At 62.8% G+C, this 53,071-nt stretch carries 62 protein-coding genes and 1 riboswitch (1 of these 63 cut by a window edge); of the genes, 27 read left to right on the top strand and 35 right to left on the bottom strand.

Going from position 1 to position 53,071, the window contains the following annotated elements; translation table 11 throughout:
- The 4 genes from JQ629_RS03920 to JQ629_RS03905 form a co-directional block, all read left to right on the top strand.
- Positions 1–796, top strand: partial view of an SMP-30/gluconolactonase/LRE family protein gene (locus JQ629_RS03920; RefSeq protein WP_212411319.1) — the 3' portion only. It extends 131 nt beyond the left edge of the window; only the last 796 of its 927 coding nucleotides appear in the window; its start codon lies off the left edge, out of view; it ends in the stop codon at positions 794–796.
- A gap of 127 nt (positions 797–923) precedes the next feature.
- Positions 924–1,517 (top strand): GNAT family N-acetyltransferase, encoded by a 594-nt coding sequence (locus tag JQ629_RS03915; protein WP_212411317.1) that lies wholly within the window; start codon positions 924–926, stop codon positions 1,515–1,517.
- Positions 1,518–1,547: 30 nt separating this feature from the next.
- Positions 1,548–3,191, top strand: coding sequence for a GMC family oxidoreductase (locus JQ629_RS03910; protein WP_212411315.1), 1,644 nt, complete (start codon positions 1,548–1,550; stop codon positions 3,189–3,191).
- 14 nt (positions 3,192–3,205) lie between these two features.
- Positions 3,206–4,054, top strand: coding sequence for a hypothetical protein (locus JQ629_RS03905; RefSeq protein ID WP_349631207.1), 849 nt, complete (start codon positions 3,206–3,208; stop codon positions 4,052–4,054).
- 294 nt (positions 4,055–4,348) lie between these two features.
- Here JQ629_RS03905 and JQ629_RS03900 read toward each other — a convergent pair whose 3' ends face one another.
- From JQ629_RS03900 to JQ629_RS03890, 3 genes are all read right to left on the bottom strand, one after another.
- Positions 4,349–5,335, bottom strand: coding sequence for a PDR/VanB family oxidoreductase (locus tag JQ629_RS03900; protein ID WP_212411312.1), 987 nt, complete (start codon positions 5,333–5,335; stop codon positions 4,349–4,351).
- Between the two features lie 113 nt (positions 5,336–5,448).
- Entirely contained in the window at positions 5,449–6,198 is a 750-nt protein-coding gene (locus tag JQ629_RS03895; RefSeq protein ID WP_212266831.1) for a GntR family transcriptional regulator, read from the bottom strand.
- A gap of 4 nt (positions 6,199–6,202) precedes the next feature.
- Positions 6,203–7,255, bottom strand: coding sequence for an aromatic ring-hydroxylating dioxygenase subunit alpha (locus JQ629_RS03890; protein WP_212411310.1), 1,053 nt, complete (start codon positions 7,253–7,255; stop codon positions 6,203–6,205).
- 176 nt (positions 7,256–7,431) lie between these two features.
- Between JQ629_RS03890 and JQ629_RS03885 the strand changes: the two genes are divergently transcribed.
- The 3 genes from JQ629_RS03885 to JQ629_RS03875 are packed head-to-tail and all read left to right on the top strand — an operon-like array spanning position 7,432 to position 10,054.
- A complete protein-coding gene (locus JQ629_RS03885) occupies positions 7,432–7,950 on the top strand; it encodes a MarR family winged helix-turn-helix transcriptional regulator (RefSeq protein ID WP_212411308.1) in 519 nt (172 codons plus the stop codon).
- A gap of 22 nt (positions 7,951–7,972) precedes the next feature.
- Positions 7,973–9,016 carry a Bug family tripartite tricarboxylate transporter substrate binding protein gene (locus JQ629_RS03880; RefSeq protein ID WP_249134812.1) on the top strand — a complete coding sequence of 348 codons (1,044 nt, stop codon included), beginning with the start codon at positions 7,973–7,975 and terminating at the stop codon, positions 9,014–9,016.
- 21 nt (positions 9,017–9,037) lie between these two features.
- The gene (locus JQ629_RS03875; RefSeq protein ID WP_249134800.1) at positions 9,038–10,054 is read left to right on the top strand and encodes a methyltransferase; all 1,017 of its coding nucleotides are present in this window, start codon (positions 9,038–9,040) and stop codon (positions 10,052–10,054) included.
- 44 nt (positions 10,055–10,098) lie between these two features.
- Here the strand turns inward: JQ629_RS03875 and JQ629_RS03870 are convergent, their stop codons facing one another.
- The 3 genes from JQ629_RS03870 to JQ629_RS03860 all read right to left on the bottom strand — a co-directional run bounded on the left by JQ629_RS03870 (position 10,099) and on the right by JQ629_RS03860 (position 12,871).
- Positions 10,099–11,604 carry a flavin-containing monooxygenase gene (locus tag JQ629_RS03870; RefSeq protein ID WP_212411305.1) on the bottom strand — a complete coding sequence of 502 codons (1,506 nt, stop codon included), beginning with the start codon at positions 11,602–11,604 and terminating at the stop codon, positions 10,099–10,101.
- An 83-nt stretch (positions 11,605–11,687) separates the two neighbouring features.
- Positions 11,688–12,530 carry an AAA family ATPase gene (locus JQ629_RS03865; RefSeq protein ID WP_211997282.1) on the bottom strand — a complete coding sequence of 281 codons (843 nt, stop codon included), beginning with the start codon at positions 12,528–12,530 and terminating at the stop codon, positions 11,688–11,690.
- Positions 12,531–12,628: 98 nt separating this feature from the next.
- Positions 12,629–12,871 (bottom strand): GlsB/YeaQ/YmgE family stress response membrane protein, encoded by a 243-nt coding sequence (locus JQ629_RS03860; protein WP_212033892.1) that lies wholly within the window; start codon positions 12,869–12,871, stop codon positions 12,629–12,631.
- Positions 12,872–13,019: 148 nt separating this feature from the next.
- On the opposite strand from JQ629_RS03860, the gene JQ629_RS03855 reads away from it, so the two are divergent.
- The 3 genes from JQ629_RS03855 to sseA all read left to right on the top strand — a co-directional run bounded on the left by JQ629_RS03855 (position 13,020) and on the right by sseA (position 15,709).
- Positions 13,020–14,195 carry a vWA domain-containing protein gene (locus JQ629_RS03855; protein WP_192740051.1) on the top strand — a complete coding sequence of 392 codons (1,176 nt, stop codon included), beginning with the start codon at positions 13,020–13,022 and terminating at the stop codon, positions 14,193–14,195.
- Between the two features lie 133 nt (positions 14,196–14,328).
- Entirely contained in the window at positions 14,329–14,742 is a 414-nt protein-coding gene (locus JQ629_RS03850) for a rhodanese-like domain-containing protein (protein ID WP_212389824.1), read from the top strand.
- 109 nt (positions 14,743–14,851) lie between these two features.
- Positions 14,852–15,709 (top strand): 3-mercaptopyruvate sulfurtransferase, encoded by an 858-nt coding sequence (sseA, locus tag JQ629_RS03845; protein ID WP_212411304.1) that lies wholly within the window; start codon positions 14,852–14,854, stop codon positions 15,707–15,709.
- Positions 15,710–15,724: 15 nt separating this feature from the next.
- On the opposite strand, the gene JQ629_RS03840 is transcribed toward sseA, so the two are convergent.
- Complete coding sequence (locus JQ629_RS03840) at positions 15,725–16,528, bottom strand: hypothetical protein (protein ID WP_212411303.1); 804 nt, start codon at positions 16,526–16,528, stop codon at positions 15,725–15,727.
- Positions 16,529–16,966: 438 nt separating this feature from the next.
- Between JQ629_RS03840 and JQ629_RS03835 the strand changes: the two genes are divergently transcribed.
- On the top strand, positions 16,967–18,169 hold the full coding sequence (locus JQ629_RS03835; RefSeq protein ID WP_212411302.1) for a L,D-transpeptidase: 1,203 nt from the start codon (positions 16,967–16,969) through the stop codon (positions 18,167–18,169).
- A gap of 317 nt (positions 18,170–18,486) precedes the next feature.
- Here the strand turns inward: JQ629_RS03835 and JQ629_RS03830 are convergent, their stop codons facing one another.
- Positions 18,487–19,446: a D-2-hydroxyacid dehydrogenase family protein gene (locus tag JQ629_RS03830; protein ID WP_212411301.1), complete on the bottom strand. Its 960-nt coding sequence runs from the start codon at positions 19,444–19,446 to the stop codon at positions 18,487–18,489.
- A gap of 125 nt (positions 19,447–19,571) precedes the next feature.
- A complete protein-coding gene (locus JQ629_RS03825) occupies positions 19,572–19,763 on the bottom strand; it encodes a hypothetical protein (RefSeq protein WP_212411300.1) in 192 nt (63 codons plus the stop codon).
- Between the two features lie 262 nt (positions 19,764–20,025).
- On the opposite strand from JQ629_RS03825, the gene ettA reads away from it, so the two are divergent.
- Complete coding sequence (gene ettA, locus JQ629_RS03820; RefSeq protein WP_212266802.1) at positions 20,026–21,675, top strand: energy-dependent translational throttle protein EttA; 1,650 nt, start codon at positions 20,026–20,028, stop codon at positions 21,673–21,675.
- Positions 21,676–21,832: 157 nt separating this feature from the next.
- Positions 21,833–22,426 (top strand): TIGR00645 family protein, encoded by a 594-nt coding sequence (locus JQ629_RS03815; protein WP_192740043.1) that lies wholly within the window; start codon positions 21,833–21,835, stop codon positions 22,424–22,426.
- A 29-nt stretch (positions 22,427–22,455) separates the two neighbouring features.
- Here JQ629_RS03815 and JQ629_RS03810 read toward each other — a convergent pair whose 3' ends face one another.
- Positions 22,456–22,911 (bottom strand): hypothetical protein, encoded by a 456-nt coding sequence (locus JQ629_RS03810; protein ID WP_212411298.1) that lies wholly within the window; start codon positions 22,909–22,911, stop codon positions 22,456–22,458.
- A gap of 101 nt (positions 22,912–23,012) precedes the next feature.
- On the opposite strand from JQ629_RS03810, the gene JQ629_RS03805 reads away from it, so the two are divergent.
- Positions 23,013–24,236: a lytic murein transglycosylase gene (locus JQ629_RS03805; protein WP_212411423.1), complete on the top strand. Its 1,224-nt coding sequence runs from the start codon at positions 23,013–23,015 to the stop codon at positions 24,234–24,236.
- A gap of 195 nt (positions 24,237–24,431) precedes the next feature.
- On the opposite strand, the gene JQ629_RS03800 is transcribed toward JQ629_RS03805, so the two are convergent.
- Together JQ629_RS03800 and JQ629_RS03795 are read right to left on the bottom strand one after the other, a co-directional pair.
- Positions 24,432–24,707, bottom strand: coding sequence for a hypothetical protein (locus tag JQ629_RS03800; RefSeq protein WP_212033871.1), 276 nt, complete (start codon positions 24,705–24,707; stop codon positions 24,432–24,434).
- Positions 24,708–24,989: 282 nt separating this feature from the next.
- Entirely contained in the window at positions 24,990–25,310 is a 321-nt protein-coding gene (locus JQ629_RS03795; RefSeq protein ID WP_192740040.1) for a hypothetical protein, read from the bottom strand.
- Between the two features lie 125 nt (positions 25,311–25,435).
- Here JQ629_RS03795 and JQ629_RS03790 point away from each other — a divergent pair, with 125 nt between their 5' ends.
- The 3 genes from JQ629_RS03790 to bfr all read left to right on the top strand — a co-directional run bounded on the left by JQ629_RS03790 (position 25,436) and on the right by bfr (position 26,982).
- The gene (locus JQ629_RS03790) at positions 25,436–25,894 is read left to right on the top strand and encodes a hypothetical protein (RefSeq protein WP_212411296.1); all 459 of its coding nucleotides are present in this window, start codon (positions 25,436–25,438) and stop codon (positions 25,892–25,894) included.
- A 205-nt stretch (positions 25,895–26,099) separates the two neighbouring features.
- A complete protein-coding gene (locus JQ629_RS03785; protein WP_192740038.1) occupies positions 26,100–26,360 on the top strand; it encodes a (2Fe-2S)-binding protein in 261 nt (86 codons plus the stop codon).
- Between the two features lie 136 nt (positions 26,361–26,496).
- Positions 26,497–26,982 carry a bacterioferritin gene (gene bfr, locus JQ629_RS03780; RefSeq protein WP_212411294.1) on the top strand — a complete coding sequence of 162 codons (486 nt, stop codon included), beginning with the start codon at positions 26,497–26,499 and terminating at the stop codon, positions 26,980–26,982.
- A gap of 213 nt (positions 26,983–27,195) precedes the next feature.
- On the opposite strand, the gene JQ629_RS03775 is transcribed toward bfr, so the two are convergent.
- Together JQ629_RS03775 and JQ629_RS03770 are read right to left on the bottom strand one after the other, a co-directional pair.
- Complete coding sequence (locus JQ629_RS03775) at positions 27,196–27,801, bottom strand: pyridoxamine 5'-phosphate oxidase family protein (RefSeq protein ID WP_192740035.1); 606 nt, start codon at positions 27,799–27,801, stop codon at positions 27,196–27,198.
- Between the two features lie 108 nt (positions 27,802–27,909).
- A complete protein-coding gene (locus JQ629_RS03770; RefSeq protein WP_212411292.1) occupies positions 27,910–28,263 on the bottom strand; it encodes a hypothetical protein in 354 nt (117 codons plus the stop codon).
- 318 nt (positions 28,264–28,581) lie between these two features.
- On the opposite strand from JQ629_RS03770, the gene JQ629_RS03765 reads away from it, so the two are divergent.
- On the top strand, positions 28,582–29,256 hold the full coding sequence (locus JQ629_RS03765) for a hypothetical protein (RefSeq protein WP_212411290.1): 675 nt from the start codon (positions 28,582–28,584) through the stop codon (positions 29,254–29,256).
- A 38-nt stretch (positions 29,257–29,294) separates the two neighbouring features.
- Here the strand turns inward: JQ629_RS03765 and JQ629_RS03760 are convergent, their stop codons facing one another.
- The 4 genes from JQ629_RS03760 to JQ629_RS03745 all read right to left on the bottom strand — a co-directional run bounded on the left by JQ629_RS03760 (position 29,295) and on the right by JQ629_RS03745 (position 31,722).
- Entirely contained in the window at positions 29,295–29,639 is a 345-nt protein-coding gene (locus tag JQ629_RS03760) for an MmcQ/YjbR family DNA-binding protein (protein WP_212411288.1), read from the bottom strand.
- Positions 29,640–29,658: 19 nt separating this feature from the next.
- The gene (locus JQ629_RS03755) at positions 29,659–30,717 is read right to left on the bottom strand and encodes an alpha/beta fold hydrolase (protein WP_212411286.1); all 1,059 of its coding nucleotides are present in this window, start codon (positions 30,715–30,717) and stop codon (positions 29,659–29,661) included.
- Positions 30,718–30,784: 67 nt separating this feature from the next.
- Positions 30,785–31,399: a hypothetical protein gene (locus JQ629_RS03750; RefSeq protein WP_212411284.1), complete on the bottom strand. Its 615-nt coding sequence runs from the start codon at positions 31,397–31,399 to the stop codon at positions 30,785–30,787.
- Between the two features lie 77 nt (positions 31,400–31,476).
- Positions 31,477–31,722 (bottom strand): DUF2188 domain-containing protein, encoded by a 246-nt coding sequence (locus tag JQ629_RS03745; protein ID WP_212266777.1) that lies wholly within the window; start codon positions 31,720–31,722, stop codon positions 31,477–31,479.
- Between the two features lie 131 nt (positions 31,723–31,853).
- On the opposite strand from JQ629_RS03745, the gene JQ629_RS03740 reads away from it, so the two are divergent.
- Together JQ629_RS03740 and JQ629_RS03735 are read left to right on the top strand one after the other, a co-directional pair.
- Positions 31,854–32,120, top strand: a complete 267-nt coding sequence (locus JQ629_RS03740; protein WP_211997302.1) for a DUF2277 domain-containing protein — start codon at positions 31,854–31,856, stop codon at positions 32,118–32,120.
- 145 nt (positions 32,121–32,265) lie between these two features.
- The gene (locus JQ629_RS03735; protein ID WP_212411281.1) at positions 32,266–32,487 is read left to right on the top strand and encodes a hypothetical protein; all 222 of its coding nucleotides are present in this window, start codon (positions 32,266–32,268) and stop codon (positions 32,485–32,487) included.
- Between the two features lie 157 nt (positions 32,488–32,644).
- Here JQ629_RS03735 and JQ629_RS03730 read toward each other — a convergent pair whose 3' ends face one another.
- The 5 genes from JQ629_RS03730 to JQ629_RS03710 all read right to left on the bottom strand — a co-directional run bounded on the left by JQ629_RS03730 (position 32,645) and on the right by JQ629_RS03710 (position 36,450).
- A complete protein-coding gene (locus JQ629_RS03730; protein WP_212411279.1) occupies positions 32,645–33,154 on the bottom strand; it encodes a collagen-like protein in 510 nt (169 codons plus the stop codon).
- Between the two features lie 341 nt (positions 33,155–33,495).
- Positions 33,496–34,665, bottom strand: coding sequence for a cytochrome P450 (locus JQ629_RS03725; RefSeq protein WP_212411277.1), 1,170 nt, complete (start codon positions 34,663–34,665; stop codon positions 33,496–33,498).
- A gap of 118 nt (positions 34,666–34,783) precedes the next feature.
- Complete coding sequence (locus JQ629_RS03720; RefSeq protein ID WP_212411275.1) at positions 34,784–35,551, bottom strand: SDR family NAD(P)-dependent oxidoreductase; 768 nt, start codon at positions 35,549–35,551, stop codon at positions 34,784–34,786.
- A gap of 218 nt (positions 35,552–35,769) precedes the next feature.
- Entirely contained in the window at positions 35,770–36,021 is a 252-nt protein-coding gene (locus JQ629_RS03715) for a hypothetical protein (protein WP_212411273.1), read from the bottom strand.
- Positions 36,022–36,195: 174 nt separating this feature from the next.
- Positions 36,196–36,450, bottom strand: coding sequence for a hypothetical protein (locus JQ629_RS03710; RefSeq protein WP_212411271.1), 255 nt, complete (start codon positions 36,448–36,450; stop codon positions 36,196–36,198).
- A 284-nt stretch (positions 36,451–36,734) separates the two neighbouring features.
- Here JQ629_RS03710 and JQ629_RS03705 point away from each other — a divergent pair, with 284 nt between their 5' ends.
- A complete protein-coding gene (locus JQ629_RS03705; protein WP_212411269.1) occupies positions 36,735–37,175 on the top strand; it encodes a hypothetical protein in 441 nt (146 codons plus the stop codon).
- Positions 37,176–37,259: 84 nt separating this feature from the next.
- Here JQ629_RS03705 and JQ629_RS03700 read toward each other — a convergent pair whose 3' ends face one another.
- Positions 37,260–37,958, bottom strand: a complete 699-nt coding sequence (locus tag JQ629_RS03700) for a glutathione S-transferase family protein (protein WP_212411267.1) — start codon at positions 37,956–37,958, stop codon at positions 37,260–37,262.
- A 4-nt stretch (positions 37,959–37,962) separates the two neighbouring features.
- Positions 37,963–38,349, bottom strand: coding sequence for a RidA family protein (locus JQ629_RS03695; protein ID WP_212411265.1), 387 nt, complete (start codon positions 38,347–38,349; stop codon positions 37,963–37,965).
- Positions 38,350–39,341: 992 nt separating this feature from the next.
- Here JQ629_RS03695 and JQ629_RS03690 point away from each other — a divergent pair.
- Positions 39,342–41,114 carry a caspase family protein gene (locus JQ629_RS03690; protein ID WP_212411263.1) on the top strand — a complete coding sequence of 591 codons (1,773 nt, stop codon included), beginning with the start codon at positions 39,342–39,344 and terminating at the stop codon, positions 41,112–41,114.
- A 120-nt stretch (positions 41,115–41,234) separates the two neighbouring features.
- Here the strand turns inward: JQ629_RS03690 and JQ629_RS03685 are convergent, their stop codons facing one another.
- The 8 genes from JQ629_RS03685 to JQ629_RS37850 all read right to left on the bottom strand — a co-directional run bounded on the left by JQ629_RS03685 (position 41,235) and on the right by JQ629_RS37850 (position 47,831).
- Positions 41,235–41,516, bottom strand: a complete 282-nt coding sequence (locus tag JQ629_RS03685) for a helix-turn-helix domain-containing protein (RefSeq protein WP_212411261.1) — start codon at positions 41,514–41,516, stop codon at positions 41,235–41,237.
- A 263-nt stretch (positions 41,517–41,779) separates the two neighbouring features.
- On the bottom strand, positions 41,780–42,178 hold the full coding sequence (locus JQ629_RS03680; RefSeq protein ID WP_212411259.1) for a hypothetical protein: 399 nt from the start codon (positions 42,176–42,178) through the stop codon (positions 41,780–41,782).
- A 25-nt stretch (positions 42,179–42,203) separates the two neighbouring features.
- Positions 42,204–44,120, bottom strand: coding sequence for a phosphomethylpyrimidine synthase ThiC (gene thiC, locus JQ629_RS03675; RefSeq protein WP_212411257.1), 1,917 nt, complete (start codon positions 44,118–44,120; stop codon positions 42,204–42,206).
- Positions 44,121–44,262: 142 nt separating this feature from the next.
- Complete coding sequence (locus tag JQ629_RS03670) at positions 44,263–44,871, bottom strand: thiamine phosphate synthase (protein ID WP_212411255.1); 609 nt, start codon at positions 44,869–44,871, stop codon at positions 44,263–44,265.
- Complete coding sequence (locus JQ629_RS03665) at positions 44,858–45,640, bottom strand: thiazole synthase (protein WP_212411253.1); 783 nt, start codon at positions 45,638–45,640, stop codon at positions 44,858–44,860. Before JQ629_RS03665 ends, JQ629_RS03670 begins: the two co-directional genes overlap by 14 nt.
- A gap of 162 nt (positions 45,641–45,802) precedes the next feature.
- Positions 45,803–46,000 (bottom strand): sulfur carrier protein ThiS, encoded by a 198-nt coding sequence (gene thiS / locus JQ629_RS03660; RefSeq protein WP_212266746.1) that lies wholly within the window; start codon positions 45,998–46,000, stop codon positions 45,803–45,805.
- The gene (locus JQ629_RS03655; protein ID WP_212411251.1) at positions 45,991–47,004 is read right to left on the bottom strand and encodes an FAD-dependent oxidoreductase; all 1,014 of its coding nucleotides are present in this window, start codon (positions 47,002–47,004) and stop codon (positions 45,991–45,993) included. Before JQ629_RS03655 ends, thiS begins: the two co-directional genes overlap by 10 nt.
- A riboswitch (TPP riboswitch) is annotated at positions 46,992–47,130 on the bottom strand. Its footprint overlaps the gene before it by 13 nt.
- A gap of 26 nt (positions 47,131–47,156) precedes the next feature.
- Positions 47,157–47,831 carry a lytic transglycosylase domain-containing protein gene (locus tag JQ629_RS37850; protein WP_212411249.1) on the bottom strand — a complete coding sequence of 225 codons (675 nt, stop codon included), beginning with the start codon at positions 47,829–47,831 and terminating at the stop codon, positions 47,157–47,159.
- A gap of 278 nt (positions 47,832–48,109) precedes the next feature.
- Here JQ629_RS37850 and JQ629_RS03645 point away from each other — a divergent pair, with 278 nt between their 5' ends.
- The gene (locus JQ629_RS03645; protein WP_192738155.1) at positions 48,110–48,304 is read left to right on the top strand and encodes a hypothetical protein; all 195 of its coding nucleotides are present in this window, start codon (positions 48,110–48,112) and stop codon (positions 48,302–48,304) included.
- A 187-nt stretch (positions 48,305–48,491) separates the two neighbouring features.
- Here the strand turns inward: JQ629_RS03645 and JQ629_RS03640 are convergent, their stop codons facing one another.
- Both JQ629_RS03640 and JQ629_RS03635 read right to left on the bottom strand, forming a co-directional pair.
- Positions 48,492–49,814: an ATP-binding protein gene (locus tag JQ629_RS03640; RefSeq protein WP_212411247.1), complete on the bottom strand. Its 1,323-nt coding sequence runs from the start codon at positions 49,812–49,814 to the stop codon at positions 48,492–48,494.
- A gap of 2 nt (positions 49,815–49,816) precedes the next feature.
- Positions 49,817–50,569, bottom strand: a complete 753-nt coding sequence (locus JQ629_RS03635; protein WP_212411245.1) for a response regulator — start codon at positions 50,567–50,569, stop codon at positions 49,817–49,819.
- A 184-nt stretch (positions 50,570–50,753) separates the two neighbouring features.
- Between JQ629_RS03635 and JQ629_RS03630 the strand changes: the two genes are divergently transcribed.
- The 4 genes from JQ629_RS03630 (at position 50,754) to JQ629_RS03615 (ending at position 52,971) form a co-directional block, all read left to right on the top strand.
- Positions 50,754–51,359, top strand: a complete 606-nt coding sequence (locus JQ629_RS03630) for a hypothetical protein (protein ID WP_212411243.1) — start codon at positions 50,754–50,756, stop codon at positions 51,357–51,359.
- Positions 51,360–51,491: 132 nt separating this feature from the next.
- Positions 51,492–51,869 carry a PRC-barrel domain-containing protein gene (locus JQ629_RS03625; protein WP_212266734.1) on the top strand — a complete coding sequence of 126 codons (378 nt, stop codon included), beginning with the start codon at positions 51,492–51,494 and terminating at the stop codon, positions 51,867–51,869.
- A gap of 139 nt (positions 51,870–52,008) precedes the next feature.
- Entirely contained in the window at positions 52,009–52,566 is a 558-nt protein-coding gene (locus JQ629_RS03620; RefSeq protein ID WP_212266732.1) for a PRC-barrel domain-containing protein, read from the top strand.
- A 192-nt stretch (positions 52,567–52,758) separates the two neighbouring features.
- A complete protein-coding gene (locus JQ629_RS03615) occupies positions 52,759–52,971 on the top strand; it encodes a dodecin family protein (RefSeq protein WP_192738120.1) in 213 nt (70 codons plus the stop codon).
- The last annotated feature ends 100 nt before the right edge of the window (positions 52,972–53,071 follow it).

The raw sequence follows: 53,071 nt of genomic DNA, 5'->3' as shown, positions 1-53,071 counted from the left end.
GGAGGTGGTCGCGGAAGTCCCCGGCGGCCCCAATGGCGCAGCGCTAGGCCCCGACGGAAAAATGTACTTCTGCAACAATGGCGGCTTTAGCTGGATTCCGACGGGCAAGGTGATCATGCCGGGTCCGCAGCCCGATGACTATCTCGGTGGCTCGATCCAGCGCGTCGACCTCTCGAACGGCAAGGTCGAGACGGTGGTCGACAAGTGCGGCGAGTATCCGCTGCGGGGTCCCAACGACCTCGTTTTCGACAAGCACGGCGGCCTGTGGTTCTCCGAACTCGGCAAGCGCAGGGCTCGCGACATGGATGTCGGCGGCGTCTACTACGTCAAGCCCGGCATGAAGGAGATCGTCGAAGTCGTGCACGGCGTACTCCCGGCCAACGGCATCGGGCTGTCGCCAGACGAAAACACCGTCTACATCGCCGAAACTCCGACCGCGCGGCTATGGGCCTACGAACTTTCCGCGCCCGGCATGTTGAAGCCGCGTGAGCCGATCTATCGCGGTGAACGCGGCAAGCCGATCACGGGCCTCGGCGGCTACCAGATGTTCGACTCGCTTGCGGTCGAAGCCTCAGGCAATGTCTGCGTGGCGACGCTGATCTCGGGCTGTATCTCGGTGATCGCGCCCGACGGCACGCTGGTCGAGCAGGTGCCGACCGGCGACCGTATGACCACCAATATCGCCTTCGGCGGGCCCGACCTGAAGACTGCCTACATCACGCTGTCAACCAAGGGTGAACTGGTCGCGATGGACTGGCCGCGCCCCGGCCTGCCGCTGAATTTTTTGAACAAGTGAATGGAATACGATAACCATCCACGTCATTGCGAGCGAAGCGAAGCAATCCATCGCACCGCGAAAAGATAGAATGGATTGCTTCGTCGCTGCGCTCCTCGCAATGACGGAACAGAGAGCGGAGTCCTGAATGGCCTTTCTTGAACCGGTTACCCTTCGCGGCGCCTACGCGCGGCTCGAACCGCTGTCGCACGATCAACGCGACGGCCTCACCGAAGCGGTGCGCGACGGCGAGCTGTGGAATCTCTGGTACACCTTCGTGCCGGCGCCGGACGACATGACCAAGGAGATCGATCGCCGGCTGGGCTTGCAGGCGGCGGGCTCGATGCTGCCGTTCACGGTGTTCGATGCCGACGGCAAGATCGCGGGCATGACGACCTACATGAATGTCGATGCCGCCAACCGGCGCGTCGAGATCGGCTCCACCTGGTACGCCAAGCGCGTGCAGCGCAGCGCCGTCAATACGCAGTGCAAGTTGCTGTTGCTGACGCATGCCTTCGAGACGCTCGATTGCATTGCGGTGGAGTTCCGCACGCACTTCTTCAACCAGCAGAGCCGCCGCGGCATCGAACGCCTGGGCGCCAAGCAGGATGGCATCTTGCGCAACCATGTGATCGCGCCGAATGGCACGTTGCGCGATACCGTGGTGTTCAGCATTATCGCCAGCGAGTGGCCGACGGTGAAGGCGCATCTCAATTATCAACTCAACGATAGACTGCGGTAGTTTTTCAGTCCCGCGGCAGAAAAAAGTGTGATGGAAACGTTCGATTATGTGATCATTGGCGCGGGCTCCGCAGGCAGCGTGCTCGCCAATCGCCTCAGCGAAGATGCGGGCACCAGCGTCTGCGTGCTCGAAGCAGGGGGCAAGGACTGGCATCCTTACATCCATCTGCCGGCCGGCTTCATCAAGACGTTCCACATGAAGAGCATCAACTGGGCGTATCAGCAGGAGCCCGGCCCCTGGACCGGCGGCCGCAGCATCTACGCGCCGCGCGGCAAGACGCTCGGTGGTTCGTCGTCGATCAACGGCCATATCTATAACCGCGGCCAGCGCCAGGATTTCGATACCTGGGCGCAGCTCGGCAATCGCAGCTGGGGCTATCCGGACATACTGCCCTATTTCAGGCGGCTGGAGCGGCGCGTCGGCGAGGGCGAAGACACTTATCGCGGCCGCGACGGCAATCTGACAGTCACCACGATGGACTGGCAGGATCCGCTGTGCGAGGCGTTCATGGCGGGCGCCATGAGTCTCGGCATTCCACGCAACCCCGATTACAACGGCGCGATCCAGGAGGGCGTTTCCTACGCCCAGCGCACCATTAAAAACGGCCTGCGCGTCAGCGCCGCGACCGCGTTCCTGCATCCGGCGGTAAAGCGTGGGAATGTCGATGTGCGGACCCATGCGCACGTCACCAACATCATCTTCGAGGGCAAGCGCGCGGTCGGCGTTCGCTACCTGAAAGGCGGCAAGGGCGGCGTTGCCACCGAAGTGCGCGCCAATAAGGAAGTCATCCTGTCCGGCGGCACCTACAATTCGCCGCAGGTGCTGCAATTGTCCGGCGTCGGCTCGCCGGAGCTGTTGCAGTCGCACGGCATCGAGGTGCGTCACGCGCTATCAGGCGTCGGCGAAGGCCTGCAGGATCATTACGCGCCGCGCTCGGTCGCACGCGTCAAGAACATCAGGACCATCAATGAACTTCGGCGCGGATTGAGTCTCTGGGTCGAGGCGCTGAAGTGGGCGACGACGCGGCGCGGGCTGCTGTCGCTGTCGCCGACCATGGTCTATTGCTTCTGGCATTCCGGCGAGACCACCGAAAGCTCCGACCTGCAGCTGACGTTCACGCCCGCAAGCTACAAGGAGGGCGTGCAGGGCCAGCTCGAAGACGAGCCCGGCATGACCATCGCCTCATGGCAGCAGCGCCCGGAAAGCCGCGGCTATGTCCGCATCCGCTCGGCCGATCCGTTTGCGCCGCCGATCATCCAGACCAATTATCTGGTCGAGGAGCTCGATCGCCGCGTCGTCGTCGCCGGCATGAAGCTGGCGCGCCGGCTGCTCGCCTCCGCGCCACTCGCGCAATATTACGCCTATGAGGATTTCCCCGGACCGAAAGTGCAAAGCGACGACGAGTTTCTCGCCGCTGCCACCGAGCGCGGCACCACCACGTTCCACCCCGGCTGCACCTGCCGGATGGGGCCGGCGGATACCAAATGGGCCGTCGTCGACGACCAGCTGCGCGTGCACGGGCTGCAGGGTCTGCGCGTGGTCGATGCCTCGATCATGCCGCGGATGATCTCCGCCAATCTCAACGCCTCGACCATGATGATCGCCGACAAGGCCTCCGACATGATCCGCGGCAAGGCCGCGCCGGAGGCGGCGAAGCTGGCGGGTTATGCGTAACGGGGTGGTTCAGCGTGCCGGTGGATGAAGCGCAACTGACGGAAGACCATCCGCTCCTCCGTGCGTTAGCGAACTGGCCGGGTCGAGTTCCGACGCAGATCGCGTTTGAGGCGCTTGGCTTCTCGCTCCACAGCGTGTGGCAGAACGAGATCATCGAGTTCTGCGGCGAGCAGCAGTCGGATATGCTCAACCGATACTGGGACGAAGTCGCTTTGGAGACCATGCTGTCGATAGGAAAGTGCGATTCCGATATGAGGTATTTCGCCATTCAACCTCAATATCGCTCGGCGTTTCTGGATGAACTCTTCGCCGCGAGAGGTCCCATTGAGCCGCCATACCAGCATCCACCGCTCCTCAAATGCCTGCTTGAGCATCACAAGAAGGTCTGGGAGGATCGGGAGTTCAGGGAGCACCGGAGCGCGCTCTTTCGCCGTGCGCAGGCGGTGGAAGTCGAACGGTTGGCTATCGACGCCAAGGACGGGTTGAAGAAGAAGAAGGACGTGATTCCATTCCTCGAACAGTTCTGCTCCGCACTTGGCTTCCAAGGTTACTCTCGCAACCGTTGGCGGAAAAAGACCGATAGCGGCCTCGTTTTCGAGATTGGCATCTGGCTCGGCGGCAATATGTTTCGCATGTGGTCCCCATTGAAGTTTCGTATCTTTCATGTCGACGAGCCGAAGTTCGGGCTCGACGTCGAAGGGGCTGCCGGCTTGGTGGGTCGGCTTGTGCCGGGTGTCGCGACTTACGAGGGTTGCAGCAATGACCGCGAATATGTTCTCGGCGTCAGGGCACTAGTCGAGCTGTTCAATGTGGTCGCCGGGACGATTGAGCAAACTTCGCCGCGACCGGAGAGCTCATCTTGAGGAGCGCGCCATGGGCCGCGCGCAGGGCTTGCGCGTGGCCGACGCCTCGATCATGATGATTGCCGACAAGGCGTCAGACATGATCCGCGGCAAGGCCGCGCCGGAGGCGGCGCGAGTTTAGTTAGGTTGAAGCGGCCCACTCGTACGTTCTCGCGTCATCCTGAGGTGCTAGCCTCTTCGGCGAGCCTCGAAGGATGAGAAGCGCCCGTGGCCCATCCTTCGAGGCTCGCCCAGCGGTGCAAGTGCACCGCAAGGCTCGCACCTCAGGATGACGTCCGCCAATTCCGTTACGCTTTAGCGGCTGGGAGCCGCCTCAGCCCGGTACAGCGTGTCGATCGTGACCACGCCCACGGCGCGTGACACGCAGGGGCAGATCTTGCGGTTGTCGCGCTTCTGCTGGTCGCTGAAGAACACGTCGCGGTGGTCGATCTCGCCATCGACCGCGATGACATCGACCGCGCAGACGCCGCATTCGCCGCGCTGGCAGTCCGAGATCACCTCGAACCCGGCATCGTTGAGCACGTCGAGCATCGAGCTGTTGGGCGAGACCACCAGCTCGGCGCCGGTGTCCTTCAGGCGCACACGGAATTCCGCCGTGGGCAGCAGGCCGCTGGAGCCGAATGTCTCGTAGCGCAGATCGGCGGGAGACCGCCCCGCATCGTTCCAGGCGCGCCGCGCCGCTTCCAGCATCCGCATCGGCCCGCACATGATGGCAATCGCATCCGATGGCAGTGCGCGGAAGGTGGCATCGAGATCGAGCCGCTCGCCCTCGTCGCTGGCGTGGACGATCAGCCGGTCAGCGAGCACGGAAGACAATTCGTCGAGATAGGCGGCGTCGCCGCGCGACTTCGCCGCGTAGTGCAGGCGCAGGTCGATATTCCGCCGGTGCAGGGCGCTGGCGATGCCTGATATCGGGGTGATGCCGATGCCACCCGCGATCAGGCAATAATTTTTCCTGTTCCAGTCGATGTCGAGCAGCGATGTTGGATTGGAGATTTCGATCCGCGCGCCGGGCTTGAGGCTCCACATCGCGCGCGAGCCGCCGCGGCTGTCCGGAGCCAGCCGCACCGCGATGCGATACACTTCCGGATCGCGGTCGCCGACCAGCGAATAGGACCGCCGTGCGGGCTGTCCGTCGATCAGCACCGCGACGTTGAGATGGCTGCCGGCCGGGTAGGGCGCCACGCCGCCGTCAGGGCGCAGGCGGAATTCGCGGATGCCAGGCGTGACGTCACGGATCGCATCGACCGTGCACCAGCTCCATTGTTCGGCAAAGCGCATGACGATCCCTCCTAGAGCGTTTTCAAGAGAAGTGGATACCGGTTCGCGTCAGGAAAACGCGTCAAAACAAGAATCTAGAGCCCCGTTCCGATCGAATCGGAACGGAAATGGCTCTAGGCTGGCGATTGGAGCAGAGCGAGCGCGGGCAGCAGATCGAGATGCGTGCGATTGCGCAGCGCCAGCCGCAGATTGCGTGCGGCGAGCCGCGAATGCTCGCGCATGATGGCTTCGGCGCGCCCGCCCTCGCGGTTCTCGATTGCGTCCACCACGATGCGGTGATGGTCCTGGCCGATCAGCAGGATCTGGTGCGCTTCCGGCAGCGCCGACTGCGCCATCACGAAGCCGCTCGGCGACGCAAACGGCAAGGCCGAGACGCGGTCGATCTGCCGGATCAGCGGCGGGCTGGCGGATAGCTCGGTGAGCAGCGCGTGAAAGCGCGCGTTCATGGTCACATAGGCGGAAAAAGCTTCGACCGAGACCGGATCCTGGCGAACCAGCTGATCGAGGTCGGCGAGGCACTCCTTCAGCGGTTCAAGGCTGCGCGCGCTGGCGCCGCGTTCGGCGGCGAAGCGCGCGGCGAGGCCTTCCAGCGTGCCGCGCAGCTCGATCGAATCGAGAATGTCGCGTTCGGTGAACGCCTTCACCATGAAGCCGCCGGAGGGGATCGCCTGCAGCAGGCCTTCGTCTTCGAGCCGGACCAGCGCCAGCCGCACCGGCGTCCGCGACACGCTGGTGATCTCGACCGCCTGCAATTCGCTGATGCGCTCGCCAGGCCGCAATTGCCCGGACAGGATCATGTCGCGCAGCGCGAGCTGGGCCCGCACCGTCTGCGAGATCGAGCGTTCGGAATCGCGTTCGCTCATGGCCTCACTCCGCGGCTTGCGCGGTGGTCGGCGGCGATGTCTCGTGGGCCACCATGCGATCGATCACGCGCCGCGCCCACATCGCGCCGGCGTCGATGTTGAGATTGTAGAAGGTGCGGTCCGGGTTCTCGTCCATTGCGCGCTGCTGTGCCTCCAGGATGATCTCGTCCTCGCGAAAAATATTGGAGACGCCATCGCGGATCTCGGTGGTCAGCTTCTGTTCGGTCAGGCGGTGGTTGCGGACGAAGGCCCAGAAATAGTGGCAGGTGGTGTCGGTCTCCGGCGTCATGGTGTTGAGCACGAAGCCGTTGACGCCCTGCGAGCGGTCGCCCTCCGGCGCGCCGGTGCCGGCGGGCGCCACGCCGACATCGATATTGACGGTGCCGGGCGCCTGGAAATGGATGATCTGCCAGCGGTCAACCGGGCCGGGCTTGCCGAGCTGTGCGGCCCAGAACGGCGGCGCCTCGATGCCGCGCATCCAGCGCGTCACCGTCACGGTGCGCTCGCCATGGGTGACGTCGAAGGGGGCCTCGGCGACGTGGTCGTTGCCGATGCTGGAGCCGTGCACGAAGGTCTCGTGGGTCAGGTCCATCAGATTGTCGACCACGAGGCGATAATCGCATTTCACCTGAATGGTCTTGCCGTCGCCGGCCCATGCCGGATCGTCGTTCCAGTGCATGTCAGGCACCAGCGCCGGATCGGCCAGCGCCGGGTCGCCCATCCACAGCCAGACAAAGCGGTGCCGCTCGACCACGGGATAGGAGCGCACGCAGGCGGAAGGATTGATGGTCTCCTGCGAGGGCATGTAGGTGCAGCGGCCCTGCGCGTTGTATTTCAGCCCGTGATAGCCGCAGACGACGGTGTCGCCGTCGAGCCGGCCCTTCGACAGCGGCACCAGCCGGTGCCAGCAGGCGTCCTCCAGCGCGGCCACCTGGCCGTCAGAGCGGCGGTACATCACGACATGCTTGCCGCAGATCGTGCGGGGAAACAGCGCGTGCTTGAGATCGACGTCCCAGGCGGCGGCGTACCAGGCATTGAGCGGGAAGGATGACGGCATGGCTGCACTCCATGGCACAATGAGTTCATTATGTATACATTAGTGCGCAATAAATGGCAAATCGCGAATTTTTATGGTTCCATATTACCATTATAGTATACATATATCTAAATTCTTGGCGGTTTGACATAAAGTAAGAATTATTATAATAATAATTATTACCTTTGGAGATGCTCATGGCCAAGCCGCACGCTTCTGCGGAAGTATTGCCGTCCCACCGGGTGCCGGCTCATTTGGCGCGTCGCTTCAATCAAATCTGCCTTGGTGTCACCGCCGAGATACTGAGCGGTGACGATCTGACGCCGATGCTTTTCGGCGTTCTCGTGGCCGTCCTGGAGCGGCCGGGGAGAGGCCAGAGACAGGTGGCCGAGCGCATGGGCGTCGATGTGGTCAATTTTGGCCTGATGATCGACGAACTGGAGGGCAAGGGCCTCGTCGAGCGGAAGATCGATCCCGATGACCGGCGCGCGCGCAAGCTCTACGTGACCGAACGAGGCGCGGCGTTGCGCCGCCGCTTAAGTCCCGACTTGCTTGCCGCTCAGGAGCGCCTGCTGGCGCCGCTATCGCCAGGCGAACGGCGCGCGTTGCTGGACATGCTCGTGCGCGTCATTGAAGCGAATGATTCTTACGCCCGTCCCGGAAACGGTCGCCGAAAGCCGCAACGCAAATCCAGGCCAGTAAATCCAAGCCAGTAACGAATGGGAGGCAGTCGTGACAATGTTCTCGCAAGTGTCTCATAGTTCAACATGGTCGGCTCATCGCTCAGCTCAAGGACAATCCACCTGGTGCAAGGCGCGAGCGCTGCGCGCGATCGCTGTTCTTGCGGCTTGTGTCACGGCGCTTATTGCGCCGATGTCGGCAAGAGCGGATTGGCCCGAGCGGCAGGTCAAGCTGATCGTGACCTTTCCGCCCGGAAGCGCCAATGATGCCGCTGCCCGAATCTTCGCCGACGCTCTAGGCAAAAAATGGGGCAAGCCAGTCGTGGTCGAGGATCGGCCTGGCGCTGAAGGTACGATTGGCGTCGGATCGTTCGTCGCAAACCAGGACGATCATGCGTTGTTGTATACGGTGGCCGGCTCCATCACGGTGGCGCCACTGCTCGTCGACCGGCTGCCATACGACGTCAACCACGATCTGGTGCCGATTGCGGCGACCACAGAGATCGTTTTGACGCTCGCGGTCAGCAATCAGCTGTCGGTCAACAGCATTCCGGAGTTGATCGCGGCGCTGCGGACCAGCCCCGAGAAATATGCCTGGGCGTCCGGACCGACCCTGCCGCGATTTGTATTTTCAGCATTCCTGAAACAACACGATCTGAAGATGAATTTCGTCAGTTATCGCGACGCCTCCCAGCCGCAGGCTGACCTCGGTGAGGGCCGGATACAGGCGCTTCTGACCTCATTGACGGCCTCGTCCTCGCCTGTTCAGGCCGGAAAGGCGCGCTTTCTTGCCGTCGCCAATCCAGGCCGTGCAGCCACGCTGCCCGACATCAAGACCGTGCGCGAACTCGGTTACCCCGAGCTTGAAATCGCTGGAATGGCAGGAATTTTTGGTGGCAAGGCCCTGTCCGAAGCGCTGAGAAACCGAATTGCCGCTGATGTCGCCGCGATCTGCCGGGACGCCGATGTTCGCCGCAAACTGGAGACAGGCGGGCATAACGTGCTCAACGGAACGACCGAGGAGCTGAAACAAGCGATCGAAAAGCAACGAGCCGCGGTCAGCCAGCTCACCAAAGTGATTGATATCCGGAACCCGCAATAAACTCGCGATCGGAGAGAGGCGATGTCGTCACAACTCCCGGCCCTCAAACTTCTCGACTTGATACAGTCGCACCGCATCACTGCGGTGATCCATGTCGCGGTGAGACTGGGGCTGGCGGAGCTTCTGCGGGACGGCCCGCAGACGGTGGGCAACCTTGCAGCGGCGACCGGCGCGGACGAGCGGGCGCTCGGACGTCTGCTCACCGCACTTTCCACCATCGGCCTGTGCGCGCGGACCAGCGACAATTCCTACGCACTGACTGACGTGGGGGCCTGCCTCGACGGCGCATCCGAGCAATCGTTCAAGGCGTGGGCCATCCTGGAAGCGGAGATGCTCACAAAGTCCTGGGGCGGCCTGCTCGAAACGATAATGACCGGCAAGACCGGCGCTCAACTTATGGGGCTTGAGAACAGCTTCGATTTGATGGGGCAAACGCCGGGCAGCGTCGCCAAATTCAACGCGGCGATGACGGACCTTACGCGGCTGGTCACGCCGGAAATTCTGCGATGCTACGACTTCAGCGGATTGTCCCACCTGATGGATGTCGGAGGCGGGTCCGGCGAATTGCTCGGCGCCATCGCCCGGCAAAACCGGCAGCTGCGCGGAACTGTCTTCGACCTTCCGAGGTGCGCGGAGGCTGCAACCAGCCATCTTCGATACATCGATGTGAGTGACCGCGTGGATTTCGCGGCCGGCGATTTCTTTCAACGCGTGCCGCCGGCCACTGACGCGATCATCCTCAAGAGCATCATCCACGATTGGGATGACGTCCGCAGCACTTCAATCTTGCGGAACTGCCGCCAGGCGCTGCCGGGCAGTGGCAAATTGCTGTTGGTCGAACGGCTGATGCCGGAATCGCCAACGACGACCGACGAGCACAGGGCGCACGCACTGAGCGATCTGAATATGCTTCGCGGGCCGGGCGGGCTCGAGCGCACCGAGCGGCAGTATGCCGAACTGCTTGCCCAAAGCGGCTTCCGCCTCGCCGCGATCTATCCAGCCGGCCGCTTCAACGTGATTGAGGCCCATCTCAACTGACAGCTCGCCGAGTGACGGATGTCTCCGTCACTCGGCGACTATCGTCAGGAGCCATAAACGAAGACGTGGTCCTTCAGGTCGATGGCCGGAAATTCATCCTTCTCCGCCCAGTAATCCTGGTTGTGCTGCCATTCCGGCTTGTCGCCGCGCTTGGGCAGCAGGTGCATGCCGCGCATCATGTAGCCGGGATTGAAATTTTCAGCATCGATCCAGGGCAGCAGCGGCATGTTGTGGTCTTCCGGCCGAAGCTGCGGCACGACTTTCTTCGCGCCGGTGTCCTTCATGTGGTTCAGCAGCCGGCACACGAAATCGGCGACGAGGTCGACGCGCAAGGTCCAGCTGGCGCGGAAATAGCCGAACACCCAGACCAGATTGGGTACGCCGGTGAACATCATGCCGCGATAGGTCACGGTATCGGCGAAATCGAGCTTCTTGCCATCGACCGCGAATTCGATGTCGCCGTTTGCACTGAGGTTGAAGCCGGTCGCGGTGACGATGATGTCGGCTTCCAGCTCCTTGCCGGACTTCAGCAGGATGCCCTTCTCGGTGAAGCACTCGATCTCGTCGGTGACGACCGAAGCCTTGCCCGACTTGATGCCCTGGAACAAATCGCCGTCGGGAATGAAGGCGATGCGCTGCCGCCACGGCCGGTATTTCGGCGTGAAGTGGGTAGCGATGTCGTAGTCCTTGCCGAGATAGGCCTCCACCGCCGACAGCAGATCCTTCTTGGCCGCTTCCGGCTCCTCGAACGTCTTGCGGGTGAACGCGTCCTGATCGAACAGGATCTTGCGCCGCGTGATTTCGTGGATCCACTTCTCGTCGACCTGCAACTGCCGCAGTTGCTCTGCGATTTCGATCGCGTTGCGGCCGGTGCGGAAATAGGTCGGCGAACGCTGCAGCATGGTGACATGCGCCACGTCATTGGCCAGCGCCGGGATCAACGTCGCGGCGGTGGCGCCGGAGCCGATCACGATGACGCGCTTGTTCTTGTAGTCGAGATCTTCGGGCCATTTCTGCGGATGGACGATTTGGCCCTTGAACTTGGCCATGTCCTTCCACTCCGGCGTATAGCCTTCGGTGTGGCGGTAATAGCCCTGGCACATCCAGAAGAAATTCGTGGTGAAGCGCAGCTTTTCGCCGGTGTCGCTCCGCGTGGCTTCGATGGTCCAGAGGTTCTGTTCGCTCGACCAGGTCGCCGAATTGATGGTGTGCTGATAGCGGATATGGCGGGCGAGATCGTTCTCTTCGATCACGTCGCCCATATATTTGAGGATCTCGGCCGCGCTTGCGATCGGCGCCGAGGTCCACGGCTTGAAGCGATAGCCGAACGTATGCAGGTCGCTGTCCGAGCGGATGCCCGGATAACGGTGCGTGCTCCAGGTGCCGCCGAACGTCTTCTGGGTTTCGAGAGCAACGAAACTCGTGCCCGGACATTGCGTGGTGAGATGATAGGCCGCGCCGACGCCGGAGATCCCGGCGCCCGCGATCAGGACGTCGAAGTGTTCGGTGTGACCGGGCGGGGCGGCGTGAATCTGGGTTTGAACGTTCATCTTCCCTGTTCTTCTTGTCGTTGGTTTTGTCGTTTCAAAAGCAAAACGCCAGGACCCCGGGTTCTGGCGTTGTCGTCTTCCGATTACACTTCGCGGCGGCTCAGGAACGCCAGCCGTTCGAACAGATGCACGTCCTGCTCGTTCTTCAGCAGCGCGCCGTGCAGCGGCGGGATCAGCTTGCGCGGATCGCGCTCCCGCAGCATTTCCGGGGTGATGTCTTCGTTGAGCAGCAGCTTGAGCCAGTCGAGCAGCTCCGACGTCGAGGGCTTCTTCTTCAGCCCCGGCACTTCGCGCACCTCGAAGAAGATCCGCAGCGCTTCCTCGACCAGGCGCTTCTTGATGTTGGGGAAGTGCACGTCGACGATCCGGCCCATGGTGTCGGCGTCGGGGAACTTGATGTAGTGGAAGAAGCAGCGGCGCAGGAACGCGTCCGGCAATTCCTTCTCGTTGTTCGAAGTGATCATCACGATCGGGCGCAGGCTCGCCTTGATGTTCTCGCCGGTCTCGTAGACGAAGAACTCCATGCGATCGAGTTCGAGCAGGAGGTCGTTGGGGAATTCGATGTCGGCCTTGTCGATTTCGTCGATCAGCAGCACCGGGCGCTTGTCATGGGTGAAGGCTTCCCACAGCTTGCCGCGCTTGATGTAGTTGGAGATGTCGGAGACCCTGGCGTCGCCGAGCTGGCTGTCGCGCAGCCGCGATACCGCGTCGTATTCGTAAAGGCCCTGCTGCGCCTTGGTGGTGGACTTGATGTGCCAGGTCAACAGCGGCGCGCCGAGCGCCTTGGCGACTTCCTCGGCCAGCACGGTCTTGCCGGTACCGGGCTCGCCCTTGATCAGCAGCGGGCGCTCGAGCACGATCGAGGCGTTGACCGCGACCTTGAGGTCTTCGGTGGCGACGTAGTCCTTGGTGCCGGTAAATTTCATCTATCTCTTTGCCTTGTTGTTCGTTCCTGCGCCGTTTCCGGCCTGAACAGTAAACGACCGCCGGCTCGGCGGTCGCGATTGGAGGTGATGCGCGCCTCTCAGCGTTTGACCAGCGAGAGGATCACCAGGATGATCACGCCGCCGATGGTGGCGTTGATGATCTCGCGAATCCAGCCGCCGCCGAGGTTGACGCCCAGTTGCGGCAACAGCCAGCCCGCGAGAAGCGCGCCGATGATGCCGATCACGATGTTGCCGATCAGCCCGAAGCCTGCGCCCCGCACGATCTTCCCGGCCAGCCAGCCCGCAATCGCGCCGATGATCAGCGCAGCTATGATCCCCATTGAATTTCCCCTGCCGGAATAAGCCCTTTATGGCTCAATTCTAGAGGAAAAACCCTCCCGGTCTAGGCCTGTCTGGTATGCGCTGGCCTTCCCTGTCGGGAATCCGCCAGCCCTTGACGTTCGCGGCCCGGCGGGCAATCTGTATTCCATGTTCTTGCAATTCTTCACATCGCTGCGTGACGCACAGGTCCCGGTGACCCTGCGCGAATATTTGACGCTGATGGAGGCGCTCGACGCCGACCTTGCCGATCAGACGGTGGAGAATTTCTATTACCTCTCCCGCGCCGCTTTGGTGAAGGACGAACGCAACCTCGACAAGTTCGACCGTGTGTTCGGCTCCGTGTTCAAGGGGCTGGAGAACCTGCTCGACGCCATGGAGAAGGCGGACATTCCCGCCGAATGGCTGAAGAAGCTCGCGGAGAAATACCTCACCGAGGAAGAGAAGAAGCAGATCGAGGCGATGGGCTGGGACAAGCTCATGGAGACGCTTCGCAAGCGGCTTGAGGAACAGAAGGGCCGCCACCAGGGCGGCAGCAAGTGGATCGGCACGGCAGGAACCTCGCCGTTCGGCGCCCACGGCTACAATCCCGAAGGGGTGCGGATCGGCCAGGAAAAGAACCGCAACAACCGCGCCGTCAAGGTGTGGGACAAGCGCGAGTTCAAGGATCTCGACGGCAATGTCGAGCTTGGCATCCGCAACATCAAGATCGCGCTGCGGCGGCTACGCAAATTCGCCCGCACCGGCGCGCCCGATGAACTCGACCTCGACACCACGATCAAGGAGACCGCCAATCACGGCTATCTCGACGTGCATATGCGCCCCGAGCGGCGCAACGCGGTCAAGGTGCTGGTGTTCTTCGATATCGGCGGCTCGATGGATTCGCATATCGAGCAGGTCGAGGAACTGTTCTCGGCGGCGAAGACCGAATTCAAGCACATGGAATATTTCTACTTCCACAACTGCCTCTATGAAGGCGTCTGGAAGCAGAACAAGCGGCGCTTCACCGACCGCACGCCGACCTGGGACGTGCTGCATAAGTACCCGCACGACTACAAGGTGGTGTTCGTCGGCGACGCCTCGATGTCGCCTTACGAAATCATGGTCCCCGGCGGCTCGGTCGAGCACGTTAACGAGGAGGCCGGCTCGGTCTGGCTCGATCGCATCACGCGCACCTATCCGCACGCGGTGTGGCTCAATCCCGTGGCGAAGAAGCACTGGGACTATTCGGAATCCACCACCATCATTCGCCGGCTGTTCTCGGAGCGGATGTACCCGATCACGATCGAAGGCCTCGAAGGCGCGATGAAGGAACTGGTGCGGTGAGGGCTATCGTCGTCGTTCCGGGGCGCGCGCAGCGCGAACCCGGAACCTCGAGATAATTGGAAATGAATCGATCGAGATTCCGGGTTCGATGCTGCCGCATCGCCCCGGAATGACGGATCAAGAGGGAACATCAATGCCCCAGACCATCCACCGCGGTATCAAATCCCTGATCGACGAAGCCAATGCCGAGATCGAAACCCTGAGCGCTGCGGATTCGATCAAGGCGGCTGCCAGCGACGACGTGGTCATCGTCGATATCCGCGATCCCCGCGAGATCGAGCGCGACGGCCGCATTCCCGGCGCGTTCTCCTGCACCCGCGGCATGCTGGAATTCTGGATCGACCCGGAAAGCCCCTACGCCAAGCCGGTGTTCCAGCAGGACAAGAAATTCATCTTCCACTGCGCCGGCGGCATGCGTTCGGCGCTGGCGGCCAAGACCGCGAAAGACATGGGCCTGAAGCCGGTCGCGCACATGGCCGGCGGTTTCGCCGCTTGGCGCGACGCCGGCGGCCCGGTCGAGAAGTGGGAGCCGAAGAAGAAGGGCTAGCATTCCCATCGTCATTCCGGGGCGATGCGTTAGCATCGAACCCGGAATCTCGAGATTCCGGGTCTGGTCCTTCGGACCATCCCGGAATGACCAGAAAGAAACTGCACACATGACCACCACCGACGATCCGCTTGTCTCCACCGACTGGCTCGCCGCGCATTTCGACGATCCAACCATCAAAATCATCGACGCGTCGTTCAAGATGCCGGGCATTCTGCCGCTGCCGAAGGACGATTATCTCGCTTCCCACCTTCCGGGCGCGGTCTTCTTCGACGTCGACGCGGTGTCCGATCATTCCAATCCGCTGCCGCACATGTTCCCGAGCGCCGAGCAGTTCGGCCGCGATGTCGGCGGGCTTGGAATAGGAAACGGCGATACGGTCGTGCTCTACGATTCCGGCGGGTGGGTCGCAGCACCGCGCGTGTGGTGGATGTTCCTGTCGTTCGGACACCAGAATGTCCGGATCCTGAATGGCGGCCTGAAGAAGTGGCGTGCCGAAGGCCGCAAGGTCGAAAGCGGTGAGGTCACGCCGAAGCCGGCGACGTTCAAGGCGACCTTCGATCCGCGGTACACGCGCAACATCCAGCAGATGGTCGACAACCTCACCAGCCGCACTGAGCAGGTGCTCGATGCGCGCGCCAACGAACGTTACCAGGGCAAGGTGCCCGAGCCGCGGCCGGGCCTGCGTTCGGGGCATATTCCCGGCAGTTTTAGCGTGCCCTACAACCAGCTGTTCGATGCCTCGACCGGTGCGATGAAGTCGCTCGAGGAGTTGCGCGGCGTGTTTGTCGGCGCCGGCGTCAAGCTCGACGCGCCGATCGTGACGAGTTGCGGCTCCGGCGTCTCCGCGCTGGTGCTGACGTTGGCGCTTTATCGCCTCGGCGTCCGCGGCAGTGCGCTATATGACGGCTCATGGACCGAATGGGGTGAGCAGGACGGGCCGCCGGTTGCGACCGGCCCCACCTGAGCGCCGCGGGTTTTATTATCTGCCGCGCGAGATTAGTTGCGCAAACGGGTCGGCCGCTTGCTGAGCCACCTGCCGCGCCTGCAGCGCGCGTCGCGCCGCGATGATGCGCCGGCGCTCTTTGGCGCGCTGCGCCCGCTTCCGGTTGACGCTGCGCTCTGGTTTCGCGGCCGCCGGTTTCACCGAAGTCGTTTCCTGGATAGCGACGGCAGGACCGCCCAGCGTGGCGATCTTCATCGCGGCGAGGTTGCCTTCCAGGGAGGGCGCTTCCGCCACCGGCGCAGGCTCGGTCGATACGGCTGATGTCGCCGGCGGCGGCGTTTCCACGATCGCCGCGAGCTTCACTTGCTCATTGGCCGCAGGCGTCTCGGCAGCAGGCGCTTCGGCGGCAGGCACCTCTGCCGGCGTGGCCTGAACAGCCGGTATTGTTTCTGCCGTCGGGATTTCCGCTTTCACCGTCTCGGCCGGCACGACCTCGTTCAGCTTCACGGGCTCGTCCAGCTTCAGCGCAGCAGTCTTTTCCGGTTCAGCCGGCGGCGCTTCCGGAGCTTGTGCGGCAGGGGTCACGCTCTCGATAATCGTCGCCGCGACATTGTCAGGCACCTTCTCCGCGACATCGGGCTCGACGCGCAGCAGGGCCAGCGTCGGCACCGGTGCTTCGTTCTGCCTGACGAATACGGGTTCGGGCGGCAGCCGCCGCGACGGGATGCTGGCAAATTGCTCATGCGCGGCACGCAGCAGCGCCGCCGCACCAAGCCCAAAGACCAGAACCGACATCGACAGCACGATCGCGGCGAACAGAAAGCGAAAACCGGGGAGCATGGACGCGAGTTCCGCCTTGCCGGGAGCATGCAGGGCTGTTGATGCCAAGGGAACGCGGTGACCACTGGGAAGCGGCTGGATTCGCACCGCGAATCAGGCCGATTCGAGAGTATCTCAACGTCTCTAACCTGTTTGTTACAAAATTGGCGGCCAATGGCGGCGCTAGAGCGTTTTCCAGCGAAGTGGGCACCCGGTTCGCGTCAAGAAAACGCGTCAAATCAAGAATCTAGAGCCCCGTTCCGATTCAATCGGAACGGAAAAGGCTCTACGCCGGTAATCAATGTTTTTCGCGCCGTGCGGCATCTTTGCCGCAGCGTTCACGGCCCATCACAAAATGACCGATTTGGGCCGAATTTGACGGATTTGTCTTGAATGCGCCGCTATCTTCCGTCATCTGCCGTTAACGGTCCGGTGTGGCTTGGGGACTATACAAGAGCGATGATGATTAACCGTATTCTGACGATTTGCGCTGCCGTCGCTGCTGCCTCGGCAGGAATTTCGCTTGCCCAGGCACAGCAGGGCTATCCCGCTGGCTCGACCTATTCGGCAGCACCGGGACCGTATGTTCCCGGTGGTTATGGCATCGATCAGCGCCGCGGACCCGGCACGCCCGATTTCGATGCCTTGGACGACGAAGACGACGAGGCGCCGAACGCCCGGAGTTCGACCGCTCTGCCGCCGCCTGGTCCGGTGCTGTCGCCGAACGACCCGCGCTACGGCCGGCCGATGTATTCCGACCGCGGCCCGCCGATGCCCACGGGTCCCGTCCTTTCGCCGGATGATCCGCGTTACGGCCGTCCTGCCGGTCCTCCCCCGGTGATCTACTCCGATCGCGGCGATGGCCGTGTTCCCGCTGCAGGCGTGGTCTATCCGAGCGACGACCGCTTGCGGCCGCCGGAAGCCGTCGGCGGCGGACCCGCCGTCACCGGCGCCGTGCAACCCCAGCAGCAGCCTGCTGTTGGCGCTGACGGCAGGCCGATGGTGCTTTCCGCATTGCCGCCGGAAGAACAGCCGGAAGCGGCGCCCGTGCAGCTTCCGCCGCATCTGCGCCGTCAGGAAGTTTCGTTCGCGACCAAGGAGCCCGCCGGCACGCTGGTCGTCGATACGCCGAATACCTACCTCTATTACGTGCTCGGCGGTGGCCGCGCGATCCGCTACGGCGTCCGCGTCGGCCGCGATGGCTTCACCTGGACCGGCGTGCAGAAGGTCAGCCGCAAGGCCGAGTGGCCGGATTGGCATCCGCCGTCGGAGATGATCGAGCGTCAGCCCTATCTGCCGCGCTTCATGGCCGGCGGCCCCGGCAACCCGATGGGTGCCCGCGCGATGTATCTGGGTTCGACCGTCTACCGCATCCACGGCACCAACCAGCCGTCGACGATCGGCAAGTTCGTCTCGTCGGGTTGCATCGGCATGCTGAACGAGGACGTGTCCGACCTGTTCGAACGCGTCAAAGTCGGCACCCGCGTCGTCGTGATGCCCGGTGGTCCGCCGCCTGGAACCGCGACCGCTTCGGCCGCGCCTGCTCAAGGCTTGGCGCCTGCAACTGCCCAGGGCGCGCCGGCTCAAGCGCAGCTCGCTCCGGTTCCCGGCATGCAGCCGACCGTGGTGCCCCCGCTGCCCGCGCCGGTGACGGTACGCTAAGCCTAGACACGACCGCTATAAAAAAGGCCCGCACAGCGGGCCTTTTTTTCGTCATTGCGAGCGAAGCGAAGCAATCCAGCTTTCTTTGCGCGGATTGCTTCGCTCGCAATGACACTGTGAGCGCTCGCGCCCTCAGACGAGCTTCGTCGGTGACGTAGCCGAGGTGCGGCGACAGCACGAGGTGATCGAGTTTGCGGGGATGCTGGGCTGCTGATTTGCCCGACGTGTCAACGCTCAAAGCATCGATGCCGGCGGCTGACGGCTACTTTGCACGGGGTTGTTTTCGATATTTTTGGTTGAGGGTGAGACCGGCGTCCTCAAGCCAGCTTCCGCAGCGCCTCGCCCTTGAACCAGGCGTCGATGCCTTCGACCATCTGGCGATAGTGGTTGCGAAAGCTGTCCTCGGTGACGTAGCCGAGATGCGGCGTCAGCACGAGGTTGTCGAGCTTGCGGAAGGGATGCTCGACCGGCAGCGGCTCGACCGAGAACACGTCGATGCCGGCGCCCGCGATCTTTTTCTGTTGCAGCGCTTCCAGCAGCGCGCCTTCGTCAACGATCGGCCCTCGCGCCGTGTTGACGAGGTAGGCGGTCGGTTTCATGCGGGCGAGGTCTTCGCGTCCGACCAGCCCGCGTGAGCGCGGACCCAGCACCACATGCACGGTGATGATGTCTGATGTGGCGAACAATTCCTCCTTGGAGGCGTAGCCGACGCCGGCTTCCGCGCATTTCTCGGGCGTGAGATTCGGGCTCCAGGCGATCACGTTCATGCCGAAGGCCTGCGCCAGTTTTGAGACCTTGGTGCCGAGCTTGCCGAGGCCGATCACGCCGAGCGTGCGGCCCTCGATCTCCATGCCGACGAATTTCTGCAGCGGCTCGCCGGCATGCATCCGCGCATTCTCGCGGCCGATATTGCGGGTCAATTCCAGGATCAGGCCCATGGTCAGCGGCGCGGTGGGATCGCGGCCCCATTGGGTGCCGCACAGCACCACGCCGTGGTCCTTGGCGGCTTCCATGTCGATCGCGGCGTTGCGCATGCCCGATGTGATCAGCAGTTTCAGCTTCGGCAGCGCCGCAAACATCGTGCGCGGAAACGGCGTGCGCTCGCGCATCGCGCAGATGATCTCGAAATCCTTCAGCGCACTGGCGGCGGTTTCCGCGTTCGCAAACGGCTGGTTGAAGACGGTGACATCAACCCGGTCGGCGATTTGGGACCAGTCGGCGACCTTCAGGGCCACATCGAGATAGTCGTCGAGGATTGCACAGCGCAGCCGCGTCATTGGAAAGTCCGATCATGGCGAGGGTGACGGCGGATTGGTCCGTCAGGGGAGATAGCCATGGTCGCGCGCAATCGAGGGCTGCGCAAGCGGCCCAAAAGCGGGGCCAGGTCAAAATTCCGGGAAGCTCAGTTCGAGCGGGAGAGGTGCTTGGCGCGCCAGGCGGGGCCGGGGCCGCGCATATAGTGCAGTTCCGGACGATAGGGATTGAAGGCCTTGGCGACGAACTGACGCCAGAAGTTGCGAAGTTCGGCGAGCGGCTTTGCAAGGCCGTGGCCGTGCGCCGGGGTGGAAAGGGATGCCGAACTGGTCGTCGCCATGACGCGGTCTCTGGTTTCCATTCGCGGGCTTTGCCGCGGAGACGCCGTTTTTCGGTGTCTTGAACGACTTTTGGCCTGATTTATTAAAAGAAGGTTTCAATTGTCGTGATCTGGCGCACACATGCCCGCACATGGTGACCATCCCGTATTCATCCGTGGTGAACGAACAGAAAACGCGTTCCCGCGGTTGCCCTTTGGGGGCCGCGCCGCTACATCAGCGGCAGCAAAATTTCCATAAATCCTCTGGTTTCAAGGGATCGCGATGGCTCGCCAGTTCGTCTATTTCATGCAGGGTCTGACCAAGAGCTACCCGACCCGCAAGGTGCTCGATAACGTCCATCTATCGTTCTACCCGGACGCCAAGATCGGCGTGCTCGGCGTCAACGGTTCCGGTAAATCGACCCTGCTGCGGATCATGGCCGGCCTCGACAAGGAATATAACGGCGAGGCCTGGGTCGCCGAGGGCGCCCGGGTCGGCTACCTTGAGCAGGAGCCGCATCTCGACGAGACCAAGACGGTCCGCGAGAACGTCATGCTGGGCGTGGCCAAGCAGAAGGCGATCCTCGATCGCTACAACGAACTGGCGATGAATTACTCGGAAGAGACCGCCGACGAGATGACCAAGCTGCAGGACGAGATCGAGGCCGCCGGCCTGTGGGATCTCGACAGCAAGGTCGATCAGGCGATGGACGCGCTGCGCTGTCCGCCCGACGATGCCGACGTCACCAAGCTGTCGGGCGGTGAGCGCCGCCGCGTGGCATTGTGCAAGCTGCTGCTCGACCAGCCGGACCTGCTGCTGCTCGACGAGCCGACCAACCATCTCGACGCCGAGTCGGTGTCGTGGCTGGAAGGCCATTTGCGCAACTATCCCGGCGCGATCCTGATCGTGACCCATGACCGCTACTTCCTCGACAACGTCACGAGCTGGATCCTCGAACTCGATCGCGGCAAGGGCATTCCCTACGAGGGCAATTATTCGTCCTGGCTGGTGCAGAAGCAGAAGCGCCTCTTGCAGGAAGGCCGCGAGGACGCCGCGCACCAGAAGACGCTTGAGCGCGAGCAGGAGTGGATTGCGTCGTCGCCCAAGGCGCGCCAGGCCAAGTCCAAGGCGCGCTACCAGCGCTACGAGGACCTGCTGAAGCAGGCCAGCGAGAAGCAGACCCAGACCGCGCAGATCACGATCCCCGTGGCCGAGCGGCTCGGCCAGAACGTCGTCGACTTCGAAGGCCTCAGCAAGGGCTTTGGCGACCGCATGCTGATCGACGACCTCACCTTCAAGCTGCCGCCGGGCGGCATCGTCGGCGTGATCGGCGCCAACGGCGCCGGCAAGACCACGCTGTTCCGGATGATCACCCAGCAGGAGACGCCGGACAAGGGCACGATCACCGTCGGTGAAAGCGTGCATCTCGGTTACGTCGACCAGTCGCGCGACGATCTCGACGGCAAGAAGAACGTGTGGGAGGAAATTTCGGGCGGCAACGAGTTGATCTTGCTCGGCAAGCGCGAAGTCAACTCGCGCGGCTATTGTTCGTCGTTCAACTTCAAGGGCGCCGACCAGCAGAAGAAGGTCGGCGCGCTGTCGGGCGGTGAGCGCAACCGCGTGCATCTGGCCAAGATGCTCAAGTCCGGCGCCAACCTGCTGCTGCTCGACGAACCGACCAACGATCTCGACGTCGACACGTTGCGCGCGCTGGAAGAGGCGCTGGAGAACTTCGCCGGCTGCGCCGTCATTATCAGCCATGACCGCTGGTTCCTCGACCGCATCGCCACCCACATCCTGGCCTTCGAAGGGGAAAGCCATGTCGAATGGTTCGAAGGCAATTTCCAGGATTACGAGAAGGACAAGATGCGCCGGCTGGGTCAGGATTCCATCATCCCGCATCGCGTGAAGTACAAGAAGCTGACGCGCTGAGCTGTGGTTCGCGCTGAGATGACGGAGCCGTGTCGCAGGCGCTACTCCGCCTGCGCCAAATGGCCGCTCAATTCCGCCCGTCCGGAGGGTGCCATATCCGGCTATTAGATTGGCCGCGATTGCCCCACCCAAGTCCCGCACAGAGAGACCCCCGACCATGTCCATGACGCCGGAAACGCCGTTGCCGCCCCCAGCTGAGAGGAAGGCATTGCGTCCGATCCCGTTCCTGATCTTCAGCTCCCGCTGGCTGCAATTGCCGCTTTATATCGGCCTGATCGTCGCGCAGGGCGTCTATGTGGTGCTGTTTCTGAAGGAGTTGTGGCACCTGTTCGCCCACGCCTTCGATTTCAGCGAGCAGCAGATCATGCTGGCGGTCCTCGGCCTGATCGACGTGGTGATGATTTCGAACCTCCTGGTGATGGTCATCGTCGGCGGCTATGAGACGTTCGTCTCCCGTCTCAATCTGCAAGGGCATCCCGACCAGCCGGAATGGCTCAGCCACGTCAACGCCAGCGTGCTCAAGATCAAGCTCGCGATGGCCATCATCGGCATCTCGTCGATCCATCTTTTGCGCACCTTCATCGAGGCCGGGAATCTCGCTTCGGGCAAGGGCTCCTACACCGAAACCGGCGTGATGTGGCAGACCATCATCCATACGGTTTTCATTCTGTCCGCGATCGGCATTGCCTATGTCGACAAGCTGTCGAATGATTCCGCCGAAAACGCCAAGCACGCCGCCGCCACGCATTGACGGCGATCGCCTTCGGCAAGCGGTGGACGTCACTTCAGCCGGCGTTTGATATCGCCGAATCTGTCGAGGAAATTGCGTGCTCGAGGCAGAGCATCATGGAGGAACTGCTTTGGTTCTCGCAGCCAGAGCCCCTCGATTTGCCGCGAGCGCTGTTCCGAAACCAGAATGTCGGCTGGCAAGTCCACCAGGCTTGCGTCCCAGCCGGGAAAAAACCGGCGGCCGCGCTTGAAACCGAAGGCGAGCAGGCGCTGTTCCGTCGTGAGGCCGTGATAGTCGAAGGCGTTGATGCCATCCGTCACATAGATGTGGTTGCCGGTGAACCCGGCCGTGGGTTTGATCCAGCGGGCGTGGAAGCCAAGGTCCGGGTATCGTTCCAGAAAAGCGAAGGCCAGCACCTGACAGGCGCCATTGGCGAAGAAGTGCCGATCGGGCCTGTGCCAGTGCTTGGCCGGGTCATTCTTCACATTGATCTTTGGGAAGAACATCGCGCGGATGGTCCCGGCTGGTTACAATCACCGGGCCGAACGACTCAGCCTGGTGGATTACCGAGCGTCATGGAACAGGTGCGCGCGTGCAATATGCAACTATGATTGGGCGAGCGGGAATTCTGTTATGGGTCGCCCTGTTCGGCTCACAACCCGCCCTTGCCGCCGATGCCGGCTTCACGCAGTTCATTGCCTCGCTGTGGCCGGAGGCGCAGGCCGCCGGCGTATCGCGAGCGACGTTTGACGCCGAGACCCGCGGCCTCGAGCCGGATTACAAATTGCCCGACCTGATCCTGCCGGGACGGCCCGCCACCGGCGCGCCGTCGCAGGCCGAGTTCGTGCAGGTGCCGGCCGACTATGTGAAGGAGGCCTCGATCGCGCGGCTGGCGGCGGAGGGGCAGAAGCTGATGCAAAAGCATCGCGCCGCTCTCAGTCAGATCGAGAGCCGCTTCGGCGTGCCCGCCACGGTCATGCTCGCGATCTGGGGCCGCGAAACCGATTATGGCCGTCATCGATTGCCTTACGACACCGTGCGCGTGGTGGCGACGCAGGCCTATGTCGGCCGGCGCAAGGATCAGTACCGCGGCGAATTCATTCTGGCGCTGAAGATCCTCGGCGAGGGCGCGGTGACGCGCAAGGACATGCGCTCGTCCTGGGCCGGCGCCACCGGCCTGACGCAATTCCTGCCGGGCGAATATTACAAGCATGGTGTCGATTTCGATGGCGATGGCCGCATCGATATCTGGAATTCGGTGCCCGACGCGCTCGCCTCCGCCGCCCAGCAGCTTGTCAACAAGGGCTGGCAGCCGGGTTTGCGCTGGGCCTATGAAGTGCGCGCGCCTGATAATGTTGACTGCACCATGGGCGTGCCCGAGGTGACGAAGCCGATCGGCGAATGGCTGCGCGCGGGCTTTGTGCCGGTGCGCGGCGCGAAGTTGAGTGCGGCCGAGCAGGCCCAGCCGGCCTCGCTGCTGCAGGTGGAAGGCATCTATGGTCCGGCGTTCCTGACCACCAAGAACTACTTCGTGATCAAGGAATATAACTTCTCTGACTTGTACGTGCTGTTCGTCGGCCATCTCGCCGACCGCATGTCGAACCCGCTGCCGTTCGCGACGCCATGGTCGGCATCGACGCAATTGCGCAGCAAGGACGTCGAAGCCATGCAGCGTCATCTGACGCGGATCGGCCTCTACAAGGACAAGCTCGACGGCAAGGCCGGCATGCAGACCCGCGCGGCGCTGGGGGCGTATCAGAAGCAAGCAGGGCTGAAGGTTGATTGCTGGCCAAGCGAAGCGGTGCTGCGCTCGATCAGCTCGTCGCGTTGACTTGGTTGATCGTAGCCCGGATGAGCGAAGCGACATCCGGGTCGGTGCGCGCCTTGTTCCCGGATATCGCTGCGCTCATCCGGGCTACGGAAGCTATGCTGCAAGCAAAAGACATCAGCGCGAACGAAAAAGCCCGGCCGAGGATCCCGGCCGGGCTTGAACCCGCAAGGCGCGTTAGACGCGCCGGTGGTCAGATCAGTGGCAGACCTCGACGCGGCGGTAGGCCCAGCCGTAGCCGTCCCAGAAGCGCTCGCGAACGAGGCGGCAGGCCGGGGGCGCGTCTTCCACATAGACCGGTCCGCCGTAAGCCGGGCGGCTGGAGGCGATGGCGCCACCGATGATCGCGCCGCCGATCAGGCCGCCGACCACGCCAGCTGCCACGCCGCGCTGAGCGTTCGCGGGTGCGGGTGCCGCAGCGAGCGAACCGGCAATCGTTGCGGCCGCGACGAAGGCAGCAAATGTCTTCTTCATGTTGGGGACTCTCCTGGAGGTGGCGCCTGATCAGCCGACGCCGGGTTTAGGGTTAGGCACACACGCCGTACTCGAATTGGCCGCTTCGAAAAGAGCGCACAACGGTCAACCGAAAGTAAACGTGCGGGCTTGATGGCCGAAAAAAGCGGTTTTTTCTGGCCTTGGAACGGCAAAGCCCCGGAGAACCATGCGGCTTTCCGGGGCTTTGCGTACGATTTAATGAAGGTGAACGGGTGTTCAGCGCGTTTTCGGGCTTCGGTTCTTGATCCGATCAGAACCGCTCTAGTCGCAGACCCGAACGCTGCGGACCCGCCAGCCATAGCCGTCCCAGAAGCGCTGCTTCTGCCAGATGCAGTCAGGACCGTAGCCGGGTTCGGCAACATAGGCCGGGCCGCCGTAATAGCCCGGGGCCGGCGCATAATAGCCCGGACCACCGTAATAGCCGTTCTGCGAGGCGATCGCGCCGCCGACAATGGCGCCGCCGATCAATCCGGCTGCGACGCCGGCCGCTACGCCACGCTGCGCATGGGCAGGAGCCGGAACAGCTACCGCGGAAACAGCCAAAGCGGTGACGGCAGTCAGCGCCATCAATGTCTTCTTCATGGGCCTCACCTTTCTGATGGAGCAAAGGACGGCGGGAAAGCGGTCCGTCGCGGCGGAAAGTTCCATATTTTGCTGAAATGATCAATGAACGGGACCGCCTCATTTGGCGACGAAGGGGCATGCGGTTGGGCTTCATTGCGGTGCAAAAGGCCCGTTTCCCAGCCGTTTTTGAAGAGGATTCCGGGATGAGCGGGATGCCAATATATCTGGTCGCACTCGGCGGCATGGCGGTGATGTTCTATTGGGTGGTGGCCCGGACGTACAATATCAGCGCATGGCCCAGCGGCTCGTCGCGCGACAGCGACCGCTATCGCGACCGCAATGATGACAGCTATGGTTCCAGTAGCGGCGGCGGCAGCAGTGGCTCGAGCATCGCCAACCTGTTCAGCAGCGATAATTCAAGTTCGAACTGCTCGTCCGACAATTCCACTCCGGCCGATAATTCCAGCTCCAGCTGTTCGTCCGACAGTTTCAGCTCGTCCGACGACTCCAGCTCGTCGAGTGATTCCTCCAGCGATGATAGCGGGGGAGGCGACAGCGACAGCGGTAGTGACAGCGACAGCGGCGGTAGTAGCGATGATTGATAGTGGTGGAGGTGGTGGTGATTAAGGTCACAGTGCCTGCGCGGGAAACCTGCGATTGTGCCTGTAAGACAAGGCTTTTTAGACTCATTCCAAACTGAGTTAGGCTCAGTTTGGAATTGCTTGAAAGTGTTGTTTTTCCTTTTGCATCGCGACCGCCGCTTCAATATCGAAGTGGGTAAGCATCACCGATGGGCCTGCCGTATTCATGATCGTCTGTTCCTGTAACGTCATCAGCGACCATGATGTCCGCAACGCCGTCAGTGCAGCTTCGGGTGTGGCGCGCAATCCCAAGCAGGTCTATGGATGCCTCGGCTGCAGCGCCGAATGCGGTCGCTGCGCGCGCACCATCAAGGCCATCATCGACGAAGCGCTGGGTCCCTGCGCCAAGGCCTGCTGCTCGGGCTGCCCGCATAGTCACGCTGTGACCGAAGAGCAGGCCCACGAGTTCGCGCTCGCCGCCTCCTGATACCTCTCAAATCCACGGGATAGGTCGGTTCCCATCGCTTTTTTGCGGGAACGGTTGCTCTTGCCTCCAAACTGATTTAGAAACGTTCTAAATACTGTTTCGGGCCGATTTGGCCTCAAAACCACGGAGTGCACCAATGCAGGGCGACCCAAAAGTCATCGATTATCTCAACAAGGGCCTGCGCAGCGAGCTTACCGCGATCAGCCAATACTGGCTGCATTACCGGCTCCTGAACAATTGGGGCCTGCTGAATATGGCCAAGGTCTGGCGCAAGGAATCCATCGAGGAGATGGAACATGCCGACAAGTTCACCGATCGGATCCTGTTCCTCGACGGCTTTCCCAATTTGCAGGTGCTCGATCCCTTGCGCATTGGCCAGAACGTCCTGGAAATCATCGAATGCGATCTGGCCTCCGAGATATCCGCGCGCGCGCTCTACCAGGAAGCCGCTACCCACTGCCACGGCGTCAAGGATTACGTCTCACGCGACCTGTTCGAGCAGCTGATGAAGGACGAGGAGCATCACATCGATTTCCTCGAGACCCAGCTCGACCTGATCAAGCGCATCGGGCTTGAACTCTACACCCAGAAGCATGTCGGCGGGCTCGAGGGCGAGCACTGAGGCGGCCAGCTTCGGCGGTCACAGGTAACCATCTCGTCATGGCCGGGCTAAAGCGCGAAGCGCGTCTTCGCCTTGGATGACCCGGCCATCCACGACTTAGGCGCCAGACCGTGAAGACGTGGATGCCCGGGGCATAGGCGAGCGAAAGCGACGCCGTCCTTTAGACGGCTATGCCCGGGCATGACGGCGAGAGTCGCAGCTTAACTCTTCACCTTACAGCTGAGTCTTGTAGCGCTCGTAAATCACTTCCTGGCTTTCCCGTTCGCCAAGGCCGGTCTGGTCGTGAATCACTTCGCCGATGCTGGGCATCACGGCGCGTTCAACCCGCGTATCGCCCGCCCACAGCTTTGAGCGCATCAGCGCCTTGCCGCAATGGAAATAGGCCTCGTGCACGTCGATGTGCAGCACCGCGCGCGGCGGCTTGCCGAACTCCACCATCGACGCCATCACCTCCGGATCCACCGATACCTTGCCCTTGCCGCCGACGCGTAGCGTCTCGTCGATCCCCGGCACGAAGAAGATCAGCTGCACGAAGCCGCTTCCCTCGACAATGTTGCGAAAACTGTCGATCCGGTTGTTGCCGGAGCGGTCCGGCATCAGCAGCGCCTTCGGTCCGGCGACATGGATGAAGCCGGGATTGCCGCCGCGCGGCGAGGCGTCGACGCTGCCGTCCGAGCCCGACGTGGCCAGCACGCAGAACGGCGACATGCCGATGAATTTCTTCGCATGGACGTCGATCTCGGGGCGCGCCTTCGCGATCACGCGCGGCGAGGGGGCAGGATAGATCGCGGCGAGGTCGCTGGCGGCAAAGTCGGTCAAGGCACATCTCCTGAATGAATGCGGCGCGATGACGTGAAGATACCATCGCGGTATTCCGGCGACCACCTATTATCACTACATCCTGCAATCCCGGATGCTGCCGGAATCCTACACCGCGTCCGCAGGCACGAAACAGCTGATGATGATGCTGCCGCGGTGATGCACGTACCACACCACGGCCTCTCCGATCGGATTGCCGTGATCGCGAATGACGGCGCGGTCGGGCACCACCATCCATTGGCCTTCGATCGGCACCCAATAGGCGCCGTCGCGCACGTCGTAGGAGGTGCGATGGCCGTCGGAAATATCGCAGCAGGGCACGCCGTTCGGCGCGATCACACTCTTGAACCAGTTGCGGATATCGGGTGGGACATTCTCGAACTGGCCCTTGTCGACGGCGAGCGCTGCGCTTGCGAGCGCACAGAGACACACGAGTAGAGCGAGCTGCGCGAGTCTTCGCATCCAATCCTCCACCGTGTTGTCTTTCGAATCGTATCGGTGACAATTCAAGCGGAGCAGGCGAACTGATGCACGCTCAAATAATGAGCGGTGCGGCGGGCCCAAAATTGATGCGGTGCGAAATCGGGAATTCATGCTGGCCGCTCAGCCGTCGCATCGAACTGATTACTGCCTTGAAATGGGCGCAGCACGAACGTGCTATCTTCTTGCGGTGGACGTGTGGTGAGCTGGCGGGGGCAGCAAGCTGCCTAACATGCGGTCTGACCGCCCGTGGTTGGTGGAGGGAGCCGCGCTGCGGTCATCGTCACGATTGGAAACGCGTTGGGCACGAATCCGAAGATTGCGATAGGCTTGCTTTCACCCGTGGGATTGCTGTTTGCGCTCCCCGTCTTGCTCTGGGCTTTCAGCTTTACCGAACTCCTCGGGCTGGAGAAATGCAGCGTCGGTTCGATTGGCGTTGCTGAATACGAGCGCATCCTGTCTCGGGCGGGCGCGCAACGCTGGACAGTCTGGCCCGGTCTGTCGAATGGGGTGTTTTGGCCGTCGGACAGTGGCTTTCGGGGCCCGACAGCAACCTTCAACAGCAATCTCAATGATCAGCTTCTCTCACACATTAGAGAGCTTGCTGGATCCGATCCGTCCATCAGTCGCCAACTGGCCTCGGCCCATGCCGTCATGCGTAGCATGGGTGCAGAATACGTCCAAACGCAGGAGGTGCCGGACATGCGCGGGGACCGCACCAGTTCGCGCGTCCATTTCCAATACTACTTGCCTCAAGTGCGTTTCGCGCCTGTGTGTGTTCTTTGCCTGATATGGTCGTACACAACCATTGACGTGATCTTTTCTCATGATCTTGCCACCGATCGATACGCGTTTCAGGAAGTCAACGTTCTGCACGCCGGGCTGAAAGGAGCCCCCGACAAAAATCGCGCGCGCAACGTCCCATGGGGTAGTTGTCCCGAGTTTCGAATATCCAGGCGGGTCGACGATAGATGATGCAGCAATCGGAAGGAGCTATGGGGTTGCAGCAATCGCTATTGCGGCATCGCGCGTCGCTTGGCGTATGCCTTTGGCGTGACATTCTGCCAGGCCATTGTCAGCGCGCTTTTTAGCGTCGCCGCATTGGCCTTGGCCAGGCGAACATTGGTGTAGCCCTGTTTGCCCCATCCACCTGGCACCGGGCGGAAGATTTCGGGCTCCGCCTCTACCAGCATCGATTGCTGCTCGTACGTTAGCTTGACCGTGTCCCAGTTTTCGTCGGGATGGCCCAGCGTAGCGAAGATACGTTTACCGACGCGGAAATCAGCCTTGCCGTGATGCGCGCTCTCCACCGTATCGGAAAGCGCGAGTGCGGTCCGACGAAAACGGCTGGTTGACATTGCACGCTTTCTTCCGGGCCTACATCGTCCGCTGCGGCGCGGTCTGCAGCAATTCCTGCAATTGCTTCTTGTAGAATGCCGCGTTGCCGGTGGTGAGGTGTCCGCGCGTCTCGGTCGAGGGCGGGATCAGGAACAGGCGGCCATTCTTGACGCGTTTCATCGCTGCATCGGTGACGCCGGTTTCCGGCGGATTGCGCTCATCGTCGGCGGCGTTGATCGCAAGCAGCGTCGCTTCGATCTTGTCGAGCCCTGCGGACGGATTGTAATCGCGCGAAGCTTCCCACTGATAGATGAAGTCGTTGGCATCGGCTGTAATCGGCAGCGCCAGCCGGTCGTCCACCATCTTGTCCGCCTTCGCGCCGGTCGGCGCCAGCATCTGATAGGCCAGCGTGCCGCCGCCGGTGGCGATGCCATAGGCGGCGATGGCGTATTTCATCATGCGCGGCTGGGTGACGTAATTGCCGCGATTGTAGTCGGGATCGTTGCGGATGGTCTCCAGCATCATCCGCCGCAGCATCCAGTTGCGCGCCGCCATCTCGGTCGGCTGCGCGGCCATCGGCACCAGCGCGTCCATGTACTGCGGATACTTGCCGCCCCAGATCCAGGTATGCATGCCGCCCATCGAATTGCCGATCACCAGCCGCAGGTGCTTCACGCCGAGGCCTTCCTTGAGCAGGCGGTAATGCGCGTCGACCATGTCCTCGTAATTGTATTTCGGGAATGCCGTCTTCATGCCGTCGGAGGGCTTTGACGATTTGCCGTGGCCGAGCCCGTCCGGGATGATGATGTAGTATTTCGCCGCGTCCAGCGGCTGGCCGGGGCCGAACAATTCGCCGGCAAAGGTCGGCGTCAGCATGTTGGTGGCCGAGCCACCCGATCCATGCAGCACCAGCACCGGCTGGCCGGTCGGCTCGCCGATCGTGGTGTAGTGCAGCCGCAGCTCCATGGCTTCGCCGGAGTGGAATTTGAAATCCTTGGCGATCCAGTCGCCCTGTTGGGGCGCCGGATAATCTGCGGCAGACGCGGCGAAGGAGGTCAAGGCGAGTGCAGCCGTTAACGTGATTTGCGAAAAATTCATGCTGATCTCCCCTGATGCGGCGCTCTTTTTTAGGGCCACTTGTCAGGGAGCCTATCACAAGGGCGTTTCACCGCACCAGATTGCCGTACAGCGTGTAATTGGCTTTCGGGCCCTGCATCACCAGCGTCCAGTGCGTAAAGTCGACGCCGGAGGTGCAGGAATTGCCGCCACCCTGCAGGATCAGCGTCAGGACCTGCTGCCTTGCGATACCAGGCTGAAACACGCCGCTGCCTGAGGCGGGCGCTGACAGTTTCCATTCCTTGTAGAGCGTCGGTCCCTGGCCCCTGTCGGGCCGGTCGCGCGGGTCGACCTCGAACACCGAGATCGTTGGGGGACGCGTCAACGCTAACGTGCCGGTGTGGCCGGCGGCGTCGCGGAACGAAAGCACGAGTCTGTCCTCGCGCCATTGCGCCGAAAGTGTGTAGGTGCCGGCGGGCGAGGCGATGCCTTGGATGCCCTCGACGTCGCCTTCGCCCGTGAACAACGTCGCCTTGCCGCCGAAACGCAGGCTTTCAATCTCCTGCTGCTTGCCGGAATCCAGCACCACGGTGGCGACGTTGCGTTGGCCTTCATTGGTGCAGCAGGCGCAGGCGACGGCAGAGGAGACAAGGGCCGGGCTGGTTTGGCTCAGGATGAACAATGCGAGCAGGATGCTTGGGCCGCGGCCGAACCGTGCGATCATCGGATGCCTTTCACTGGCGCGTGACCGTTGGTCGCCGTTTCTGTCTTGCGCGTTCACCGGATTGTGTGCGTTCGCGGCTAGGCGGTGTCCTCGACATCGGTCTCCGGCCTGTCGTTGCCGGCCGCGGTCTCGGTCTGCCACTTGCCGTCAGCCGTTTCGTATTCGATCACCTCGGTGCGACCGGGCACCCGCTGCTCGGCCGCCGCACGCCGCGCGGCCGCGAGCGCCGCGGCGTGGGTCCGATACGGTTCGGAAAAAACGCCATTGGCGGTATAGGCCCAGCCGCCGTCATGCTCGACGATCTTGTAGGTCACGTGGCTCATCGGGAACTCGCTATGCCATTGCCGAGAGGGTGAACGCGCCGGTCAATCTATGACAGAATAGTCGAAACTGTCGGATTTTGCATCGGCCGTTCGTCCTTGGAATGGCCAGCCTGCATCCCGAGGAGAGAACCATGTGTCGCAACATCAAGACCCTGTTCAATTTCGAGCCGCCGGCGACGCACGCGGAAATCCATGCTTCGGCGTTGCAATTCGTGCGCAAGCTTTCCGGGTTCAACTCGCCGTCGCAGGCCAATGCGGAGGCCTTCAACCGCGCGGTCTCCGAGGTTTCCGACAGCGCCCGCCGCCTGCTGGCGTCGCTGCAGACCAACGCGCCGGCCCGCGACCGCGAAGTCGAGGCCGAGAAGGCACGGGAACGTTCGCGGGCGAGATTCGGGTAAGACGGGCTGCGTTCGCCGCCCGGCATTGAATTGGAGGCGTTCCTGATCGCGTTTTCCTGGGTTCGGTAGCCCACGTGACGTAGCTCACAGTGCGGCCGGTCGCCCGGGCATAGGTTGGCACCATCCGATCGCCATGGAGGGTGCCATGAAGCCGACGACTCCCCTGAAACTGAGCGCCACCGCTTTCACCGTGCTGTGGTCCGGCTGGATGCTGTGGGTGGGTGGAAACTACGAGCCCGCCGTGATCGCTATTCTGGCGATCTCGGGCTCCATTGCGGGTTATCTCTGGTATCGCAGCATGCACTGGTGCTTCCGGCTCATGCGCCTGCTGCCGAACACTCGTGCCAGTGCCAACGCCGCACGTTGAACGTCATGATCGCGCGTTTGCTCGGCTGGGCGCTGCTGATGTTGTTCACCGGACTGGCGACGGCCTGGTTGCGTGGCCAGGTCGATCCCGTGATCCTTTTGGGCGAATGGTAGGCGACGCTCGCGGGCCTGTTTGGCCGCGGCGCTGAGCGGCGCGCTTACTTCTTGTCCTTATGTTTGCGCTTGTGCTTCTTCTTTTCCTTGCGGCGATCGTCGTCGTCACCATCAGCGTCGCCATCATCGCCGTGCAGGGCCGTCTCGAGTGCCTCTCGCTCGGCGGCTTCACGTTCGGTGTCCTCAAGTGCCGCGGCTTCACGCTCCGCTGCCTCGCGCTCGCGCGTCTTCCGGTGATCTTCCCAGGCATCGAAAATCAGATGCAGCCACGGCATTACCTGCTCGATCGAGGGTAACTGGCCGGGCGGTCCGGGTTCGCCGCGCGGACCGGCTGCGCCTTGCGGACCGGGCTTGCCCTGCGGGCCGGCTTCGCCGCGCTTGCCTTGCGGTCCGGCTTTACCTTGCGCGCCGGCCTTGCCGTCCGCTCCAGGCTTGCCGCGCGGGCCTTCCAGGCCCGGCGGTCCGGGATGCCCCTGCGGTCCCGGACGTCCGGGCTCGCCGCGCGGGCCCTGTGGTCCCTGTCGTCCCTGCCGGGTACCTGCTTCGTCCGCCACGTGTGCGCTCCGAATATGATTCCGAAGCGCTTCTTATCAGACGTTTGATGACGGCTTCAATTGAGTTGTCGATTTTGATCAACATCAACGGAATCGTCATGGAGGCGTCGCCGTTGGCGGGCCCCCGATGACGGTTCTGCTACGAACGCAGTACGATCGGCACGAAGCGTGGTTTCCTCAATGGCGTGGTTTGTTGGTTCGATCGCAATTTGGCTTCCAGGCGCAGCAAAAAGATTTCCGCAAGCATTGTCGTTCTCCATTGTTAGCGTGTGTGGAGATTGGTCGTCAGCTTGCCGATGTCCGTTCGATTTTTCGGCCCGAACCGGGAAGTCTCGCTTTGCTTATGTGATCCATCTCACGGGCAGATTGAGCAGGCCGCGAAACGCCCAGCCGCCGATCCGCACCGGCTCGCTCTCGTCGAGTTGCAGACCCTTGAGCCGTGTGAAAATGCCGGGCAACGCGACATCGGCGACCATCGCGCGCGAGGCGAAGGCGCCGGCGCAATAATGCGGGCCGGCGCCGAACGCGATGCTCTTCGACGTGTTGCGGGTGATGTCGAAGCGATCAGGATCGCCGAAAACGGCCTCGTCACGGTTGGCGGAGCCGAACATGAAGAACACGCGGTCCTCCGGCTCGAAATCGACGCCGCCATAGGACCACGGTTTTGCAACGCGGCGCGGCGACATGCCGATCGGGGCGATCCAGCGCGCATATTCCTCGAACACGTCGAGCCATTTCGCCTTGCCCTCGCGAACCAGCGCGAGCTGCTCGGGATGCGTCAGCAGCGCCCAGGTCGCGCCGGCGATGGCGTCGCGCGGTTCGTTCTGGCCGCCCGAGATCGCCAGCTTGATGTTGGCGCGGATGCTTTCCATGTTCTGCCCGGAGGCCAGGAGCACGCTGAGGATCGAGGTGTTGGGATGTTTGGCCACCACCGGGATCATGTCGTCGATCGCGGCATCGATGCCTGACGTCGCGGCGTGGCAGCGCGCCTCGACCTCCCTGTTGCCGGTGTAATTGGCGATGCCGTCGATCATCGCCTGCGACCAGGCGTCCATGTCCTGGTAGCGCATGTTGGTCAGCCCGGTGATGTCCTTCAGGCATTCGGCCGACAGCGGCAGCGCCAGCGCCTTGCACAGATCGGCTTTGCCCTGCGGCACGAGCTCGTCGAGGATGCGGTCGGCATGGGCCTGGAACTGGCGCACCCAGGTGTCGCGCACGGTGCGCGGCGACACCGCCGGAAACATCGCCGCGCGTTCCGACATATGCGCATCGCCATCCTTGCGCATCATGTTGTGGCCCATCAGCACGTTCATCAGCCCCGCCGGCTGATGCGAGGAGAACACGTCGATGCGTTTTTCCTGGGTGAAGATGTCGTCGCGCCGGGTGAACACGGTCGAGCCCAGCTGCGGCACGAACGCGATCGGTGCTTCCTTCCGCATCCGCGCCAGGGCCGGATAGGGATCGGCCCAGAACGTTGGTACGTCGATGTCGAAATGCGGGGCGTTGGACATGATCGGTTACCGCGGGTGGGAGAGCTAACTAGTTGCCTAGGCAAGTATGTCATTGCCGGGCCTGACCCCGCAATCCGTTTTTCCTGGGTTCCCGCACCAAATCGCGGGTCCCGTCGGCTCAGACCGTCCGGTAGCCGCCATCCACCATCACGATCGACCCCGACACATAGGCGGACAGATCGGACGCCAGGAAGACCGCGGGGCCGACGATATCTTCGGCGGTGCCGGCGCGGCCGAGCGGGGTGTGGTCGACGAACACTTTTACCAGCGCCGGATTGCTGGCGCGGACCTTTTCGTTCAGCGGCGTCTCGATGAAGCCCGGGCCGATCGCGTTGACGCGGACGCCGTCCTTGCCGAGTTCGGCGGCGAGCGCCTTGGTGAAGCCGAGCACGCCGTGTTTGGAGGCGGTGTAGGCCGGCGAACTTGGCGTCTTCAGATGCACGAACGACTGGATCGAGCCGATATTGACGATGCGCCCCTTGGCTGATCGCAGCGGTTCGAGGAAGGCATGCGTCACGTTGAAGACGCCGGTGAGGTTGATCGCGATGATGTCTTCCCAATCGTTGATCACGGCTTCCGCCGCGCCCAGCATGCCGTTGCGGCGGGCGATGCCGGCATTGTTGACCAGGATCGAGACCTGGCCAACTTTTTCGGCGACGCGCCTGGCGATCGCGACGCAGTCGTCGCGCCTGGTGACGTCGAGCAGGAAACTTTCGGCCTTGCCGCCGGCGTCGCGGATTTCCTTTGCCACGCTGGCCGCCGCCGCCTCGTTCATGTCGAGCAGCACCACGCGCGCGCCCTCGCTGGCGTAGCCTTTTGCGATCGCGCGCCCGATGCCGGAGCCTGCGCCGGTGATGACAGCGATGTGATTTTGGAGCAGGGGCATGGATGTTTCCTCAACGGTTCTGTTTTTGTGTGAGGATCATATTAGGATGCGGATCGCGGGCCGTCAGCCCCCGGACGGTGCTGGAAGCGCGGGGCAGGTGTGTGCGGAGCATGGAGCCGGCAGCGCGACGCGGCAGGCGTTTTTCAAAGCGGCAAGGCCGGCGGGGCATCACCCACCGGCCTTGATCCATGAAATGATGATGGTCGATGGGCGCAAGCTTAGATCTTGCAGGCGCCCTTCTTGAGCATGCCGTCCTTGATCGCGATCGCTGCGGCGAAGGTCGGGACCGGCTTGCTGACGGTCTTGTAGTTCGAGGGGATCGGCTTGGTCGGAATGCTCTCGTCCCAGATCTGGCAGGCGCCGGTGCCTTCCCAGCGGATCAGATGAAACGCGGCTTCGGCAGGCGCGGTCGCGGCAAAGGCGGACAGTGCGATAGCGGCGGCGGCACTGAGAGCGGTAACTCGAAGCATGGGCAAAGGTCTCCTGTTGGGAAATGTCTGGCCGGCCCCCGCAATGCGTGCTGGCGGGGCCGGCGCCCGATGGGGATCCGGGCATTCATTGAGTGTGGCGAAAGCGTGATTGGTTCAATTTTTCCGCCACGAAGAAGGCCGGCGGGGCCGGCCTTGATCGAAGCGTCAACGCGCTCAGAACGAGCAGGTGCCGTTGTGCAGCAGGCCGTCTTTCAGCACCAGCGCGTCGCCGAAGGTCGGCACTTCGCTGCCGACGACGACCGTGTAGTTGCCCGGATATGGCACGGTCGGCACGCTCTGGTCCCAGATCTGGCAGAAGCCGGAATCCTGCCAGCGGATCAGATGAAAGGAGGCTTCGGCGGGGCTCATGGCGGCAAGCGAAGTGACGGCAACGGCGGCAGTGGCGGCGAGGAGGCAAAGACGGCGCATCGAGGGTCTCCTGAGCATCAAAGGGTTTGCAGCTCTCCCAGCCAATGAAATCCGATCGGGGAGGTGCCCGAGACGTCATGTCCCGGTCATGAATTATGTCCCGCAAGTGCCCGATTGGTTCAAAGCGCGCGCCCAGAAATGGCCGGGCCTGAAGCGCGATGGAACCCTGCAAATCGCGCGGCGTGAATAGGCTTTGTCGATCCCGTCAATCGGTTACAATCAGCCAAGCGCGACTCTGATTCACCGTCGCGGCGCTCGCTCTCCACCGCCTAAGGAAACACTCCATGAAGAAGTCATCCGCCATTCGTGTCGCGCTCGTTGCGCTGACGGCTTTCGCCGGCGCCGCGCTGTCCTCCGTCGCCCGTGCCGATGAGGGCACCATCGCGATGACGATCTACAAGGCCGGATGGGTCATCGGCGGCTCCGGCGGCAGCGGCACGCTGAACTTCCGCGGCCGGCGCTACACGCTCTCCACCGGCGGGCTGGATTACGGCCTGGTGTTCGGCGGCTCGAAGACGGTGCTGCGCGGCCGCGTCAGCAACATTTACCGGCCGTCCGACGTCGCCGGCGTCTATGGCGCGGCGGGCGCGGGCCTTGCGATCGGCCGCGGCGCGCGCGCGATCGTGCTGACCAACCAGAAGGGCGCGGTGCTCGAACTCGCCGGCCAGCAGACCGGCCTGATGGCGAATGCGGATTTGAGCGGGCTCGCGATTACGCTGAGGTAGGAACTGCGTAGGGTGGGATAGGCGAAGCCGTAACCCACCTTCTTTGCTCATCACGCGGTGGGTTACGCCTTCGGCTAACCCACCCTACGATTTCTTGCTCACCATCGCGTGAACAGCCTCGCAATGGCGCACGAGATTGGGATGATCCGACACCAACGCCTTCAGCGGCGTCGGAATGGGTAGGAAGTGAATGTTGGCGATGAAGCCGTAGATGCCGGCATCGACGCTGGTCGGCGTCACCCCATGCACATATCCATCGGCCGGAATCAGATCGGCCAGCACCTGCAGATCCGCCAGCCCGCGTGCGTAGGCCTGGTCGGGCGTGTAGCGGCCGATGCCCTGGAAATAATAGCGCTGCGCGTTGTAGTCCCGCGCCTTGTTCAGCCCAGCCGCGTCGATCTGCGAATGCTGCGCCATGAAGCCGTCGCGGAACGCGGGGAAGTACCGATCGTCTTTCCAGCGCGAATACGACATCACCCAATAGAGATCGTCGAGCATGCGTGTGACCAGATGATCGGTCATGCGCTGCGCAGGCGTCAGTGCGGCGTCTATGGTGAGGCGATGTTTTCGCACCAGATGCGCAATGATGGTCTCGCTGTCGCCGATCGTTTCGCCGTCATCGACGATGTAAGGCAGCTGCCCGCGCGGCGCCGCCGACGCGTCGAACAGATGCTCATGGACGAACGGCACGTCCGTGAGCTTGAGGAAGGCGAACACCTTCAGCCCATAGCCGTTATTGTCGGCGACGCCGAACAGTTCTGGATAGGAATAAAGCGTCAGCATCGGCTCACCGCGCCTTCAGCGACGCCACGCCCTCGATCTCGATCAGCATCTGCGGGTTAGGCAGCGCCACCACCACGCAGGTGGTGCGTGCCGGATAGGGCGCCGGCCCGAACGCGTCCGCATAGAGCTTGTTCATGGTGGCGACGTCGGACGCGCGCGTCAGCAGTACGTTGACCTTGACCAGGTCGCGGAACGTCGCGCCGGCCTCATCGAGGATGCGCTTGATGTTGATCACGACGTTGCCGAACTGCGCCTCGAAGCCGTCGGGCAGCGCGCCTTTTTCGTCGAAGCCGGGAATGCCTGAGATGAACAGCAGATCGCCGACGCGGGCGGCAAACGACAGCGGCGGCGACTTGATGCCGGCGGGAGGGAGGAAGTGCTGGATGGGCATGGGGCGCCTCGATTGATCTGAACTGTAGCCCGCATGAGCATAGCGACATGCGGGATTTCTGCCAGTCCCGGATGTCGCTCCGCTCGTCCGGGCTACGCTTGCTAGGCTACGTCGACCCGGCGAAGGCCGGGACCCAAAGCCACCGGCGATAATTGTTCTTGCACGCTCATCGTTATCCTTCGTTTCAACAACAGGGGCCGCGGCGTATGGGTCCCGGCCTTCGCCGGGACGACAACGAGCATCCTCGCGGCGCGATGCGCCCGAGCTATGCGTCACTTCCCGCCCTCAAAAAATAGAGGGCGCAGGGAATGCCGGATGCGCGCTGCACCCGCGGTCCCGTGTGCGGTTAGTGCTAAGTAGGCTGCACACGAGCATACAGGGCAGCGGAGAACATCCGACATTCCCTGCGCAGTGGCTTTACGGCTTATATCGTGCTCTCCCCGGCGACGAGTTCTTTGTTGTCACCGTCGCTGACGGATTAAGGCTGATCGAACCCGGTTGGGCCAACTTCACCTCCGCCAGCTTGACATCAGCAACGGATGCCAGGACCACACGGTTTTGCCGTACGCATTGGCGCCGTTCGTCTGCGTGCCGATGACCGCTCACGGCAAAACCGCCCTGCGATCTCGTTTCACGCCTGACGCCAACGCGTCCACCGCTCCCCGCCCAACGTCCGTGACGACGGCCGACGCCCTTCTGAGTAGGACGGGATGGCCGAACGTATGCACCTGATTTGCCCTTCCGGAAAAGAGAAATATTTTCTATTTTGGGTCTTGACACGATTTCCGAAAAGCAGAACTGATTTGCCCGTCGGGTTACTTTGTCGCACGCCAAGCGAAAGATTTTGCTTGCGCGCGAGGCGACGCACTTGGCTCAAGGGTGATGATACGCTCTTTCAAAGTGCCGGACTGAGCCTTTAAGATGCTGCTCGAACCGATCGCGGCATTTTCGGGCGGCATAGCCGCTGCAGTTTTTATTTCAAGGACGAACTCTTGCGTTCCGCAGCCAAATCCACCGTTCGCGCGACCTTCGCCGTTTTCGCCCTTGTTGCGGCGGTGTCGGCGACCCCGGCGCGCGCGGAAAAACGCCTCGCGCTGGTGGTGGGCAACAATGCCTATGAGAGCGTGCCGAGGCTCGAGAAGGCGGTGAACGATGCGAAGGCGGTTTCGTCCTCGCTGCAATCGCTCGGCTTCCAGGTTCAGCTTGCGACCGATCTGAATCGCCGCGACTTCATCCGGCAGCTTTCCGCCTTCATGGACAAGGTGTCTCCGGGCGATCTCGCTTTGATCTATTACGCCGGACATGGCATCGAGGTTCGTGGCGTCAATTACATCCTGCCGATCGACATTCCGCCGGTGAAGCAGGGCCAGGAAAGCCTGCTCACCGGCGAGGCGGTGCAGACCGAAAAGCTCATCACCGATTTGCAGGAACGCGGCGCGCGCGCTTCGGTGTTCGTGCTGGACGCCTGCCGCGACAATCCGTTCAAGACAGGCACGACCCGAAGCCTGGGCGGCGCGCGTGGGCTGGCGCAGGGTACGCCGCCCGAAGGGGTGTTCGTGCTCTATTCGGCCGGTGTCGGGCAGGCGGCGCTCGACCGCATGTCGGACCGCGACGCCGATCCGAACTCGGTTTTCACGCGGGTCTTCCTCAAGGAGGTTCAGAAGAAAGAGAACACGCTGGTCGCGATCGCGAAATCCACACAGGTCGCGGTGCGTGACCTTTCGCTGACGGTCAGCCACACCCAGGTGCCGGCCTATTACGACCAGATCATCGGGCAATTGTATCTCGCCAGCGACGGCGCCGCGCCCGCGAAGAGCGCGCAGGAAGCGCCTGTCGCGAGCAACAAGCCGGCCAGGCCACCGGTGGTGGCCAACCTGCCGCCGCAGCCGTCACAGCCCAAACCGTCACAGCCTACGGCTCGCGCGGTGTTCAACAATCGCGCCTTCAACGACTATCTCAAGCGGCAGCCGCAAATGGTGCGCGCCGATCTCGCCAACCCGAACGCGGTCGCGAATTGCGACCGCCTCGCCAGCTACGGCTCCGACGTCCCGGACTCGCGGGCGCCGCGCGTCAGGCGGGACGATATCCGCGTCAAGGAGGCCGTACCGGCCTGCGTCGCCGCGATCCTGCAGGAACCCGGCACGCCGCGTCTGCGCGCCCAATTGGCCCGCGCGCTGCTGGACGCGCCGGCCAAGCGCGACAAGGTCGCCGGCCTCGATATGCTGCTTGACCTCGCGAAGGACGGCTATCCCGCGGCGATGTGGCGGATCGGCATTTGCTATTATGGCGGCGAACTCCTCAAGGAAAACAAGCGCGCGGCCGCCTTCTGGTTTCGGCAGGCCGCCGACAAGGGGCTTGGCGCGGCGATGTCGGATCTTGCCTATCTCCACGAGCGCGGAGAGGGAGTTGAGAAGGATGGCGTGGAAGCGGCGCGCTGGTTCGAACGTGCGGCGGCCGGCGGCCATCCCGGCGGCATGCGCAACTATGCGCTGGTGCTGGACCAGGGCGAAGCGGTGCCGCGCAACCCCAAGCAATCGGCCGAATATCTCCTGACCGCCTTCCGCATGGGCTCGCCGGACGCACGCGAAAGCCTGTTCAGGAAACACGCCAGCTGGCGCGCCGACACCAGGGCCCAGGTGCAGGAACTGCTGAGGGAGTTCGGCTTCCAGGTCGGGCGCACGGATGGTGAGTTTGACGGCAATACGTTCACCGCGCTCGAGGCGCTGCGGGCGTCGAACCCGATCAATGCGGGGCGGGTGGAGTAGGGATGTAGCCCGCATGAGCGCAGCGATATGCGGGATTCCGACTATCCCCGGATGTCGCTTGCGCTCATCCGGGCTATGCGGGCTGTCTGATTCACCCTGCAAGCCAGCAACGCGCCGCCTCTACTCCGGCCCGGGAACGTCGAGCCCGTCGGTGGTGTACTGGCGGATCTTGTTGCGCAGCGTGCGCACGGAAAAGCCGAGCACGCGCGCGGCGCGGGTGCGATTGCCGTCGCACCGGACCAGCGTCTGCACCACGAGCTCGCGCTCGACCGCCTCGACGGTGGAACCGATCAGCATCGGCACAATTTCATGGGGCGTAAGTTCGTGGGGTACAAGGCTTTGCGGATCCGGCGGTGAAAACTCCGGCGCGCCGGAAAAGCGCTCAAGGGACTCTTGGGTCATCAACACCTCCCGATCAACGCTAGCCCCCAAACACGGAGCAGAAGCATCAGGAATCAACGGCCCCCAAGCCGCTGAGGGGAAGGTGGGCGGAAATGGTTAACGAAATCCTAACAGGGGGAAGGAGAAGACCTGCGCTACTCCTGGTTGGAGCACGAAGTCCCGGTTCCTGGCGTGTAGCCCGCATGAGCGCAGCGATATGCGGGTTTCCTACTATCCCCGGATGTCGCTGCGCTCATCCGGGCTACGATCGCTTCCTACGCCCGCTAGCGCACCGGCTCCTTGGCCTGTTGTTCGGCTGCGGTCGTTTCCGCCGTCTTGCTCGAGCGGACCATCAGAAATGTCCCCGAGAGCGTGGCGCCCGGCAATCGCCAGCGGCCGCTGATTTCCGTGGCGTCGGCATTGACCGCCCCTTCATAGAAGACCTTGTCATAGCCGTAGCCCGGCGGCTCGTAGCGTTTGACGAACGACACCGCGCTGCCGGAGCGCTGACCCGCGATCGAAGCGTTGTGGGTGCTCACCGGGCAGCCCGATGTCATGCAGGGTTCGGTCACGCTTCCTCCGAGCGCGCCACCGGAATCGATGAGCGTCACCAGAAACGTGACCATTCCAACTGACGGCTGAATATAGGTGCCGTCCCAGACGCCGGTCAGATCCTTCGTCATTGCGGTCCAGGTGAGTGCGCAGCCCTCACAACACCCGATTACTCTCCTTCACCTTCTCCGCATCCAGATACACCTGCCCGCCCATGTCCTTGAACTTCTGCGACATGGACGCCATGCCGTCCTCGATCACGCCTGACATCGACATGCCGACGCTGCCGGCGACCGCGCGCTTGTCGGGGTCGTTCAGCGTGGCGGCGTAGTCGCGGACGTCCTGGGTGATCTTCATCGAGCAGAATTTTGGGCCGCACATCGAGCAGAAATGGGCGACCTTGTGGGCTTCCTTGGGCAGCGTTTCGTCGTGATAGGCGCGCGCGGTTTCGGGGTCGAGGCCGAGGTTGAACTGGTCCTCCCAGCGGAAATCGAAGCGGGCGCGGGACAGCGCATCGTCGCGCAGCTGGGCTGCCGGGTGGCCCTTGCCGAGATCGCTGGCGTGGGCGGCGATCTTGTAGGTGATGACGCCGACCTTGACGTCGTCGCGGTTGGGCAGGCCGAGATGCTCCTTCGGAGTGACGTAGCAGAGCATGGCGCAGCCGAACCAGCCGATCATGGCGGCGCCGATGCCTGACGTGATGTGGTCGTAGCCCGGCGCGATGTCGGTCGTCAGCGGGCCCAAGGTGTAGAACGGCGCCTCGCCGCATTCCTTGAGCTGCTTGTCCATGTTGATCTTGATCTTGTGCAGCGGCACGTGGCCGGGGCCTTCGATCATGACCTGGCAGCCCTTCTTCCAGGCAATTTGAGTGAGCTCGCCGAGCGTCTCCAGTTCGGCGAATTGCGCGCGGTCGTTGGCATCCGCAATCGAGCCGGGACGCAGGCCGTCGCCGAGGGAGAACGACACGTCGTATTTGCGCATCAAATCGCAAATCTCTTCGAAGTGGGTGTAGAGGAAGCTCTCCTTGTGATGCGCCAGGCACCACTTCGCCATGATCGAGCCGCCGCGCGACACGATGCCGGTGACGCGGTTGGCGGTAAGGTGGATGTAGGGCAGGCGCACGCCGGCGTGGATGGTGAAATAGTCGACGCCCTGCTCGCACTGCTCGATCAGCGTGTCCTTGTAGAGCTCCCATGTCAGCTTGACGGGATCGCCGTCGCACTTCTCCAGCGCCTGGTAGATCGGAACCGTGCCGATCGGGATCGGCGCATTTCGAAGAATCCATTCCCGCGTGGTGTGGATGTTGCGGCCGGTGGAAAGGTCCATCACGGTGTCGGCGCCCCAGCGGATCGCCCACACCATCTTGTCGACTTCCTCCTCGACCGACGAGGTCACCGCGGAGTTGCCGATATTGGCGTTGATCTTGGTGAGGAAGTTGCGGCCGATGATCATCGGCTCGAGTTCGCCATGGTTGATGTTGCAGGGGATGATGGCGCGGCCACGCGCGATTTCGCTGCGGACGAATTCGGGTGTCACGAACGCGGGCACCGCGGCGCCGAAGCTTTCGCCGTCGGCGATGGCGGCTTCCGCGCGCTCGAGCTGCACCTTGCGGCCGAGGTTTTCGCGGGTCGCGACGTAGATCATCTCCTTGGTGATGATGCCGGCGCGGGCGAATTCGAGCTGCGTGATCATGTGGTCACCTGTCCCGCGCAGCGGCTTGTGGTGCGCGGTGAAGGCCTTTGCGGCATGCGAGGCGCCGACATTGCCATTATCTTCCGGCTTGATGTCGCGTCCCTCATACTCCTCGACGCCGCCGCGCTCCTTCACCCACTCGATGCGCGCGCGCTTCAGGCCGGCATTGACGTCGATGGTGACGTCGGGGTCGGTGTAGGGGCCGGAAGTGTCGTAGACCGGCAGGTTCGGCTCGCCGGCGCCTTCGCTCAAAATGATCTCGCGCAGGGGAACGCGGACATCGGCGGCTTCATCGGGGGTGACCCAGATCTTGCGCGAGGCGGGGAGCGGCCCGGTGGTGACGGCGGGCAGGGTGGTGTCGGGGTTGGAGCGGATGTTCATGTTATCCTCCGTTGAATTTCTGGTTGGTTGGTGCCGTCATTGCGAGCGCAGCGAAGCAATCCATCGGGCAGCGTCGCCGGTGATAGATGGATTGCTTCGTCGCTTGCGCTCCTCGCAATGACGGTGGTTGGTGTTAGCATCATCATGCGGCCTTCGCATCCTGGCCAAGCCATTGCCTCACCCGCGCGTCGGGGTCGGTATTCTGGGTGACGTCGGAGACCACCGCGATCGAGTCGGCGCCGGCGGCAAAGATCTCGGCTGCCTGTTCGAACTTGATGCCGCCGATCGCGACCAGCGGGATGTCGCCGATGCGCTTTTTCCATTCGGTGATCTTTGGAATGCCCTGCGGTGCGAAACGCATCGATTTCAGCGTGGTCGGGAAGATCGGCCCGAGCGCGATGTAATCCGGCGCGGCGCGCAGCGCGGTCGCCAGTTCCTCGTCGTCATGGGTGGAGATGCCGAGCGTCAGCTTTGCTTTGCGGATTTCGTCGAGATCGGCGTCGGCAAGATCTTCCTGGCCGAGATGCAGATGCTCCGCGCCGGCCACAATCGCCGCGCGCCAGTAATCATTGACCACGAGCTTTGTCGCCGTGCCTTTGGTCACCGCGAGCGCGTCGCTGACGATCTGCAGCGCCTCGGAGTCATTCAAGTCCTTGGCGCGCAGCTGGATGGTGCCGACGCCGAGGGCGGTCAGCCGCGCCACCCATTTGACGCTGTCGACGACAGGATAAAAGCGATCAGGATACGGCATGCCAGAACGGTGTCCCGATGACAGGGGTTGAAGGGGAGGCGAAATCGCGGGCTTCCATCAGCCCGGCCTCGTAAGCGGTACGTCCAGCCTCGACGCCGAGGCGAAACGCATTCGCCATCGCGACGGGGTCGGCGGCTTTGGCGATTGCGGTGTTGAGCAGCACCGCGTCGTAGCCGAGTTCGAGGGCCTGGGCGGCATGCGACGGCGCGCCCAAACCGGCATCGACCACCAGCGTGATGTCGGGCAGCCTGTCGCGCAGCAGTTTTAAGGCATCGCGGTTGGTGATGCCTTTTGCACTTCCAATCGGCGCGGCCCACGGCATCACGACCTTGCAGCCGGCGTCGACCAGCCGCATCGCTACCCCGAGGTCTTCGGTGCAATAGGGAAACACTTCAAAGCCGTCCTTGATCAGGATGCCGGCGGCTTCGACGAGGCCGACCACGTCGGGCTGCAGCGTGTCGTTGTCGGCGATGACTTCCAGCTTGATCCAGGGCGTGCCGAACAATTCGCGCGCCAGCTTTGCGGTGGTCACGGCTTCCTTGACGCTGCGGCAGCCCGCGGTGTTCGGCAGCACCGACACGTCGAGCTCGCGGATCAGCGACCAGAACGCATCCCCGGTCTTGCCGCCGGCGGCTTCCCGCCGCAGCGACACGGTGACGATGCCAGCGCCGGAGGCGCGGATAGCGCCTTGCATGATCGCAGGCGAGGGGTAGAGCGCGCTGCCGATCAGGAGGCGGGAGGAAAAGGTTTTGCCGTAGAAGTTCAGCATGGTGCTAGTTCCTGTCGTCCCGGCGAAGGCCGGGACCCATACCGCGTGATCTCTCTTGGGGGCACGATGGCAGAGACCTTTCGTAACCACATCGGCTTGTGGTTATGGGTCCCGGCCTTCGCCGGGACGACGGGTGGAGAGAGTTTGCGCGCATATCCATCCTCACCCTCCCTGCCTTGGCGTGATGATCTCGATCTCGTCGCCGCTCTTGATCGGCGTCTCGGCCCAGCGGCTCTTCGGCAGCACGTCGTAATTCAGCGCGATTGCGAAATGCGTGCCTTCGTATTCGAGCTCGCGCAGCAGCGCATCGACGCTTGACGCGTTGATCTCTCGCGCCTCGCCATTGATGGTTACACGCATTGCATCACCTCATTGTCGATCACGCCGCGCTTGATGTAGCCAAGCGTCAGCTCTGCCAGCGCCGGGGCCAGCAGAAAGCCGTGGCGATAGAGTCCGTTGACGGCGATCTTTTCATCGTTGATTGATATCCGCGGCAGATTGTCGGGAAAGGCCGGGCGCAGCCCCGAGCCGAATTCGACGATGCGCGCTTCGGCGAATGCCGGATGCACCGCGTAGGCGGCGCCCAATAGTTCCAGCGCCGAGCGCACGCTGACGCCGGTGTCCTCGGCCTCGATCGAGGTCGCGCCCAGCATGAACCTGCCGTCGCCGCGCGGGATCACGTAAAGCGGCCAGCGCGGATGGATCAGCCGGATCGGGCGCGCCAGTTCGACCTCCGAGGTCTCGACGATGATCATCTCGCCCTTGACGCCGCGCAACTCGGGCTGCGCGTCGCGCGCGGCGAGGCCGCGGCAATCGATCACGAGGCCGTCGAGATCGTCCGCGCTGGCGTCATGGTCAAACTTGATCTGGCCGCCGGCCGCGGCGATACGCGCATGCAGTTCCGGCAGCACGCGACGCGGCTCGACATGGCCCTCATCGGCGTAAAACAGCCCGTCGCGGAAACGGCCTTCCAGCGACGGTTCGAGTTCGCGCAAAGCTGGCGCGTCCAGCCTGACATGGCCTGACGTGAGTTTGGCAAAACGCTCGAAATCGGCGCGGTCGCGCGGATGCGCCACGACCAGCGATCCGTTGAACGGCGTTTCCGGGAAATGCTCGCGCCAGAGGTCGAGCGAGCGGATGCCGAGCCGGCCGATCACGGGTTCGGACGCTTCGGCCTCGCACCAGGGCGCCAGCATGCCGCCGGCCCAATGGCTGGTTGACAGCGTCATCGCGGCGTCACTGCGCTCGTACAATGTGACGGCGTGGCCAGCCTGCGCAAACAACAACGCCTGCCACGCGCCGGCAATGCCGGCGCCGATAATAGATACAGGGGAATCCCCCCGCGGCTTGAAACCCTGAAACATCCCTGTCCCTTCGCCGGCATGACCCGGATCAGGTTCAAAGGGTCACCGCGGTCCCAAACCGTGCCATTTGGCAGGTCCAAGCTTGCGGTATCTCAGCTCCTCATCGGAGCTCCCCTCGGAACAGCTCTAATGTAGGCCGATGTGGGGGCGTGTCAACGCGGCTTGGCGCCGTTTGCACCTGATAAGGCGTCTGGCGGGTGCGGAACTTGCGGCTTCGCCTCGGCGAGTTTCTTCGGACGCTTCCTCGGGATCGGGACGAGCGTCGCCGCCGCTTTCGGCTTTTCGACCGCCTCAGCCGGTTTCAAAGCTTCTTTCGGCTCAATAGCGGCTTCCTTCGCCTCCTCCGGGGCGTCCCTGGCCGGCGCGATGTTCATTGGCGGGGCGCTGGCCAGCACCGGTCCGGGCTGGTTCAGCCGTTCCAGCCGCTGGCGCTTTGCGACGTAATAATAGCCGCCGGCATAAAGGCGCACGGCGCGGTCCTGGTTGCCGTTGGCAGCGCGCCAGGCGCCAGCGAGGTATTTCACGCCATAGGCGAGGTTGGTGGCGGGATCGCGCAGGCCGGCCGCGTCGCCGGTGTAACCGACGCCGCGCGCGGTCGCGAGCTTGATCTGCATCAGCCCGATGGTGCCGCCGCGTCCGACCAGATCCGGATGATATTTGCTCTCGCGAACGATTACGCGATGCACCAGCGCTTCCGGCACATTGTTGGCGCTGGCATGGGCGGCGACCAGGCTTTCATATTGCGCGCGCTGTTGCGCTGCAGCTGGTGGCGCAACCAAACAAGCTGCCACGACGGCGAACGAGGCCAGGTTCAGCAAAGCTTTCATCAAACAATCAAAGCCTTCATCAAAAATCTCGGTCGCAACCTGCGCGTTAACGATTTGCGTAACACGATTATTGCGGAGGAGCGACCGGCAATAGAGGAAAAATTCGACGCCATTGCGGCGATTGGTTCGAACAGCATTGCGGCGATTCGTCCGAGCATGAATGTCGTGCAAATGATTCGAGGAAGGTTTAAAAGACTTCGCGACAGCGTGTTCAGTTTCGACAGCAAAGCTGTCTATTTCAAATACAAAACAAGAATATCAGCGAGGGGAGATGCGCCATGGCTCGATTGGATTCCAGCTATTTGCCCCGTGAGAATCCCTGTGCCCAATGCGGAACGCCGATCTCGAGACCCGACTGGATCGAAAGCAACGCGGGCCGTACGTCCTTCCTGTGGTATTGCCGCGCCTGCGACTATCAGTTCGAGGCGGTCGCGATCTACGAGGAATCGCATCCGGATTCACTGGCGGCCTGAATATCTCCTCCCTCTCCCCGCTCTTGCGGGGTCGAGACGAGCGAAGCTCGCTCTTAGAGGGTCGGGGTGAGGGGCTCTATCAGCGAGCGTTGGCAGCAGAGGGACCTGTACCCCCTCACCCGGATTGCTTCGCAATCCGACCTCTCCCCGCAAGCGGGGCGAGGTGACCAGGCTCATCCGCCAGAATCTACGCCGCAACGCTCTGCTGATGAACCGGCAGCTGGATGCGCACCACCAGCCCACGCGGCTGCCGGTCGTGCAGTGACAGCGTGCCGCCATGGGCGAGCACGATGGCGTTGGCGATGGAAAGGCCGAGGCCGAAGCCCGCGGCTTCATCCATGTTGCGGGCGTCGTCGCCGCGCACGAACGGCTCCAGCATGTTCTGCTTCCGCGCATCCGAAATACCGGGGCCGTCATCTTCGACGTCGATGGTGATCTGGTCATCAGATACGCGAAGACGAATGGTCGCCTCGGCGCCGAACCGCACGGCATTTTCCACGAGGTTGGTGACGCTGCGGTGCAGATCGTCGGGCCGCACCGTCGCCATCGCATGCGCGGGGCCGTCATAGGCGACCTTGCGCCCCATATCGCCGAACTGATCGGTGATCAGCTGCAGCGTGCTGGCGACGTCGGCCAGCGTCATCGATTCAAGCCTGCGGTCGTTGCGCAGGAACGACAGCACCGATTCCAGCATCGAACGCATCTGGTCGAGATCGTCAAGCATGCGGCTGCGATGGGTTTCGTCCTCGATGAATTCGGAACGCAGCCGCATCCGTGTGATCGGCGTGCGCAGATCGTGGCTGATGGCGGCGAGCATTTTGGTGCGATCGTCGATCAGGCCGGTGATGCGCGCGCGCATCCGGTTCAGCGCTCGTGCGACCGAGCGGATTTCCTCCGGCCCGCGCTCGGGCAGCGGCGCCGCCGCGCCATTGAGGCTGAAGCTTTCGGCGGCCTTTGCGAACGACGACAGCGGCGCCGCCAGCGCGCGAGCCGCCCACAGGCCGAGCAGGGTGACGCTGATGACCGCAAACAGCAGCGTCATCATCCATGGCCCGCCCAGGAAGGGTGGCCGGTGCTGGTCCGGCATCAGGTTCGCCGAAACCATCGCGCCGTCCGGCAGGGAAACGCCGATCTTGCGGACGTCTCCGTCAGGCGGCAGCGCAAAAATGCGATAATCGCGGCCGAGCCGCCGCTGCAGGCCGCGCAAGCCCTCGGGTTCGCGCGCCTCCGGCGTCAAGCCCGGCGGCAGGATCTGGATCCCGAGTTGCGGAAAAGCGCGCGCGATGTCGCCTGACAGCCGCGGCCGTTCGGAGGCAGGCGCCGCGCCGAGCAGTTGGACGGCGCTGGCAAGCTGGCCGTGCCCGCGGTCGAACGAGGGATCCGGCTGGTCCGGCCGGTGCAGCCAGAAACCCGCGGTGATGATCAGATGCAGCGCTGCGATCGAGACGATGACGAGGGCCGCGATCTGGCCGCTGATGCCGCGAAGATTCAGAAAGCCCAAAAGCTTCATGATCACCTGCCGCCGGCGGTCACCGCCTCGACTCCTGTCGCTTCAACTCTCGGCGTGAACATGTAGCCCCCCGAGCGCACCGTCTTGATCATGGTGGCTTCCAGCGGATCCGGTTCGATCTTGCGGCGGATGCGGCTGACCAGCACGTCGATAGAGCGCTCGAACGAGCCGGCGTTGCGGCCCTGGGTGAGGTCGAGCAGGCTGTCGCGCGACAGCACGCGGCCGGGCCGCTCGCAGAAGGTCCGCAGCAGGTCGAATTCGGCGCTGGTCATGGCGACGCGCGCGCCCTCGGGATTGCGCAGCTCGCGTAAGCGGCAGTCGATCCGCCAACCCAGAAATGTCAGTACGCTCGCGCCTTCGACCGCGCTGGCGGTTTGCGCGGCGGCCTGCCGGCGCAGCACCGCGTTGATCCGCGCCAGCAATTCGCGCGGGTTGAACGGCTTGGGCAGATAATCGTCGGCGCCCATCTCGAGGCCGAGGATGCGATCGACGTCCTCACCGCGCGCGGTGAGCATGATGATCGGGGTCTGCGACGTCGCGCGCACCTTGCGGCACAGGCTGAGACCGTCCTCGCCCGGCAGCATCACGTCGAGGATCAAGAGGTCGACGCGATGGTCGGTCATGGCGCGGGCCATCTCCCTTCCGTCGTTCGCCGTCGTGACGTTGCAGGAATTGTTGCGCAGATATTTCGCGATCAGCGTGCGCGTCTCGCGGTCGTCCTCGACGACGAGGATGTTGGGCTGTGCCTGGGCCATGTCGACCTTTTGTCGGTGATTCGGGGGTGCGGGCGAAGGATTTTTGTTTCCCAATGTTTCCAAGGTGGAGTCGGGAAATACGGGGCAACAGGTCAGGGAGCGGCTGCAAAGACCTCGTTAAGACCGTTAACCCTACGGTCGTGACGTCTCTTACCACCGCTTGCTACGAAACTTTGGAGCCATCATGACCTCGATTTCGGCGGCCTCGGCCCAGTCCTACCAGTCGCCCCTTCAGAAGTTGCAGAACGAGTTGCTGTCGGAAGTCAATTCCGGCGTCATCAGCTCGTCGGACAAGGATGCGCTGTCGGCGGCACTGACCGATATCGACTCGGCGATGCAGTCCAGCCGGGCCAGCGACCAGGCCAGCGGCACGAGGCCCTCGCCCGAGGAGATGAAGTCGAAGATCGACGATCTGATCAGCAGCCAGGTTTCCAGCGGCAAGCTGACCAGCGAGCAGGCCACCGAATTGCAGAGCGTCTTCAAGGCCGCGTTCGCCAATGGCCCCGGCGGGGCTGGTCCTGGCGGACCGGGTGGTCCGGGCGGACCGGGTGGTCCCGGCGGCGCCGGTGGTCCGCCTCCCGGCGGTCCGCCGCCCGCTGATAGCGCGTCCTCGAGTGACGACACGTCTTCGAGCACCACTTCGCTCGACGACATCCTCAAGCAGTTTTTGCAGACGCTGCAGGAATCACTGTCGGCGTCGTCATCCACGAGCTACAGCGCGACCGGCAGCTCGAGCACATCGAGCACCAGTGCCTCGTTCTCGGCGCTGCTGATCGACTACCAAAGCTGATCTAGCCAACGCAGCGATACGTCGCAGCCATCCTTCCTTGCTGAAAGGGAAGGGTGGCTGTCTCATTTTGCGGTGCGGGAACCGGCCACCGGCTGGAGCGTTAGATCATTGATTTTATGTGTGGAGGGTCCGATGGCAATCGACGTCATGACCAAGCCGCATCAGTTGATCGCGAGCGATCGTGTCGAAGGCACCGCGGTGCGACGACCGAACGGCGACATGATCGGGCATATCGAACGGCTGATGATCGACAAGATCTCCGGCAAGGTATCTTACGCCGTGTTGAGTTTCGGCGGGTTCCTGGGCATGGGCACCAACCTGCTTCCGTTGCCTTGGGGCCGGCTCAGCTACAACACCAAATTCGAAGCTTACGAACTCGACATCGACGATGAAGAGTTGAAGCGCGCGCCCTCGTTCCGTGCCGACAAGGATTTCGATTGGGGCGATCGCGCGCAGGAAGCGGAACTGCATCGCTACTACGGCATGCCGCCATACTGGAGCGGCTTCTAGAGCGCTCTCGAGCGAAGTGGGTACCGGGTTCGCGGTGAAGAAAGCGCGTCCAAAGAGAACTGTTGTCGCATGTTCCATTGGAACACTTGTTCATGTCACGGGTTTTCTCAGCACGATTTCGAAACTGAGGAGAACCGATATGTTAGCCAAATATACCATCGCCGGCCTGGCCGGTTCTGCGTTGCTTGCGACTGTCGCGTTCGCGCAATCACCGACGGCTCCCGCTGAAACCAGCAAGGCACCTGCGCCCGCCGCTGAAATGAGCAAGGCGCCAGCGCCTGCGACAGCGTCGGACATGTCTTCGTCGTTCCAGGGCACCTGGCGCGCCTCGAAGATGGTCGGCCTGAGCGTGTACAACGACAAGAATGAAAGCCTTGGCTCGATCAACGACCTGCTCACCGACAAGAGCGGTGACATCAAGGCCGTCGTGATCGGCGTTGGCGGCTTCCTCGGCGTAGGCGAGCATCTGGTTGCGGTGCCGCTCGACAAGGTCAAGTTCGTGATGGAGCCCGTCGCCTATACCGGCGCCGCAAATACGCCCGCCAGCGGCGGCGCACGGCCGGGATCGACCACGACCACGGGTGCGGCCACGGCGCCTGCGGCAAAGCCGAATCCCTGGTATCCGGATCACGCCGTGCTCAGCGCGACCAAGGATGAGCTGAAGGCGATGAGCGAGTTCAAATATACGACCAACTAGGCTCGCGACCTTAAGTTACGACTGATCTGGAAAGGCCGGTCGGCATCATTGCCGCCCGGCCTTTTGTTTTGCTGAAGCTCGCTCTACGTGCAATTGCTGCACCGCATCCTATCAGGCCTGAAATTGCGATGTTAGGCTGAGGCGCGGCAGGAGCACCTTAAGTCCTGCCTGTAACATCAACGGGAGGACGACATGGCTGAGAGCGTCTACAAGGTGATTGAGCTGATCGGTACCAGCAAGGACTCCTGGGAAAAGGCCGCGACCGCGGCCGTCGCGAGGGCCGGCAAATCCTTGCGCAATCTTCGCGTCGCCGAAATCGTGCAGCTCGATCTGCAACTGGACGCCAAGGGCAAGGTCGAAGCCTACCGCGCCAAGGTGAAAGTCTCGTTCAAGTTCGAAGGTTGATATACGCGGGTACCCACCACCGTCATGGCCGGGCATAGCTGTCCGAAGGACGGCGTCGCTTCCGCTAGCCTATGCCCGGCCATCCACGCCTTTTTCTTGC

Source organism: Bradyrhizobium sp. AUGA SZCCT0222 (genome assembly GCF_018130205.1).
Lineage (GTDB): Bacteria > Pseudomonadota > Alphaproteobacteria > Rhizobiales > Xanthobacteraceae > Bradyrhizobium.
This window is presented reverse-complemented; position numbering and strand designations above follow the sequence as displayed.

What these genes read in the sequence shown, in the direction of transcription:
- JQ629_RS03915 (WP_212411317.1), top strand. Translation starts at nt 924, where the DNA reads ATGGCCTTTCTTGAACCGGTTACCCTTCGCGGCGCCTACGCGCGGCTC.
- JQ629_RS03910 (WP_212411315.1), top strand. Translation starts at nt 1,548, where the DNA reads ATGGAAACGTTCGATTATGTGATCATTGGCGCGGGCTCCGCAGGCAGC.
- JQ629_RS03900 (WP_212411312.1), bottom strand. Translation starts at nt 5,335, where the DNA reads ATGCGCTTTGCCGAACAATGGAGCTGGTGCACGGTCGATGCGATCCGT.
- JQ629_RS03895 (WP_212266831.1), bottom strand. Translation starts at nt 6,198, where the DNA reads ATGAGCGAACGCGATTCCGAACGCTCGATCTCGCAGACGGTGCGGGCC.
- JQ629_RS03890 (WP_212411310.1), bottom strand. Translation starts at nt 7,255, where the DNA reads ATGCCGTCATCCTTCCCGCTCAATGCCTGGTACGCCGCCGCCTGGGAC.
- JQ629_RS03885 (WP_212411308.1), top strand. Translation starts at nt 7,432, where the DNA reads ATGGCCAAGCCGCACGCTTCTGCGGAAGTATTGCCGTCCCACCGGGTG.
- JQ629_RS03880 (WP_249134812.1), top strand. Translation starts at nt 7,973, where the DNA reads ATGTTCTCGCAAGTGTCTCATAGTTCAACATGGTCGGCTCATCGCTCA.
- JQ629_RS03875 (WP_249134800.1), top strand. Translation starts at nt 9,038, where the DNA reads ATGTCGTCACAACTCCCGGCCCTCAAACTTCTCGACTTGATACAGTCG.
- JQ629_RS03870 (WP_212411305.1), bottom strand. Translation starts at nt 11,604, where the DNA reads ATGAACGTTCAAACCCAGATTCACGCCGCCCCGCCCGGTCACACCGAA.
- JQ629_RS03865 (WP_211997282.1), bottom strand. Translation starts at nt 12,530, where the DNA reads ATGAAATTTACCGGCACCAAGGACTACGTCGCCACCGAAGACCTCAAG.
- JQ629_RS03860 (WP_212033892.1), bottom strand. Translation starts at nt 12,871, where the DNA reads ATGGGGATCATAGCTGCGCTGATCATCGGCGCGATTGCGGGCTGGCTG.
- JQ629_RS03855 (WP_192740051.1), top strand. Translation starts at nt 13,020, where the DNA reads ATGTTCTTGCAATTCTTCACATCGCTGCGTGACGCACAGGTCCCGGTG.
- JQ629_RS03850 (WP_212389824.1), top strand. Translation starts at nt 14,329, where the DNA reads ATGCCCCAGACCATCCACCGCGGTATCAAATCCCTGATCGACGAAGCC.
- sseA (WP_212411304.1), top strand. Translation starts at nt 14,852, where the DNA reads ATGACCACCACCGACGATCCGCTTGTCTCCACCGACTGGCTCGCCGCG.
- JQ629_RS03840 (WP_212411303.1), bottom strand. Translation starts at nt 16,528, where the DNA reads ATGCTCCCCGGTTTTCGCTTTCTGTTCGCCGCGATCGTGCTGTCGATG.
- JQ629_RS03835 (WP_212411302.1), top strand. Translation starts at nt 16,967, where the DNA reads ATGATGATTAACCGTATTCTGACGATTTGCGCTGCCGTCGCTGCTGCC.
- JQ629_RS03830 (WP_212411301.1), bottom strand. Translation starts at nt 19,446, where the DNA reads ATGACGCGGCTGCGCTGTGCAATCCTCGACGACTATCTCGATGTGGCC.
- JQ629_RS03825 (WP_212411300.1), bottom strand. Translation starts at nt 19,763, where the DNA reads ATGGCGACGACCAGTTCGGCATCCCTTTCCACCCCGGCGCACGGCCAC.
- ettA (WP_212266802.1), top strand. Translation starts at nt 20,026, where the DNA reads ATGGCTCGCCAGTTCGTCTATTTCATGCAGGGTCTGACCAAGAGCTAC.
- JQ629_RS03815 (WP_192740043.1), top strand. Translation starts at nt 21,833, where the DNA reads ATGTCCATGACGCCGGAAACGCCGTTGCCGCCCCCAGCTGAGAGGAAG.
- JQ629_RS03810 (WP_212411298.1), bottom strand. Translation starts at nt 22,911, where the DNA reads ATGTTCTTCCCAAAGATCAATGTGAAGAATGACCCGGCCAAGCACTGG.
- JQ629_RS03805 (WP_212411423.1), top strand. Translation starts at nt 23,013, where the DNA reads ATGATTGGGCGAGCGGGAATTCTGTTATGGGTCGCCCTGTTCGGCTCA.
- JQ629_RS03800 (WP_212033871.1), bottom strand. Translation starts at nt 24,707, where the DNA reads ATGAAGAAGACATTTGCTGCCTTCGTCGCGGCCGCAACGATTGCCGGT.
- JQ629_RS03795 (WP_192740040.1), bottom strand. Translation starts at nt 25,310, where the DNA reads ATGAAGAAGACATTGATGGCGCTGACTGCCGTCACCGCTTTGGCTGTT.
- JQ629_RS03785 (WP_192740038.1), top strand. Translation starts at nt 26,100, where the DNA reads ATGATCGTCTGTTCCTGTAACGTCATCAGCGACCATGATGTCCGCAAC.
- bfr (WP_212411294.1), top strand. Translation starts at nt 26,497, where the DNA reads ATGCAGGGCGACCCAAAAGTCATCGATTATCTCAACAAGGGCCTGCGC.
- JQ629_RS03770 (WP_212411292.1), bottom strand. Translation starts at nt 28,263, where the DNA reads ATGCGAAGACTCGCGCAGCTCGCTCTACTCGTGTGTCTCTGTGCGCTC.
- JQ629_RS03760 (WP_212411288.1), bottom strand. Translation starts at nt 29,639, where the DNA reads ATGTCAACCAGCCGTTTTCGTCGGACCGCACTCGCGCTTTCCGATACG.
- JQ629_RS03755 (WP_212411286.1), bottom strand. Translation starts at nt 30,717, where the DNA reads ATGAATTTTTCGCAAATCACGTTAACGGCTGCACTCGCCTTGACCTCC.
- JQ629_RS03750 (WP_212411284.1), bottom strand. Translation starts at nt 31,399, where the DNA reads ATGATCGCACGGTTCGGCCGCGGCCCAAGCATCCTGCTCGCATTGTTC.
- JQ629_RS03745 (WP_212266777.1), bottom strand. Translation starts at nt 31,722, where the DNA reads ATGAGCCACGTGACCTACAAGATCGTCGAGCATGACGGCGGCTGGGCC.
- JQ629_RS03740 (WP_211997302.1), top strand. Translation starts at nt 31,854, where the DNA reads ATGTGTCGCAACATCAAGACCCTGTTCAATTTCGAGCCGCCGGCGACG.
- JQ629_RS03735 (WP_212411281.1), top strand. Translation starts at nt 32,266, where the DNA reads ATGAAGCCGACGACTCCCCTGAAACTGAGCGCCACCGCTTTCACCGTG.
- JQ629_RS03725 (WP_212411277.1), bottom strand. Translation starts at nt 34,665, where the DNA reads ATGTCCAACGCCCCGCATTTCGACATCGACGTACCAACGTTCTGGGCC.
- JQ629_RS03720 (WP_212411275.1), bottom strand. Translation starts at nt 35,551, where the DNA reads ATGCCCCTGCTCCAAAATCACATCGCTGTCATCACCGGCGCAGGCTCC.
- JQ629_RS03715 (WP_212411273.1), bottom strand. Translation starts at nt 36,021, where the DNA reads ATGCTTCGAGTTACCGCTCTCAGTGCCGCCGCCGCTATCGCACTGTCC.
- JQ629_RS03710 (WP_212411271.1), bottom strand. Translation starts at nt 36,450, where the DNA reads ATGCGCCGTCTTTGCCTCCTCGCCGCCACTGCCGCCGTTGCCGTCACT.
- JQ629_RS03705 (WP_212411269.1), top strand. Translation starts at nt 36,735, where the DNA reads ATGAAGAAGTCATCCGCCATTCGTGTCGCGCTCGTTGCGCTGACGGCT.
- JQ629_RS03700 (WP_212411267.1), bottom strand. Translation starts at nt 37,958, where the DNA reads ATGCTGACGCTTTATTCCTATCCAGAACTGTTCGGCGTCGCCGACAAT.
- JQ629_RS03695 (WP_212411265.1), bottom strand. Translation starts at nt 38,349, where the DNA reads ATGCCCATCCAGCACTTCCTCCCTCCCGCCGGCATCAAGTCGCCGCCG.
- JQ629_RS03685 (WP_212411261.1), bottom strand. Translation starts at nt 41,516, where the DNA reads ATGACCCAAGAGTCCCTTGAGCGCTTTTCCGGCGCGCCGGAGTTTTCA.
- JQ629_RS03680 (WP_212411259.1), bottom strand. Translation starts at nt 42,178, where the DNA reads ATGACGAAGGATCTGACCGGCGTCTGGGACGGCACCTATATTCAGCCG.
- thiC (WP_212411257.1), bottom strand. Translation starts at nt 44,120, where the DNA reads ATGAACATCCGCTCCAACCCCGACACCACCCTGCCCGCCGTCACCACC.
- JQ629_RS03670 (WP_212411255.1), bottom strand. Translation starts at nt 44,871, where the DNA reads ATGCCGTATCCTGATCGCTTTTATCCTGTCGTCGACAGCGTCAAATGG.
- JQ629_RS03665 (WP_212411253.1), bottom strand. Translation starts at nt 45,640, where the DNA reads ATGCTGAACTTCTACGGCAAAACCTTTTCCTCCCGCCTCCTGATCGGC.
- thiS (WP_212266746.1), bottom strand. Translation starts at nt 46,000, where the DNA reads ATGCGTGTAACCATCAATGGCGAGGCGCGAGAGATCAACGCGTCAAGC.
- JQ629_RS03655 (WP_212411251.1), bottom strand. Translation starts at nt 47,004, where the DNA reads ATGTTTCAGGGTTTCAAGCCGCGGGGGGATTCCCCTGTATCTATTATC.
- JQ629_RS37850 (WP_212411249.1), bottom strand. Translation starts at nt 47,831, where the DNA reads ATGAAAGCTTTGCTGAACCTGGCCTCGTTCGCCGTCGTGGCAGCTTGT.
- JQ629_RS03645 (WP_192738155.1), top strand. Translation starts at nt 48,110, where the DNA reads ATGGCTCGATTGGATTCCAGCTATTTGCCCCGTGAGAATCCCTGTGCC.
- JQ629_RS03640 (WP_212411247.1), bottom strand. Translation starts at nt 49,814, where the DNA reads ATGAAGCTTTTGGGCTTTCTGAATCTTCGCGGCATCAGCGGCCAGATC.
- JQ629_RS03635 (WP_212411245.1), bottom strand. Translation starts at nt 50,569, where the DNA reads ATGGCCCAGGCACAGCCCAACATCCTCGTCGTCGAGGACGACCGCGAG.
- JQ629_RS03630 (WP_212411243.1), top strand. Translation starts at nt 50,754, where the DNA reads ATGACCTCGATTTCGGCGGCCTCGGCCCAGTCCTACCAGTCGCCCCTT.
- JQ629_RS03625 (WP_212266734.1), top strand. Translation starts at nt 51,492, where the DNA reads ATGGCAATCGACGTCATGACCAAGCCGCATCAGTTGATCGCGAGCGAT.
- JQ629_RS03620 (WP_212266732.1), top strand. Translation starts at nt 52,009, where the DNA reads ATGTTAGCCAAATATACCATCGCCGGCCTGGCCGGTTCTGCGTTGCTT.
- JQ629_RS03615 (WP_192738120.1), top strand. Translation starts at nt 52,759, where the DNA reads ATGGCTGAGAGCGTCTACAAGGTGATTGAGCTGATCGGTACCAGCAAG.